The following is a 55,841-nucleotide window of genomic DNA, read 5'->3' as shown; positions in this document are numbered from 1 at the left end:
TCACTGCGCGATGGATGCCGCACACGTCATGCCCTCCAGAGGGCGTGCGCGCAATGCCATTCACGACACTCTCACCCAGCGCTTGTTACCCAGACCCCTGCGGTCGCCACCCCTTCGGCAGCACTGCCGCAGTGGCAGCGACTGCGGCGCAGCCTGGGCATCAGGGACAGTGCCATTGCCCTGTTGCCTGCCACGCGCAGGCTGGCGACGGCCGTCGACGCAGTACCCGCATTTCCAGCAACGGCTCGTTGAGGTCGTGGCGGCGCACGCGCGCTGTACGGCCGGACAGCGGGAGTTTCAGTCCAGGGAGGATGCAATGCGCTTGGCGGTACTGAGTCTGGGATGTCTGGCGGCGATGGCAGCGATGCCGGTGCATGCACAGGACGACGCGCAGGCGTTGCGTCGCGAGATCGACGCGATGCGACAGACGCTGGAGAGCATGCAGCAGCGTCTGGACCAGCTTGAACAACGCGGGGAGCGTGCGGCTGCGGCTCCCGTTGCAGCGCCGTCGGCGATGCCCCCTGCATCGCAGGCGTCCACGATGGTGCCTACCGCCAGCGGCGTCCTGCACCCTACCCAGGTGCCTGGTGTGGCGCCACCTGTGCTGCCACAGCGTGAATCGGTGGCCGACCCATCAACGGCGGCCTCGCGTCCAGACAGCGCCGCAGGCCCCACCGATCCGGACCTGAAAGGCTTCTTTGCCATTCCCGGCACCGACACCGTGATCCGCATCGGCGGCTATGCCAAGCTCGATGCGATTGCGGATTCGCGCGGAGCAGGGGACGAGGATCAGTTCATTCCCTCGTCGATGCCGGTGGGCGGCAGCCATCGCGATGTTTCGAACTTCAACATCCACGCCAAGCAGACGCGTTTCAGCTTCGAGGCGCGGCGGCCAACCACGCACGGCAACCTGCGCTTCTATCTGGAGAATGACTTCTTCGGCAGCAGCGATGGCTATGAATTCCGCCTGCGCCACGCCTACGGCCAGCTTGGCAATACCTATGCAGGCTATGGCTATTCCAGTTTCATGGATCCTGACAGCCTGCCCGACACGCTGGATTTTGCTGGGCCCGGCGGCGCCGGTTATCTGCTGGTGGCCGGCATCCATCACAGCTTTGCGCTGGGCAAGGGCAACACCCTGACGCTGGCCGCGGAAGACCCGGACACCGAGCTGGCCGGCGCCAGCGATCCGATGGCGGCGGTCAATCGACTGCCGGATGTGAGTGCCATCGCGCGCATGGAGCGCGACTGGGGTCACCTGCAACTGGGCGTCGTGGCGCGCAATCTGGCCTACGACGGCGATGCCCGTCGTGACCGCATCTTTGCCGGTGGCGCGCAGTTCAGTGGCTCGGCCTCGGTGGGGGAACGCGATCTGCTGCTGTTCGGCGCGCTGGGCGGCCGCGGCCTGAGCCGCTACACCGCCGATCTCACCGGCTCCGGTCTTGACGCGGTGGTAGGTCCCGATGGGCGCATCGATGCGCTGGACCTGCATGGTGGCTTCGTCGGCTACACCCACTACTGGTCGGATCTGTGGCGCTCGAACCTGATCTACGGCCAGCTGACCCTGGAACGCAATGCAGCGCTGCCGACCGATGCGTTCCGGCAAAGCCGCTACGGCGTGTTCAACCTGATCTGGAGCCCGGCACCGTCGTGGACGATGGGCATGGAGCTGCTCTACGGGCGCCTGCAGCAGCAGAGCGGAGCGCGCGGCGACACGGTCCGGGTGCAGGGCAGCCTGCAATACAACTTCATCAAGTAGGCGCCAGCGGCAGCACGCCAGCGAAATCCGTCCCCACGCCCGGGCTCACCGGGCCAATGCCAGTACAGGAGTGTGTCATGGCACAAGCAAAGAAAATCGGGGTGGTGGGAGCCACCTTCCTTGTCGCCGGCAACATGATGGGCTCAGGGGTGTTCCTGCTGCCTTCCAGCCTGGCCAAGATCGGTACCGCCTCGATATGGGGCTGGTTGATCACCACGGCCGGTGCGTTGCTGCTGGCGTTCGTGTTCGCCAAGCTCGGCAAGCTGGCGCCCAAGGCGGGCGGCCCGTATGCGTATGCGCGCGATTGGTTCGGCCCCTACATGGGCTTCCAGACCAACACCATCTACTGGTTCGCCAACTGGATCGGCAACGTTGCCATTCCCATCGCGGCGGTGGGCTACTTCAGCTATTTCTTCCCGATCCTGTCCGAACCGCTGGTGCGCTGCATCGCGGTGCTTATCCTGGTGTGGGCGTTGAGCTTTGCCAACATGATCGGCCCGGCGTTCGTCAGCCGCGTGCAGACGGTCACCACCAGCTTCGCGCTGGTGCCGATCCTGGGCATTGCCATCTTCGGCTGGTTCTTCTTTGACGCCGACATCTTCAAGGGCGCCTACAACGTGTCCGGCGAATCGAACTTCGGTGCGATCTCCAGTGCCGCTGCGTTGACCCTGTGGGCCTTCATCGGCGTGGAGTCGGCGTCGGTGACCGCTGGTGTGGTCGAGAACCCGGAGAAGAACGTCGCCCGCGCCACCCTGGCCGGTGTGTTCCTGGCCGCCATCGCCTACATCGCCAGCTCGTCGGTGATCATGGGCATGGTGCCCAATGGTGAACTGCAGACCTCCGATGCACCGTTCGCACTGGCAGCGGCCAAGGCCGTCGGTGGCTGGGGTGGTGCGGTGGTCAGCCTGTGTGCCTTCGTCGGCGCCGCCGGCTCGCTGGGCGGCTGGATCCTGCTGACCGCGCAGAGCGCCAAGGCCGCCTCCGATGATGGCCTGTTCCCGAGCATTTTCAGCAAGACCAACAAGGACGACGTGCCGGTCAAGGGCGTGCTGATCGTGGCCGTACTGATGACGCTGGCAGTGCTGGTGACCTCCACGTCGAAGACCGCCTCGGCCCAGTTCGACGTGATCACTTCTGCGGCGGTGGTGCTGACGCTGCTGCCGTACATCTACTCGTGCGTGGCCTGCTATTTCGTGGTGGAGCGTTCGCACACGCTGGTGCATACCGGTACGTTCTGGACCCTGACCAGCCTGACGGTCGTGTACTGCCTGTGGGCGATCTACGGCTCGTCGGGAACGATCGTGCAGTACGCCTTCCTGTTCGTGCTGTTCATCACCGTGTTCTATCCCTTCTTCAGCGAGGAGCGTCGCCAGCAGCGGCAGCGTTCCCGCGAGGCGGCGGCGATTTCGTCCGGCGCCCAGCGTTCCTGAGTTAGACAAGGAGAATCAACGTGTATTTCAAGTCCCTGGATTATCCGGTCATCGTCATTGACGGTGACTACGACTCGCCGCGCATCGGCGGCATCCTCATCCGTGCGCTGGTGGAAGAACTGCGCAGCAATGACCAGCGCGTGCTGTGCGGCCTGAACCTGGATGATGCCCGTGCCGGCGCCCGCACCTACGTGGCCGCTTCGGCGGTGCTGATCTCGATTGACGGCAGCGAGGAGGTCGATGGCGAGTTCCAGCGCCTGACCGCCTTCCTGCGCGAACAGAGTGCGCGTCGCGCCAACCTGCCGGTGTTCCTGTACGGCGAGCGACGCACGATCGAGAAGGTGCCGAGCAAGCTGCTCAAGTACATCCATGGTTTCATCTTCCTGTTCGAAGACACCAAGAGCTTCATCTCGCGGCAGGTGATGCGTGCGGCTGAAGACTACATGCAGAACCTGTTGCCGCCGTTCTTCAAGGCACTGATCCGCCACGCGGCTGAGTCGAACTATTCCTGGCATACGCCGGGCCATGCCGGTGGCGTGGCCTTCACCAAGTCACCGGTCGGCCGCGCCTTCCACCAGTTCTATGGTGAGAACACGCTGCGCAGCGATCTGTCGATTTCGGTGCCGGAGCTGGGATCCCTGCTGGACCACACCGGCCCGATCAAGGACGCCGAGAACGAGGCCGCGCGCAACTTCGGTGCCGACCACACCTTCTTCGTCACCAACGGTACGTCGACCGCCAACAAGATCGTGTGGCACGGCACCGTGGCCCGCGGTGACGTGGTGTTCGTCGACCGCAATTGCCACAAGTCGCTGCTGCATTCGTTGATCATGACCGGCGCGGTGCCGGTGTATTTCACGCCCAGCCGCAATGCACACGGCATCATCGGCCCGATCAGCCTGGACCAGTTCACCCCGGAAGCGCTGCAGCAGCGCATCGCCGCCAATCCGCTGGCCAGCCAGGCCTACCAGGCCGGCTCCAAGCCGCGCATCGCGGTGGTGACCAACTCGACCTACGACGGCCTGTGCTACAACGCCGAAAAGATCGCCGATGAGATCGGCAGCGCGGTCGACTTCCTGCATTTCGATGAGGCCTGGTACGCCTATGCCGCGTTCCATCCGTTCTACGAGAACCACTACGGCATGGCCAAGGGCAAGCCGCGTGAGCAGGATGCGATCATCTTCACCACGCATTCCACCCACAAGTTGCTGGCCGCGTTCTCGCAGGCGTCGATGATCCATGTGCGCAACTCGGCCAGCCGCGATCTGGATGCCGAGCGCTTCAACGAAGCGTTCATGATGCATACCTCGACCAGCCCGCACTACGGGGTGATCGCAGCGTGCGATGTGGCTTCGAAGATGATGGAGGGTGATGCCGGTCGTTCGCTGGTGCAGGAAATGCACGACGAGGCGATTGCCTTCCGTCGGGCCATGCTGCACGTGCGCGACGATCTGGGTCGCGATGATTGGTGGTTCAGCGTATGGCAGCCGACCCAGGTCGAGCGCAGCCTGGACAAGGGCGATACACCGGCGCCGCTGGTGGCCAAGCGCGAGGAATGGTACCTGCAGCCCGATGCGCATTGGCACGGGTTCGAGAACCTGGTCGATGACTATGTGCTGATCGATCCGATCAAGGTGACCCTGCTGACGCCGGGCCTGTCGATGGACGGCAGCATGGGCAAGCTGGGCATTCCGGCAGCGGTGCTGAGCAAGTTCCTGTGGGGCCGTGGCATCACCGTCGAGAAGACCAACCTGTACTCGGTGCTGTTCCTGTTCTCGATGGGCATCACCAAGGGCAAGTGGAGCACGCTGGTCACCGAACTGATGGCGTTCAAGGAGCTGTACGACCGCAACGCGCCATTGAGCCAGGCCCTGCCGTCGCTGGCCGCCGAGTACCCCCATGCCTATGCCGGCTGGGGCCTGCGTGACCTGTGTGACGCACTGCATGCGTTCAACCAGGAGTTCGCGGTGGCCAAGGTGATGCGTGAGATGTACGTGGACCTGCCGACACCGGTGATGACCCCGGCTGATGCCTACAACCATCTGGTGAAGGGTGAGATCGAGCGGGTCGACATCGAGCAGATCAGTGGCCGTATCGCGGCGACGATGCTGGTGCCGTATCCGCCGGGCATCCCGACGATCATGCCCGGCGAGCGCTTCGGCGACCGTGACGAGCCGATCATCCAGTCGCTGCGCATCGCCCGCGAGCAGAACGCGCGCTTCCCGGGCTTCGAGTCGGATGTGCATGGCCTTATCATCGAGCGCGATGGCGACGTGCCGTCCTACAAGGTGGAGGTGCTGAAGGCCTGAGCCGGTACGGTCGGCCCTTCGGCGAACGATGGATACCGCGCGCGAGCAACGCATCCTGAAATTCTCGATCGGGGTCACCGTGGCGGTCAGTGCGGTCGGCTTCATCGGTGGCCTGCTGGTGGGATCGCAGGCCATCCTGTTCGACGGCATCTACAGTCTGGTCGACGTAGCCCTGACCCTGGTGTCGTTGTCGGTGCTGCGGCTGGTGGCGCGGGAGCATAGCCCGCGCTTCCAGTACGGCTATTGGCACCTGGAGCCGATGGTTGAGGCGCTGGGCGGAGTGATCCTGTCGTTGGCCTGCGTGTACGCGCTGGCCAACGCGGTGATTGGATTGACCACCGGCGGGCACGAAGTGAAATTCGGGCCCGCTCTGTGGTGGGCGGCGCTGCTGAGTGCCAGCAACCTGGGCATGGCCGCGTTCGTGGCCCAGCGTGCGCGCCGGTTGCAGTCGGCATTGCTGTGGCTGGACGTGCGTGGCTGGCTGCTGGGTGGATTGATGAGCCTGGCGGTGGTGCTGGCCTTCGTGTTGGCGCTGGTGCTTCATGGTGGGCAGTGGCACCACTGGGTGCCCTATCTGGATTCGATCGTGCTGGCGCTGATCAGCCTGGCGGTATTGCCAGTGCCGGCGCGCAGTGCGTGGAAGGCCATGCGTGAAGTGCTGCAGGTGGCGCCCGATGACCTGGACGAGCGCGTGCAGCAGGTGATGCAGGCGTTCGTGGCCGAGCATGGCTATGCCGGCTTCACCAGTCATGTCGCGAAGATGGGGCGCATGCGGTTCATCGAGATCCACATCCTGACCTCGCCGTCGACCCCGCTGGGCACGGTAGGCGAGGTGGATGCGATGCGCGATGAGATCGCGGTGCGGATGGACGCGCGCAGCAGCACGTTCTGGCTGACGATCGATTTCACCGCGGACCCGGCATGGACCTGATGTTGTTGCCACCGATCGTTGCGTACGGTGGGCCGCTCTGTTGCATGCAATAGGTTTGACCTCAACAGCAGTTGAGGTCGCAGACTGCATCGCATTCCCCACGAGGCATGCGGTATGAACCTGCTGACCACTCCAGACTTCAGCCATGGCCTGCTGGATCTGTTCGATCCCCCTGGCCTGCACGATCCCAGTGCCAACGGATACTCGCACGTGGCGGTGGTACGACTGCCAGCGCGTGTGATCCATATCGCCGGCCAGGGTGGCGAAGACGACCAGGGAAAGCTATCGCCCAGCTTCGAGGAGCAGGTGTCGCAGGCACTGGACAATCTGCAGACCGCACTGCGGTCGGCCCACGCGGATCTGACCGATGTTGCGCGACTGCGGATTCTGGTGGTCGATCACGATGAGGATCGCCTGGGCATCATCGCCCGCCAGGTGCGGCGGCGATGGGCCAACCGCCCGGCACCGACCTGCACGCTGATTCCGGTGCCGCGGCTGGCGTTGGACGGAATGCTGTTCGAGATCGAGGCCGAGGCCTACAGCGCCTAGCGCAGGTAGTACTCCACCGGCACCACCAGTTCCTGTGGAGCCGGGAGTTCTTCTGGAATCCGCGGTAGGGGCTGCGCCCGCCGGAATGTCTGCAGCGCGCTTTCATCCAGCATCGGCTGTCCGCTGGACTGCTCCAGGCGCAGTGCCAGCAGGTGGCCGTCGCGGTCGATGCTGACCCTGACCCATGCGGTGCCCTGTTGGCGCCGCGACCTTGCCACGGCGGGGTAATAGCGGTAACGCTCCAGCCGCGCCATCAGGCGGGCTTCCCACTGGTCGCTGGCGGCGCCGGCCTGGAAGTCTGCCGGTGGTGCGTCCGGGGCGGGCGGTGCGGCCGTGATCGATGCCGGTGCGGAACGGGCATCGGTCGCGGCCGCAGGCGGGGCCACGGGCAAGGGCTGGTAGCCGGCGCCATTTTTCTCGCTGGCGGAGAGGTTGCCTTCGGGTGCCGCCGTGGCGCGTGGCGGCGGGGGTGCTTTGCGCGCTTCGGCCGCCCGCGATTGCTGCGCCTGGCTGGGGCGCTCGGCCTGCAACTCTTCCACCGGCTGCGGGGGCGTGGCCGGTGCCAGCAGGCGCAGGCTGATGCGCACGTCCTGTTCGGGAGGCGGCAGCAGCGGCGGGGTGGACATCCAATGGACGAACAGCAATAACGGCAGCAGGTGCAGCCCGATGCTGATCGTCACCGCTTGCCAGTGCTGCCGACGCTCACTCATCGCCGACCACCCACAACAGGTCGGCGTCATCGCTCGCCACATCTTCGTCAACTGATGCCAGCGCGATCACCAGCGCTGGCGCAGAGGTCGGCAGATGGCCGGGTACGCCGGTGCCACGCAGCACATGCCAGCGACCGGCGACGAGCAGGGCGGGTGCCGGCGACTGCATCAGCACCCGTGCCATCCGCGTGTCACGTGCGTGCTGGACGGCGAGCATGCCATCGAGCATGGGCGCAGCGTCGGCGTGCTGGGCCAGCACCACCGCTGACAACCGTTGCCGCGCGCCTTCGGCCGGGAACACCACCTCGGGCGATGACGCCAGCAGCGTGTTGACGTCAGCGCGCGACAGATTGCTGCCCTGCAGGCGGATGCCGCTGTCGCTGGCGATCTGTACCAGCCCGCCATAGCGTGTCCATGGCCAGCGGGGATCCCAGTCCAGCAGTTCGGCCAACCGTTGCGATTCCGCCCGGTTGCCCTTGTCCAGCCAGCGCTGCACACGCTGCAGTCGGGGCTGGCGTTCGCTGGCGATCATCTCCAGCACCAGCGCACCCTGCGGACGCTGCTGCTGCAGTGCCTGCAACAGCCAGCGTTCGGCCGCATGGTCGGCATCGCTATCGTGACGTTCGCCGAGCAGCACGCGCTCGGCGGCGGCAACCCGCTGCACGAACGCGGCCTGATCCAGTGCCTTGCCACTGGCCAGTTCGATCACCTTGCCGGGCATCGGCTGCGCGCTGGCTGCCGCCGCCAGCGCGATCAGCCCCAGCGCCAGCCAGCGTCGGCTAGAACGCCACATTGACGCCCACCGAGACGGTACGGCCACGGCCGTTGCCGCGGTCCAGGATCGGGCTGAAGATGCTGTCGATGGAGGCGTTGTTGTCATAGGCCTTGTTCTGCAGGTTTTCGATGTTCAGCCACAGCGTGGTGTTGGCCTGTGGCTTGAAGCTGGCGTAGAAATCCAGCAGCACGCCGGTGCCACCGGTCTTGCGGGTCTGGAAGAAGTCGTAACCCTCTTCGGTGGGGCCGGAGTACTCGGCGCGCAGCCCTGCCTGCAGGCGCTGCTGCCACCAGCGGCCACCGACATCCAGCGTCCAGTAGCGGTCGGGCAGGGCGGTGATGTCTTCCAGGTTGACGAATTCGATGGCCGGCGCGCTGGTGCGCGAGCGGGTCCAGCTGAGGGTGGCGTGGTAGTGCTCGCTGGCGTAGTGCGCTTCCAGTTCCAGGCCGCGCATGCGCACCACGCCGGGATGGTTCATCCAGCGCGTGGTGGTGCTGAAGTCGTCCACGTCCAGGCTGTCGGTCCACGCGTTGAGCTGCGGGTCGCTGTCGATCGGCACCACGAACGGTTCGACTTCCGGCGGATGCACGATCAGCAGATACTGCGGCTTGATGTAGTCGCGGATGCGGTTGTCGAAGCGGGTCAGGCGCAGCTGCGCCAGGTCGCCGTCGACCAGCAGCGAGCTGGCGCTGAGGTTGGCGCCGAACTGCAGGTTGCGCGAACGCTCGCGGCGCAGGAAGGGGTTGGTGCCGACGCCGTCGGCATCGCTCATGCCTTCCAGCGGGATCTTCTCGAAGAACATTTCCTGCACGCGCGGCGGCCGCGAGGTGCGCGAGACTTCGGCAAACAGCTGCAGCCAGTCAGTGGCCTGCACCGATAGGGAGAGGCTGGGACTTAGCGCGTGCTGGGTGCGATCGACGTCGATGCCGCCGCCACCGATCTCCAGGCATTGCCCGGGGACGTCCGAACAGGTGGGGACGTGGCCACGGATGCCGTAGCGGTCCTGGCGCAGACCTGCCGACAGCGCGTAGATGTCGTACTGCAGCTCCAGCGTGGTGAATACGCTGTCGAGTTGGCTGCGCCCTTGTGGGTTGGCGCCACGCAGGGTGGGGGTATCGGCAACGAAGATGTCCGACTGGTGCTTGATGCCGGTGTTCCAGCGTGCCTGTACGGCGCCGATGTCGAAGCGGCTGGTGTTGTCCACGTTCCAGCTGCTCAGGCTGCTGTGGGTACGCCGGCCGATGTAGCTGGAATCTTCCACGGGCGGATAGAACAGCCGGGTCTTGTTGGCGGCGAAGCTGGCGCGCAGGTCGATCCAAGGCGAGTAGGGCGTGTAGTGGTAGCTGGCGCGCTGGTTGCGCGCGGAAATCTGCCAGGGATAGTTGTGGTAGAAGTCGTTTTCATAGCGCATGTGGCTCAGGTCCAGGCGGTGCTGGTCGCTGGGCTGCAGGCGCGCCTTCAGCAGCCAGCTGCTGGGCTGCTGGCTGCCGGGGTCGGCATTGTTCTTCTGGCCATGGGACGTGGCGTATTCACTGCTGCGGCTGCTGCTGGCGGCGGCCAGCAGGCCGAACTGGCGATCGCCACCGTCTTCGCTGTGGCGCCAGGCGCCGGCGAAGGTACGTCCACTGCCATAGCCGTTGTTGCCATGCCGATAGCCTGCACGCAGACCCCAGTCGCGGCCGTCGGAGACCAGGTCTTCGATGTCCAGGGTGCGGAAGTTGGCACTGCCGGCCAGCGTGCCGGCACCATCGCCACCGCTGACCGCGCCGCGCTGTACGTCGACGCCTGCCAGCAGGAACGGGTCCACGTAGGCGAACGGGCCGCCCGAGCCATGGCCGGCGTTGTTGCGGAAGGTCTGGGTGACGCCGTCGATCATGGTGTTGACCCGGCCTGCGCCGGCCATGCCGCGGATGTTGACCTGCAGGCCGGGCTGGCTGCGCGAGTGGAAGCTGTGGGTGCCGGGCATCGAGCGCAGCAGGCTGTTGCCGTCCTGACGCTCGGCCATGGCGACCCGTTCGCTGCCGATCTTCGGCGCGAAACCATCCTGCGTGGCGGGAACGTACTGGCTCGCCCCGGTACCCGGTGCAATGGCATGGGCGGTGCGCCCCTGCACGCGCAGCGGGCCGGTCTGGCGGCTGCCATCGTCGGTGCTGGCCGGGGCCGGTTCGAGAGTGGCACGGCGTGCATCAACGAAACGCGCGCGCAGGCCGCTGCCGGCCAGCAGCCGTGCCAATGCCTGGGTGTCGTCGAAGCCACCCTGCAGGGCGGGTGCGCTCTGGTTGCCCGGCAGGGCACGGCCGATCACCAGATCGACGCCGCTGAGGCGGCTGTAGGCGTCCAGTGCGGTAACCAGCGGTTGGGCAGGAATGTCGTAGCGGCGCGTTGCGCTGGTCTGTGCCTGCGCGGTGGCAGCAAGCACGGGGGCGATACCGGCGCAGGCAAGAGACAGTGAAAGAACAAGGGGGCGTTGGGACAGCATCGGGGGCTCCAGGGAGTGACGCAGTGCGTCGTCACCTTGGGAAGACGCGGCAACGGACCGGATGTCAGGGTCGATGCGTTCAGCGCGCATCGGACGAGGCCTTCGCCGGCAGCCACACCTGCAGGTTGGGTCCGATACGGACAACGCGCACGTGCAACTCGGCGGCCAGCTGGTCGCGGCTGCGCGCGGCCGTATCGGCGTCGGCCAGCACCGTGACTGACTGCTGCCGCAGTGCGTCGCCGGCGATCCAGGTATGGCCGCCGTGCCAGCGATCCAGATCCTGGACGACGTCAGCCAGTGGCGCGGAGATCCAGGCCAGCCGGCGTTCGCGCCATGCCAGCTGCGCTGGGGCTGCTGCAAGCGTGGACGAGGGTGCCGTGCCATCGAAGCGCAGCTGCTGGCCGGCGGCTGCTTCGCTGCTGCCCGTGCCACTGTCCACGCGTACCTGGTGTTCGGTGACGGTCACTACGCTGGCATCGCCGTTGACCGCGATATCGAAGGCAGTACCCACCGCTGTGACCGTACCGTGCGGTGTATGCACCTGGAACGGGCGGTCGCGATCAGGTGCGACCTGGAACCAGGCCTGGCCGTGCCGCAGCTGCAACGCACGCCGGTTGGCATCGATGCGCACGCCCAGTTCGCTGTCCGGCGAGAGCTGCAGGCGTGAACCGTCCTGCAGGCGTATGTCTTCGATCTCGCCAGATGCCGTGCGCAATGTCTGTTCCGGCAGGGGGGCGTTGTGCCGGGTGTAGAGGCCGAGCGCACACAGCAGCAGCACGGCGATGCCGGCTTCGCGCAGGCGCCGGCGCTGGCGACGCTGCTGTTGCCGTTGCAGGCTCGGCAGTGCTGCACCTGCCTGCCACAACTGCAACAGGTGCTGGTACTGCGCCGCGTGGCGTGGATCAGCCTCGTACCACTGGGTGAAGGCAGCTTCGTCGCGCTGTTCGTCGTGCACATGCAGCCACCAGCGCGCTGCTTCGCGGGCAATCGGATCCTGGCTCATGTGGCGGGCACCTGCTGCAGGGCCACCAGCGCGCGCAGCAGATGACCATGCGCGGTCTGCCTGCTGATGCCGAGCTGGCGGCCGATGTCGGCCAGGCTGCACTGCTCGACGCGCGCCAGCAGGAACACCTCGCGCGAGCGCGGCGGCAGGGCGGCGATGATCGCATCGAGGTGACGCAGTTGTTCGGCATCGAGCAGGCATTGCTCGGGCAACGGGGCGGGATCGGCGATGGCCTGCAGCTGCGCGTCGTCCAATGCCTCTTCGCGACGCCGCTGGATCAGGCGATAGTGGTCGGCGATCAGGTTGTGGGCAACGCGATACAGGTAGGCGCGGCCATTGTTGAGCAGGCCGCTGGCGGCGACTTTGACGACACGCAGCCAGGTTTCCTGGACGACATCATCGGCGTCACTGCGTTGTGGGAGTTTGCGACGGACGTGGGCGTGCAGCGGCCGGTAATGGGCGGCGCACAGCTGCGCGACATCCGTCGATTCGACAGGCGTGGGCACGGGGCGGGCGAAGGCTGGGGAAGGGAACAGCCCGCGGCGGCAAGGGCAGCGGCATCACCTTACAGTAAAAGAGAATCATTTGCATCCGGGCGCCATTGCTGGAGTTGGACGCAGGTTGCCTGCAACGCGCGGGGAACGTCGATCAATGCGACAGTTCCGCCAGCGCGGTGCCGCGATAGTCGCAGTGGATCTGCAGGCTCTCCGTGGCGTTGGGGTGCAGATCGAAGCCGCACCGCTGCAGCGCATCCTTGGCCGCTGCAACGGCTTCGGCATGGCGGCTGACGCGCTGCTGCTGCCAGCGCAGTGGAGTGAACACGCCCAGTGGAAGTAAACGCACGCGCCTGCCATGCACGACCAGCGAGACATCCACATGGCGCCCATCCAGGTCGTGGCCATTGGCGCCGAAGATGGCGTCGATCTCATCATGGCGATGCCGATAGCAGCATCGGAACACGGCGATGCCCAGCCGCCGGACCAGGCGCCGGAATCCGCCCAGCTGTCCCTGGCCGCATTCGAAGCCACGGGTGACCAGCAGACACAGCGTGGACGGCAGCAGTGCCTGCGCTTCGAGCAGGCGCTGCAGGACCTCGGCCTCGAGGATGACCTGTGACGCGGGCCAGCGTGGGGCAATGCGCAGGCCGTCGATGGTGCCGCGTGACAGTTTCAACATGCGTGAAGCTTCGCATGGGAGTGGGTAGCCGAGTAGTGCCGGCCAGCGGCCGGCACTACCAGTACGATGGTCAGAGATCGCGGTATTGGATCTGCGCGGCCAGCACGCGCAGGCCATCGGCGGTGCTGGAGAGGATGCGCTCTTCGCCGATGCCCTTCTGCCGTTGCAGGGTGAAGCCTTCGGCAGCGGGCAGGCGTGCGGCGATGGCATCGATGTGTTGCAGCGCGTTGGGGCCGTCGCAGTCGAAATGGCCGCAATGGATGCCGTTGTGCTGGATGGTCAGGCGGTAATGCATGGGCGGGTCTCCGGCAGGTCGTGCAGCCACTGGTGGAACATCGCGGTCGCCGCGGCGGCGAGAGGCCCGCCATAGCGACGGGCCTGCGTGCGCAGGTCGACGGGATCGATGCCGGCCTCGGCCAGTTCCAGCGCGTGGCCGATCAGCCAGCGATCGAACTGGCGAGCGTCCAGTTCGGGATGACACTGCAGGGCGAGGGCGTGGTGGCCGATGGCGAAGGCCTGGTGGCGACAGGCGGGCGTGCTGGCGAGGCGCCGCGCGCCCACCGGCAGTTCGAAGGCTTCGCCATGCCAGTGCAGCACCGGGATGCCTTGCAACGCCTGCAATGGCGAGCGCTGGCCCTCATCGGTGAGCAGCAGCGGTGCGAACCCAATTTCCTTGCCACCGGTGGGGGCGACGCCAGCGTGCAGGGCGCGCGCCATCAACTGGGCGCCGAGACAGATGCCGAGCGTCGGTCGCTGCTGCTGCAGCCGACGCTGCAGCAACGCGATGCTGTCGGCGAGGAACGGATAGGCAGCTCCATCGTTGACGCTGATCGGACCACCCAGCACCACCAGCAGATCGGCATCTTCGGCGGCGTCGAGTGCATCCACGCCTGCCTGCAGGACCTTTACCTGCCATCCTTGCGCGAGCAGCAGCGGCTGCAGGGTGCCAAGATCTTCAAAGGCCACGTGCTGCAGGGCAACGGCGCGCTTCATGCCGGTGCTCCCGGGGTGGGCCAGTAGAAGCTGTCGGGCGTGGAGCGTGCACCGAAGATCGCCTGGCCGACACGGACGACGGTGGCGCCTTCCTCGATGGCGACTTCAAAATCACCGGACATGCCCATCGACAGCTGCGACAGGTCGAGTCCAGCCGGCGCCGTCTGCTGCAGCTGGTCGCGCAGCCCGCGCAGGCGCACGAAGCAGGCGCGCACGCGTTCCACCTCGGGGGTGAAGATGGCCAGGGTCATCAGGCCACGCACGCGCAGGCGGTCGAAGGCAGGCAGCTGCTGCACGAAGTCGGCCACCGCGGTGGGTTCCAGGCCGTATTTGCTGGGCTCGGCCGAGGTGTTGACCTGTACGAACACATCCAGTGTGCGGTCCTCCTGCAGCAGCCGCTGCTGCAGTGCCTCGGCCACGCGCAGGCTGTCCAGCGCCTGGAACTCGCTGGCGAAACGTGCGACGTAGCGGGCCTTGTTGGTCTGCAGGTGGCCAATGACCGACCAGTGCACGCCAAGGTCGGCCATGGCCTCGGCCTTGCGCTGCGCCTCCTGCACCTTGTTTTCGCCCAGCTGGTGACAACCGGCGGCTACGGCCATGCGGATGCGCGCTTCATCGACGGTCTTGCTGACCGGCAGCAGGCGCACGCTGGCCGGATCACGACCGGCGCGGGCACAGGCGTTGGCGATGCGCTGGCGCACGGTGGCCAGGTTGGCGGCGATCTGTTCGACGGACTGGGCGGCGGGCCAGTCGGCGGGGGCGAGGGACATGGGGCACCTCCGGTGCGGGGTGGCCAGGGTGGGATACACTGGCACAGGACAAGATATAGTTTGGCATAGGACAAAATGAAAATCACCGGGAGCAGCGCCGAAGCGATCTTCGACAGCATCCGCGAGGGCATCGGTAGTGGCCATCTGGCGGCGGGCAGCGTGCTGCCACCGGTGCGGGATCTGGCCGATCAGCTGGGGGTCAACCGCAATACCGTGGCCGCCGCCTACAAGCGGCTGGATGCGGCAGGCTTGGCCAGTACGGCAGGGCGTCGCGGCACCGTGGTGCGCGGCCTGCCGGCGACGATGGCACGCGAGGGCAGTGCACCGGGGCTGGCCCTGCATGATCTGGCCGGCGGCAATCCGGATCCACGCTGCCTGCCCAGCCTGCGCGTGGCTGCAACGGCCTCGCGCCTGTATGGGGTGGAGACGGTCGATCCACGCATGCAACGTCTGGCACGGGCCTCGCTGGATGCCGATTGCCCGCTGGACTATGCGCTGGAACTGACCCATGGCGCGGTCGATGGCATCGAGCGCCTGCTGTCGGCGTGGCTGCTGCCGGGGGACCGCATCGCAGTGGAGGATCCCTGTTTCCTGGGCAGCCTCAATGTACTCGGTGCGGCCGGGCACGCGCCGTTGCCGGTGGCGGTGGATGCGCACGGCATGCAGGTGGAATCGCTGCGGCAGGCGTTGGATGCAGGCGCACGTGCGGTGCTGCTGACCCCGCGCGCGCACAATCCCACCGGTGCCAGCCTGGATGCGAAGCGCGCACGTGCGCTGCGCCAGTTGCTGGTCGGTTATCCGCAGGTGGCGGTGCTGATTGACGATCACTACGCGCTGCTCTCGCAGCAGGCCTATCACTCGGTGTTGCCGATGGATGGTCGGCGTTGGGCGTTGCTGCGTTCGTTGTCCAAGGCATTGGGCCCGGACCTGCGCGTGGCCTGGTTGGCCTGCGATGGGCAGACCGCGGCGCGCCTGCGCCTGCGCTTGGCGGCGGGCACCGGCTGGGTCAGCCATCTGTTGCAGGATGCGGTCAGTGCGGTATTGGAGTCAGCGCAGCAACGGGCGAAGGTCGCTGCGGCCGGTGAGCGCTACCAGCAGCGGCTGCAGGGTCTGCAGGCGCTGTTGCAGGCGCGCGGGCTGCCGACACCCTTGCCGATGGAAGGCTTGAATCTGTGGCTGCCGTTGCCGGCCGACAGCACGCCGCAGGTGCTGGCGCTGGCGGCGCGTGGCTGGCATGTGCGCGGGGGTGAAGTGTTTGCGGTGGCTGCTCCGGCGCATGGGTTGCGCATCACCTGTGCGGCACTCGGCCCGCCGCAGCAACGGCGATTGGCCGATGACCTGGCGGCGGTGATGCGCTGACGGTGTGCGCTCAGGGTGCGGCGCTGGCGCCGGGTCGCACGTAGTAGGACTGGCCGCTGTCGTCGAGGAACACCAGCTCCGGCTTTCCCTGCCAGGAACTCAGCATGGCGCCGGTGTTGTTCTGGTGCTTGACCATCAGGCTGGCACCGCGGTCCGGGTTGGCGACCACTTTGAAGACTTCCGTGGTGCCGGTCGCATCGTCAAGCGTCAGCAGGGCTTCGCCACCTTGGTCGCTGGTGCCGTAGCCGCCGCGCTCGGAACCATCGGGGCCGAGCAGGATCAGGCCGGACAGGGCGTTGGCACGCGGCCCCTGCGGGCGGCCTTGGCTGAGGGGCTCGGGGACCGGTGCGCCGAGGATCACCCGTGGCTGGCCGCTGGCATCGTGGATGATCAAGCCGCGCGCTTCGATCACGCGTTGCGGTGATTGGCTGCGATGCAGGTTCCAGGCGGTCCAGCCGGAAACGATCAACGCGAGTGTGGCGACCACCAGGGTGGTCAGGGTCAGGGCACGAGCCATTGTGTATTCCTTCCTTGGACGTGACCGACGATAGCGGAATCCGGTCGGTCGTGGCCAGTTCGTTGTGTGACGGTGTGTACCGTCAATGGAAGTCGCGGCTGTGGCTGCGCAGTCCCTGCAGCAGTTCGTCCAGGCAATGCATGCGCTGCACGATCACATGCTGTACGCCATCCACGCGTTCCAGTCGGCCGTCGATCTGCATCAGCTGCGTATCTACCAGGATGTGGTGCTGGCGGTCGGCCAGATGTCGCCAGACCACGGCGTTGACCATGCCGGTTTCATCTTCCAGAGTAAGGAAGGTGACGCCGCTGGCGGTCTGCGGGCGCTGGCGCATGCGCACCAGACCGGCGATGCGTACGCGCCGGCCATGGCCGTGGTTGGCCAGCTGCGCGGCATCCAGGCAACCGCGGGTTCGCAGCTGCGCACGCAGGAACGACATTGGATGACGGCCGAGGGTGGTGCCGGTGCTGCGGTAATCGGCCTGCATGTCTTCCCAGGCGCTGGGCAGGGGCAGGGCCACGCGTGCTTCGGCAGTGGCGCGGGCCTGGTCGAACAACGGCAGGCGGTTCTCCACGCCGGAGATATCCCAGCGTGCACGATGGCGATGGCCGCTGAGGCCTCGCAGGGCACCGGCATCGGCAAGCAGGCCCTGCTGGCGGCGATCCAGTGCGGTGCGCTGGCAGAGGTCGCCGACATCGTCGAATGGGCGCCGCGCGCGTTCGCGCATGATGACCTGCGCGGCCGGTTCGCTGCAGCCATCGACCAGGCGCAGGCCGAGGCGGATCGCCGCCGCGCCTTTGCTGAAGTCCAACGTGCAGTCCCAGTCGCTGTGGCGCACGTCCACCGGCAGCACGCTGATGCCATGCCGACGCGCGTCCTGCAGCAGCTGGTCGGGGCTGTAGAAGCCCAGCGGTTGGCTGTTGATCAGGCTGGCGGCGAACGCGGCTGGGTGATGGCACTTCAGCCAGCAGCTGGCATAGGTGAGCAGGGCGAAGCTGGCGGCATGGCTTTCCGGGAAACCGTAATCGCCGAAGCCCTTGATCTGTTCGAACAGGTGCTCGCCGTATTCCAGGCTGAAGCCGTTTTTCAGCATGCCTGTCAGCAGCTTTTCGCGATGGGGCTCCAGGCCGCCACGACGTTTCCAGGCGGCCATCGAGCGGCGCAGGGCATCGGCTTCACCGGCGGTGTAGTTGGCCGCATCCACCGCCAGCTGCATCACCTGTTCCTGGAACAAGGGCACGCCCAGAGTGCGCGCGAACACGCGTTCCAGTCGCGCTGGATACAACGGGTTGTCCGGGTCATTCAACGCATCCGGGCCTTGTTCACGCAGGATCCGCCGACGTTCCAGGTAGGGATGGACCATGTCGCCCTGGATCGGACCGGGGCGCACGATGGCTACTTCGATCACCAGATCGTAGAACTCGCGTGGCTGCATGCGGGGCAGCATCGCCATCTGAGCGCGCGATTCGATCTGGAACACGCCGATGGTGTCGGCGGCGCAGATCATGTCGTAGGTCGGTTTGTCATCGTCCTCGATTGCATCCATGCGTCCACTGTGCAGACCGTGCTGCTGCAACATCGCCAGGCATTTGCGGATGGCGGTGAGCATGCCCAGCGCCAGGCAGTCGACCTTCATCAGGCCGGTGGCGTCCAGGTCGTCCTTGTCCCACTGGATGACGGTGCGGTCGGCCATCGCCGCGTTCTCCACCGGCACCAGCGTCGACAGCGGATGCTCGGAAATCACGAAACCGCCCGGATGCTGCGACAGATGGCGCGGAAAATCGATCAGCTCGGCGGTCAATGCCAGCAACCGGCGCATCAACGGTGTTTCCGGATCGAAGCCGCGCTCGCGCAGGGTTTCCGGCAGCGGAATGTTGCCGCCCCAATGATCCATTGCCGCGCCCAGTTCGTTGACCTGGTCCATCGGCAGGCCCAGCGCACGGGCGACATCGCGGATCGCGCTGCGGCCACGGTAGCTGATCGCCACCGCAGTCAACGCGGCACGCTCGCGGCCATAGCGGTTGAACACGTACTGCAGCACTTCCTCGCGACGCTCATGCTCGAAGTCGATGTCGATGTCCGGTGGTTCATCACGCTCTGCGGAAATGAAGCGCTCGAACAGCAGGTTGCTGCGCGCCGGGTCGATCTCGGTCACGCCCAGTACGAAACACACCGCCGAATTGGCAGCCGAGCCACGGCCCTGGCAGAGGATGTCCTGGCTGCGGGCGAAGCGCACGATGTCCTGCACGGTGAGGAAATAGGAGGCGTATTGCTTCTGCTTGATCAGCGCCAGTTCGTGTTCGATCTGTTTGCGCTGGGCGGGCTCGATGCCCTTCTTCCAGCGCCACGGAATGCCGCGCTCGACCAGCACGCGCAGCCAGCTGTCCGGGTCGTGGCCCTCAGGCACCAGTTCGCGCGGGTAGGTGTATTTCAGCTGGTCCAGGGTGAAGTGGCAGCGTTCGGCGATGCGCAGGGTTTCAGCCAGCAGTTCGGGCGGATACAGCTGGGCAAGTGCGGTGCGCGGGCGCAGATGGCGCTCGCCATTGGCAAACAGACGCCAGCCGGCCTCGGCCACGCTGCAGCGGTGGCGGATCGCAGTCAGCGTGTCCTGCAGGGCGCGGCGCCGGCGCACGTGCATGTGCACGTCGCCACTGGCGACCAGCGGTAGCTGGTGGCGTTCGCCGAAGGCCTGCAGCTGTTGCAGCCGGCGCGTGTCGTCGTGTTCGTGATGCAGCTCTACGGCCAGCCACAGGCGTTGCGGAAAACAATGGCGCAGCAGATCCAGTTCGGTGGCCGCCGGTTGCCGGTCCAGCCACAGGCACAGCAGGCCCTCGGGGAGTCCATGCAGATCCTCGCGCAGGCAGCGGTATTCGCCCTTGGCCGCCCGCCGCCGGCAGGTGGTGATCAGCTGGCACAGCCCCGCATAGGCGGCTTGGTCGGTGCACAGCAGGGCCAGTTTCGGCCCGTCTTCAACCTGGAATTCAGCGCCGACAATCAGTGCCACGCCGTGTGTCTTCGCCGCCTGCCACGCGCGCACGATGCCGGCCAACGAGCACTCGTCGGTGATCGCCAACGCGCGATAGCCCTGTCCGGCAGCGCGTGCGAACAGCTCCTCGGCGATGGAGGCACCACGCTGGAAACTGAAGGCCGACAGGCAATGCAGTTCAGCGTACCCGGGTAGATCGATGTGCATGGGCATCAACCGAACCAGCCGTGCAGCATCCACGGTGCATGCGGGTCATTGCGCGTGCGGAAGGCCCAGCCGCGCTGGCCCTGCGCGGTTTCCACCACGTAATAGTCGCGGCGTGCGTCGGCCTGGTCCCACCATCCCGATTCGATCCGCTCCGGCCCGGCGACGATGCGCAGGCGCGGATCGCGCAGCGGCTGCGGCGTATCCAGCAGCCAGCCGGGGCGCAGCGGCCACCAGGCGGGTGGCTTGGCCGGCGGTTGAGTGCCGCTGGCACGTTCGGGGCGGTGGTCGGCCTGCACGGCCAGTGGCTGCACGGCGTCATCGCCAAGGCGGGCACGCAGGCGCTCGCGCAGCTGGGTCCATGGCATCGCCTGCGCTGGACGCGTGTCGAACAGATCGCGTGCGGCCGGCACGAACGGTGGCAGCTGCTCGGCCTGCAGACGCAGCGCACGGCTGCCGGCGGGCAGGGCGAAGGCTTCCATGCGGTTGCGCGCGATCTCGAACAGCAGCGCCGCATCACGTTCGGGGGCCAGCAGGCCGATGGTCAGCACGCTGGCCGGCAGCAGGTCGTGTTCGAAATGCAGGTCGAAACGCTGCACGCCACCATCGCGCGAACACAGGAACGCGGCCAGGTCCAGCAGCAGGCGCCGCAGCGGGAACAGCAGGGCCTGGCTGGATTCGATCTCATATTCGAATTCGATGCGTGCATCGAACCGGTCCGGCGGCTGGTAATAGCGCAACGGCGCGCTGCCCAGGCCGCGCACGGCATCCAGCTGCTGCAGCACCTCGGGGGCGAAGCGGCGGGCCAGGCTTTCGCGTGGCAGATCGAAGGCCGCGCCAAGCGTGCGCAGGCCGGAGCGTGCCAGCACGGTCACCGCATCAACGGGCAGGCCACTACGTGCCAGTGGCAGCTGTGCCAGTGCAGCGGGCAGTTGCTGCGCGTCGATGCCAAGGCCATCGTGCACATTGGCCAGCACGCGCGCGGCATGCGGGTTGGGGGCGGCGACCAGGCGATGGCGGAAGCCCAGTTCGTGCAGGCCGTGGCGCAGGCGTTGTTCGATCGTCAGCCAATCGCCGAACAGGGCACGGCTGGCACCGATCTCCAGCACCAGCGCATGCGGAAAATCGAGGCTGACCAGCGAACTGGTGGCATACAGCCAGCTGGCCAGCAACTGCCGGGTGTGCTGTTCGGCGCTGGGATCGTAGTCGTGCAGCTGCAGGTCCTGCACCAGCACCTGCGCGGCCGACAGCAGCATGCCCGGGCGCAGCCCCGCTGCCCGCGCGGTAGGGCTGACCGCACGCAGCACGCGACGCTGCGCCGGCCCCTGCAACAGCACCAGCGGCCGCTGCGGATCCGGCTGCAGGCGCAGTACGCTGTCCAGCGCCAGCTGCGGCAACAACAGGCAGGCCCAGTGCATGGTGCGGCCTCAGTGGGCGATGGCCAGCGGCAACGGCTGCGCCGGTGGCAGCCCGCCGCGGCACTTCAGCACCCGCACCTGGCCATGGTCGAGCTGCAGGCGCAGGCTGGCCGGGGAGGGGTTGCGGGCGGCGCGGGCTTCGCGGAACACGAAACCCAGGCACTGGCCGCTGTCGGCGGCGACCTGCAGGCGGCGCAGGGCGCGATCGTCGGCCTGCTGCGGCCAGCACAGCACGGCGGCGCAGGCAGCAGAGCGCAGGCACTGCTCGGCCGCCCACAGCGCCTGCTTCGGTGCGGCGTGGATGATCTGCAGCTGGGCCAGGTCGAGTCCGGCGGCAGCCCATGCCGGGGCATGCGGGCGGTAGGGCGGGGCGACCAGCACGATCTGCCGTTCGCGCTGGCTCAGTTTCGCCAGCGCCGGCCAGACCAGGGCCAGTTCGCCGACCCCGGGCGCGGCCTGCAGCACTTCGCACAGCCCGCTGGCCGGCCAGCCACCGCCGGGCAGGCGCGCGTCCAGCGCCGGGTGGCCACTGGCCAGATGGTCACTGGCCTGCCCCTGGCGTGCCGGCCCGCGCCAGACCTGGCGGCCGTCCAGCAGGCGGTCGAGGGCGACGACGGCGCCCATCAGCCGGTCCTCCGAGTGAGGCGCCGGGCGGGCTGGAAGCGGCAGGAGAGGGCGGAAACGGCTGGCATGGAACGAGTATCGACAGGCCGGTATCAGGGGCTGAGACCGGACATGCTACTCGGCTTGTGAGTAATATTACTAATGAAATCGGATGATCGGGTTTCAGCTTGCTGAAGGAGGTAGAGCATCCACGCATGGCGTGGATCTACTGGGGAGTCGGCGGCCTGGATGCGGGGAAGGCGGCCTTCCCGCAGTAGATCCACGCCATGCGTGGATGGGGAAAAGGCGGTGCCGACCAAGGTCGGCACCCACCGCGGTTTGCCGGGAATGGAGTGGCCTTCACCTTGGCCCGGCGCTATCGGGTCACGGGCGGACCGGCAGGGCCACCGGGCGCAGCGGGGCGGCGTCGCCACCGCGGATCTTCAGCGGGCCACCGATGAAGGCGAACTCGTAGACCCTGTCGCGGGCCAGTTCATCCAGCGCCACCAGTTCTATGATCGGCGCGCCCTGCTGCGCCAGCAGGTAGGTGTGCAGCGGCACGTAGTCGTCCGACACTTCGGAAGGGAAGGTCTCGAAGCTGAGGTTGTCGGCGCCGACGATCATCGCGCCGCTGTCCTCGACCAGGAAACGCGCCGCATCCAGGCCCATGCCTGGCGGGTTGGCCATGTAGGCCCTGGGCTGTTCGAACAGGCGCATGCGACCGGTGCGGATCAGCACGATGTCGCCCTGCTGCAACTGCACGTGCTGGCGCGCCAGCGCATCCTTCAGGTCCTGGCGGGTGACGCGGTAGCTGTCCGGCAGCATGTCCATGCCCTTGGCGCCGGCTACGTCGATCAGCACGCCACGGGCGATCAGCGGCGGGAATTTCTCGATACCGGTGACGTTCCAGCCGCGGTCGCCGAGGTGCTTGTCGGCCTCGAAGCCATTCCAGATCTTTCCATGGATGCCGAAGTGGTTCAGCGCATCGATGTGGGTGCCGGTGTGGCTGTACATCGAGAACGCGGTGCCGGTGTAGCTGCGGGTGAGGTTCATCGTCTCGCCCACGCCCATCGGGTCATCCATCACCGTGCCGCGCGGGGTGTGGGTCATCCAGAACTGGTAGTGCGGGTCGCCGGCATCCTGCCAGCTGGGCATGCCGACGTAATACTCGGTGGCCAGATCGTAGGCCTTGCCGCCGCTGACCCGCGACAGGATCGCCGCGCGCGAGGCCTCGGTGATCAGGTTGAGGCGGCCGATCTCGTCCTTCGGCCCCCAGGGGCTGGTGCCGACCTGCTGGCCGGAAGGAACGCGTTCGTGTGCGGCTACGGAAATGCTGACGGTGGCGCCGGCCAGCAGCAGGGCCAGGGCGGTGCCCAGGGTACGTGGGGTCATGGGAAATCTCCTTGCAGGGTGGGGAACGGCGCGGCTCAGGCCGCGACCAGCGGCGCCAGGGCTTGGCGCAGCTGCGGCAGCGGCAGGGTCTGCAGGCGCAGGCCATTGCCGGTGATGACGGTGGGAATGGAGCGGATGCCGAGCGCGGCAGCTTCAGCGCGGTCGGCCTGCACGCGCTGGCGCACCTCATCGCTGCGCATCCGGTCGGCGAAGACGCCACGCCGATGACCCAGGTGCTCGGCGATGTCGAGCAGCACTTCGGCATCGCCGATGTTGCGGTGCTGGTGCAGGTGTGCCCACTGCACGGCATCGAACATCGCGCCGTGCGCGTCGTTGCCGCCGAACATGCCGGCGGTCTGGCAGGCCAGCGCACCGAGCCAGCCGGAGGGATACTCGAAGTCCTGTGCACGCATTCCTCCGATGTCGATGCGCGCGGTGTCTTCATGCGCGGCGCAGTCGGCCCAGTGGCGCAGGATGATGGCCTTGGCGCGCGACATCGAGCCGAACACCTCGATCATCTGTTCGCGCGAGTCCTGCAGCACGAAGCTGCGGTGGCGGACCTGGATGCCGAGTTCGGCCGAGGCCTGCTGCAGGCGCGGGGCCAGCACGAAGCACCAGCCGCAGACCACGTCATGGAAGAAATCGACCGCCGGTGCAGTGGTGGTCAGTGAAGGAGAGGCGATCATCGGCCTGCCGTCCGTGAGAGGGGAGGCGGCAGAGTAGGTGGCGCCGCCGGGCCGAAACAGCACGCGGCGGGCAGCTCAGTTTTCGCTGGCGGTTACGAATCCAGCCCGGCGCAGGCGGGCAGCTCGGCGTGCAGGAAATCGATGAAAACGCGTACCTTCGGTTGCAGGTGGCGCGCGGTGGGGTAGACCGCGTAGACAAACCGCGGCGGATAGCGATGGTCGGGCAGCACCTGCTGCAGTTCGCCGCTGGCCAGTGCCGGTGCGGCCAGGAACGAGGGCAGCGCACCGATACCGAGGCCGGCGACCAGCAGGTCCCGCAGCAGCAGGCTGTTGTTGGCGGTGACCCGTGTCGGCAGGGTCACCGTGACTTGGCCATCGGGGCCGAGCAGCGGCCAGCTGCCGGGCGAATCGGACAGGCTGTAGCCGAGCACGCTGTGCGCCTGCAGTTCCTCCACCACCTGCGGTGCCGGATGGTGCTGCAGGTAGGACGGCGCCGCGCACAGCACCTGCTGCAGCGACGCCAGGCGGCGTGCGACCAGCCGCGAATCTTCCAGCTCGGCGCGGATGCGCAGGGATACATCGAAGCCTTCGCCGACTGCATCGAGCAGCCGGTCTTCCATCACCAGGTCGAGCGCAAGCTGCGGATGCTGCTGCAGGAAACGTGGCAGCAGCGGCGACAGCGTGCTCAGCGCGAACGACTGCGGTGCATTGACGCGCAGGCGTCCGCTCACTTCACCGCGCTGCTGGGCGATGCCGCGCTCCAGGGCGTCCAGCTCATCGAGCAGGCGGCAGCATTCGCGGTAATACGCATGGCCGGTTTCGGTCAGGCTCATGCGGCGGGTGGTCCGCTGCAGCAGCACTACGCCCAGGTGCGTTTCCAGCGTGCGCAGCTGCTTGCTCAGCCCGGCTGGCGACAGGCCCAGGTCTTCGGCGGCGCGGGCCAGGCTGCCGCGTTCGACGATGCGGCGGAAGGCGCGCATCAAGGTGAAGGAGTCCATGCCGGTCCCGGCCGCGATGAGGTCGCCATTGTAGATCCACGCCATGCGTGGATGGACGACGCGGGGTGTTGCGCCGTTTGTTCAAGCCGACCGTCTGTACGCCCCGCCAACATGCAGGCCCCTCACTTCCCGGGTTGCCCATGAAGCACTGGATGCTCCGCCTGTATGCCCCGTTGTTCCTGCTGGGTTTTGTCACTGCCGCCATCGTATGGGTCGGTCACCATCACGGTGACCCGTTGTGGCTGCTTGCCTTGCTGGCTGTCGCCATCGCAGTCTCGTTCGCTGCCGAGCGGATGTGGCCCTACGACTCGGCGTTCAACCACGACCATGGCGACCGTGTGCGTGACACGCTGCATGCGCTGGTCAATGAAAGCCTGAACCTGCTGTCGATCGCCACGGTGCCGCTGCTGGCGGCGATCGTGCCCTGGCACATCTGGCCGATGCAGTGGCCATTCGCGCTGCAGGTGCTGGTGGCGATCATCGCGGCTGACCTTGGCATCACCCTGGTCCACTACGCCAGCCATCGCATCGGCTGGTTGTGGCGGCTGCATGCCGTGCATCACAGCGTGACCCGCATGTACGGTTTCAATGGATTGATGAAACACCCGCTGCACCAGGCCGCCGAAGCAGTGGGCGGCGTATTGCCGCTGCTGTTGCTGGGAATGCCGATGCCGGTGGCCGCAGTGCTGGCGTTCGCCATTGCGATCCAGTTGTTGCTGCAGCATTCCAACGTGGACATGCGCCCGGGTGTGCTGGGCAAGGTGATGGCATGGGCGCCGCTGCATCGCTTCCACCACATCCGCTATGGCACTGCGGGCGACGTCAATTTCGGCTTGTTCCTGACCGTGTGGGACCACCTGCTGGGAACGGCGTTCGATGCGCCGGGCTATCGGCTGGGGCAGCGTGATCTGGGTATTGGCAGCCAGCCGGACTATCCGCAGGCGTATTCCGCACAACTGCTGGCGCCCTTCCGCGAGCTGCCGCATGGCGATGTGCCGGAGCTGCCGGAGGGGCTGCGCAGGCGCGGCTGATCGGGGCGTCAGGCCGCGTGCAGCTGCAGGCCCTGCAGTTGTGCGGCGCCGATGCCGAACATGCGGCGCAGACTGCGCGAGAGATGGGGAAGATCGGCGAAACCGGCGTCATGCGCGCTGTCGGTCAGGCTGTGCCCGCGCAGATGATGTGCCAGCGCGCTGCGCAGCCGTTGCCACAGCACCCAGCCGCGCAGGGTCACGGCCAGGTCGGACTGGAAGCGCCGATGCAGCTGGCTGGTCGACAGATGCGCGGCCTCGGCAATATCGGCGGCCGGCACCGGGCCGGGCAGGTGCTGGCTGATGCGGGCCAGCGCCGCCTGCACGCGACGGTCCAGGGGCTGCGGGTGGCTCAGTCGTGGCAGCCACTCGTGCAGCTGCGCCGCATTGCCTGGCAACGACTGCAGATGCTGCCGGATCTGTTCGAGGTCGGCATGCGCCGGTTCGAGGAACACCGTGCAGCCGTTAGCGGGAGCGGACAGGATCGCGTGTGGCTGGAAGGAGGGCAGCCATAACCGCTGGCCCTGCTGCCGCACGCCATCGATCTCGATCTGCCAGGGCGCGCCTTCGCTCAGCAGCAGTTGGTGGGCATAGTGTGCATGCGCAGCGCTGTCACCGGCATGGCCCTGCAGCACGGCCACGTGTGCATCCAGCAACAGGGTGCCATTCCAGGGCAGAGCGGGGGAGGACATGGTGGGATTGTAGATCCACGCCATGCGTGGATGACGTATGTCTAAAAGGTTCATGAGAAAAACACCCACGCATGGCGTGGATCTCCGTGTCGACCAAGGTCGACACCTACCAACAGCAGCGGGGAAGTGTCGAAGGCGGGGTGGGTCCGGTTGCGGGGGCGTGAGCGCCATGGATGGCGCGACCGAGGCTACATGGACGTACTTGCGCCGTCCCCCGCAACCGGACCTACCTCGTCTACCCACAGGAACCCAGCTTTTGCTTCGGCTGTTGCAGTTGCCTACGCCGTTGCCTCGGCGGGTGCCGGGCGCAGCCCGGCCGCCACCTCAGCGCCCCTGCGGGTCCGGCCGATGGTGCACGTACTCGACCACGGTGCCGTCGGGATGCACCGCATTGAATGCTGCGCCGGTGGGCACCACCTGCAGCGGGAAGATGATCTCGGCGCCAGCGGCCACCAGCTTATCGTGATACGGGCGAACGTCGTCGACCAGCAACGTGCCCGTTGTCGACGTGAAGGGCGCCAGGGCCTTGTCGCAGCCTTCGATCAGCAGGAATGCACCGACCATCGCCAGCCGCAGGCCTGCCTCGGGAAATGGAAAGCCGGCATCGGCGACTACACCCTGCAGCTGCTCGTAGAAGGCCACGCTGCGTTCCAGCTCGCCGGGGGCGACGAATACCCGGATCAGCACGCGCGGGCTGCGCTGGCTGGAGGTGTCACAGCGGTCGCGCCAGAGATGGTCGAAGTCGCGATGTACGGTCATGGGCTCGATTCGTCGCCGGGGAGATCCATTATCGGCAGCCGCGCGCGGCCCGTTGATGACCGCCGGTGATGGGCTGATAACCATCGCGCAGGTGACCTCTGTGACTTAGGTCCTGTTGACAGCGATGAACGCCCTCGCACACTCTTCACATGATGGGTCGCCCTGCGCGGCCCGGACAGGCAGGTTGTCACGCACGGGAGGAGGGTCCCGCGCGCAGACCGGCCCGTCTTCTGGCCTGCAAGGCGTTGCCCGGCAACGCATACGCGGCATGACGCTGCACCCTCCGGCGGCACTTTCCCTGGACCGATTGCCTTGGCAACGGAATTACGCCCGCCGATGAAAACGTTTACAAAGCCGCTCGCCCTGTCCCTGGCCCTGTCTGCCGCACTGGCCACCCCGGCCTGGGCCGACTCCGCCGCCTTCACTGTGCTGACCCTGGAGCAGGCGCCGACGGCGGACACGATGCCGGCCCTGGCTGCCCAGTTGAAGACCCTGCAGGTGGACGCGGTCAGCGTTCGCCAGGTACAGCGCGGCATCGGCCAGGTCGATCCGCTGCAGCTGCTGGCCGACGGCCTGGGCTACCAGTACCGCTTCATCGCCGCCGGCAAGGACGATGGCCAGACCCAGCAGGGCCAGGCCGTGTTGACCCGGCTGCCGATCGCCGCCGAATCCGGCCCGGACCAGTCGGGCCTGAACTACCTGCGCCTGGATGACGGCCGCCATGCGGTGGCGGTCTACACCGATGCTGGCGCCGGTGCTGCGCAGTTGCCGGCGCTGGTGTCGCGGTCGCGGCTTGGCGCACCGGCAGTGCTGCTCGGCGCCGTGGCCGGTGAATCGGCCAAGGCCGCTGGTTTCGATCCGGCACGCGTGGCCCTGGAAGCCGATGCCAGCTATTTCAGCGATGGTTTCCAGGCTGCCAGCAGTGCGCCGTTCAAGGTGGAAGGCAGCACGCTGCGTGCGACCCTGCTGACCCTGGCCTATGCCGCCGACAAGGGTGGCGAGCAGCCGTGGATGGACACCACGCTCACTGCCGATGCGCGCGCTGCGCTGCTGTTGAAGGCGATGACCGAGGACGAGAAGTTCCAGATGCTGCACAGCTACTTCGGGCTGGGCAAGGATGGTGGCAAGTTGCCGGAAGGTGCGGTGGGCTCGGCCGGTTTCGTGCCGGGCGTGGCGCGCCTGGGCATTCCGTCGCAGCAGTCGGCCGATGCCGGCGTGGGCGTGACCAATCCGGGTGGCATCCGCCCGGGTGACTTCGCCACGGCGATGCCGTCGGGGCCGTCCACGGCGTCCACCTGGAACCGTGGTGTTGCCTTTGCCGGTGGCGCAACGATGGGCCGCGAAGCCTGGCAGCAGCGCTTCAACATCCTGCTGTCCGGCAGCGTCAACCTGCAGCGTGATCCGCGCAACGGCCGCAACTTCGAATACGCCGGTGAAGACCCGTTGCTGGCCGGTTCGATGGTCGGCGCGCTGATCCAGGGCGTGCAGAGCCAGCATGTGATCTCCTCGATGAAGCACTTCGCTCTGAACGACATGGAGACCCGCCGCAACTTCCACGACGTGCGCATCGGCGAACAGGCCATGCACGAATCGGACCTGCTGGCGTTCGAGATCGCGCTGGAGGCCGGTCGTCCGGGTGTGGCGATGTGCTCCTACAACAAGATCAATGGCACCTACGGCTGCGAGAACGGCTACCTGATGAACCAGGTGCTGAAGCAGGAGTGGAAATTCCCCGGTTTCGTGATGTCCGACTGGGGCGGCGTGCACAGTGGTTCGAAGGCGGCGCTGGCCGGCCTGGACCAGCAGTCGGCGGGTGAAGTGTTCGATGCGGCGGTGTTCTTCGATGAGCCGCTGCGCCTGGCCGTGCACGGCGGCGTAGTGCCGCAGGCGCGCCTGAACGACATGGTGGTGCGCATCCTGCGTACGATGTTCCTGCACGGCAACTTCGACAACCCGCCGCAGCACCAGAAGGTCGACGCCGAAGCTGGTTTTGCCGTGGCCCAGCGCACGGTGGAAGAAGGCAGCGTGCTGCTGCGCAATGAAGGCAGCCTGCTGCCGCTGGCCGACAGTGCCAAGCGCATCGTCATCATCGGTGGCCATGCCGACAAGGGTGTGATCGGTGGCGGTGGTTCGTCGATGGTGGGTGTCACGGCCAAGGGCACCAACGCGGTGCCAGGCGTGCTGCCGACCACCTGGCCGGGCCCGGTGATCTTCCACCCGTCCTCGCCGTTGGAATCGCTGCGTGCCGCGCGTCCGGATGCCACCATCACCTATGTGGACGGCACCAACGCCGCCGCTGCGGCCAAGGCTGCCGCACAGGCGGATGTGGCCATCGTGTTTGCTACCCAGTGGGCGGCCGAATCGGTGGACCTGCCGGACATGCAGCTGCCGGACAACCAGGATGCGCTGATTTCGGCGGTGGCCAAGGCCAACCCGAAGACCGTGCTGGTGCTGGAGACCAACGGCCCGGTGCGCACGCCGTGGCTGGCGCAGGTGCCGGCGGTGCTGCAGGCCTGGTACCCGGGCATCCGTGGCGGTGAAGGCATCGCCGCACTGCTGACCGGCCAGGCCAATCCGTCCGGCCGCCTGCCGGTGACCTGGGTGGTGGACGAATCGCAGCTGCCGCGTCCGCACATTGATGGCCTCGGCTTCAAGCCGGCCAAGCCGTTCGGCGATGTGTTCGATTTCGATATCGAAGGCGCCAACGTCGGCTACAAGTGGATGGCGGCCAAGGGTCTGACCCCGACCTTCGCCTTCGGCCACGGCCTGTCCTACACCTCGTTCGCCTATGAAAACCTGAAGGTGAGCGTGGAAGGTTCGCGCCTGGTCGCCAGCGTCGACATCCGCAACACCGGCAAGCGCGCGGGTGCCGATGTCGCCCAGCTGTACCTGAAGCTGCCGGCCGGCAACACCACGCCGATCCGCTTGATCGGCTACGACAAGATCGAGCTGCAGCCGGGCGAACAGCGCCGCATCCGCATCGAAGCCGAGCCGAAGACCCTGGCCCATTACGATGCGCAGGCCCGCCAGTGGAAGATCGATGGCGGTACCTACCAGGTGCAGCTGTCGCGCAATGCCGCCGAGCCGCTGCAGAGCGTGGACGTGCAGCTGGTGGAGCAGGTGCTGCGCTGATACGGCGGGTTGTTGATGCTTGAAGACACGGCCCCGCAAGGGGCCGTGTCCGTTTACGGGGTGCCGCTGCGCTCGCCGGGCCATGCGCGGGGGGCGGGGGATTCAGCCGGCGTCGTCACCAAACCACACGCGCAGGAAATCAATCAGCTGCCGCACCTTCGGCGAGGGCTGCGTGCTGTGCGGGTATACCGCGTACACGCTCTGCTGCGGAAAGCGATGCTGGCGCAGCACTGGCCGCAGGCGGTCGTGGGCCAGGTCCTCTTCGATCAGCCAGCGTGGCAGCACGGTGACCCCTGCACCGGCCACGGCGAACGCGCGCAGGCTGCTGGCACCGTCCACGCGTATCACCGCATTGCCTGGATTGGTGGCGAACAGGGCATTGCTGCCATCCGGTGCGACCACCGGTACATCGGCCAGGCGCGGATAGCCCAAGCGGGGCAGGGTGCCCAACTGTACGGGGTCATCGACAGCATCGGCGGATGGCAGGCGAGCCAGCAAAGCGGGGGCGGCGACTGCACACAACGGATGCTGCTCCAGCTCAGTGGCATGCAGTCCTGAATCCGGCAGGCGGCCCAGGCGGATCGCAAGATCGAAACGTTCGGGAATCAGGTCGGCGGGTGCCGGCGACGTCGACAGATGCAGCACCAGCGCTGGATGCTGCGCGCGGAAGGCTTCCAGCGCCGGAATCAGCCGCAGCTGCGCGTACTCCGGGGTGGTGGTCAGGCGCAGCATGCCCTGCAGTTGATGCTGGTCGCGGCGTGCGGCATCGATCGCCGCCTGTGCGGCATCCAGCGCCTGCACGCAGTGCTGCAGGAACTGTTCGCCGGCCTCGGTCAGCGCCAAGTGGCGGGTACTGCGCAGCAGCAGGGTTACCCCCAGCTCCTGCTCCAGCCGCTTCAGGTTGAAGCTGACCACGGCACGGCTCAGGCCCAGGCGCTCGGCGGCGGCGGTCAGGCTGCCAGCCTCGACTACGGCGCGGAAGATATCAAAGCGATCCAGGCTGACCATGGTGGCTTATTGTCAAAATAGATTTGACAGTGTTGCAGCTGTGGTCGTGTTTTTCCAACAACACCGGTCCGCCATGCTGGCGCCTTCATTGCTGGAGCCTGCTGATGCCTTCCCCGCGCCTGCGTCATGAGGCGATCCTCCTGCTGGTGTTCGCCCTGGACCTGGTCAACATGTTCATCGCCACGGTGGCCTACCCGGCGCTGGCGGCCGAACTGCATGCGGACATCGGTACGCTTGCCTGGGTGGGTACGGCCTACATGCTGGGCCTGAGCGTGGTGATTCCGTTGGCACCGTGGCTGGCCGCGCGTTGCGGTGAGCGTCGCCTGTTGTTGGTTGCTTTGTTGCTGTTCGCAGTGGCTGCAGGCCTGGCCGGCGCCGCGCCGTCCATGGGCTGGTTGCTGGGCTGGCGATTGCTGCAGGGGTTGGCCGGTGGTCTGCTGATTCCAGTGGCGCAGGCGGCGGCGTACCGGCAGTGCACGCCTGAACAACGCGGCGCGCTGACCCGGCGCATCCTGTTGGTGGCGTTGCTTGTGCCCGCACTGGCGCCGGCTCTCGGCGGCCTGCTGGTGCAGTGGATGTCCTGGCGCGGCGTGCTGTGGGCCAGCCTGCCGCTGGCGGTGCTGGCGATCGCCCTGGTACTGGCGTGGATGCCGGCCGATGGTCGGCGTAGTGCGCCGCGACTGCAGGGTTATGCGTTGACCACCGCGATGTCTGCGTTGGGCGCGTTGCTGCTGGCGCTGACCTGGCTGGGTGAGCCCGGCCATCGCTTCGCCGGCGCAGGGTTGCTGCTGCTTGCAGTGGTGCTGTCCATCGCCCATCTGCGCCACGCGCGCCGGCAGCCGCAGCCGCTGCTGCGCTGGTCGCTGCTGTCCCATCGAGGCCTGCGCATGGCGATGCTGGTCTATCTGGCGGTGCCGGGCGTGTTCATCGGCAGCCAGCTGGCCAACACCCTGCAGCTGAACCACGCCGGTTACAGCGCCGCGCAGATCGGCGCACTGATGCTGCCGTGGGCGCTGGCCTCGGCACTGGCGATCACCAGCAGCCGGCGATTGCTGGCGCGCTTCGGCCCGGGCACGGTGCTGCGGCTCGGCATGGTCCTGCAGGCCAGCGGTCTGATGTTGATGGCGCTGCAATCACAGCCATCGTTCGTGCTGGCCGCCACCCTGTTCGCCTTGATGGGGGCCGGTGGCAGCCTGTGCAGCAGCACCGCGCAGACACTGGCGTTCCATGGTGTGGACGCCGAGGCGCTGGGCGATGCCAGCGCGCTGTGGAACCTCAACCGCCAGCTCAGCTTCTGCCTGGGCACCGCCGCCATCGCACTGCTGCTGGCCCTGGCCATGCAGTGGTGGCCGACGCATGCCACCGGCGTGGCGCTGGGCCTGGCGGCCGCACTCACCCTGTTGCCATTGGCGCTGCTGCGCCGGTCGCAGCTGCATTCCCTTTCCACTACGGAGACTGCTTGATGGACATGACCGCCGAACACGAAATCCACCTTCTGCACGACAAGCTGCAGGCCTGGTTCCGCGCAGAGGTCGCGGCCGATGCACTGGACGATCTGATGGCGCATTTTTGCGCGGACTTCAGCATGGTGGGCATTGCCGGGCGCAGGTTGGACCGGAATGCAGTACAGGCGTTGTTCGCGGGCGGCCACGGCGCACGACCTGGGCTGCGGATTGCCATCGAGGCCGTGCAGGCGGTGGACGCCCCGTCGCCACTGGCGGTACTGCGCTATCGCGAAGGACATGCCATTGGCGAGGGAGAAACCGCATGGCGGGAATCGCTGGCGGTGCTGCGGCAGGAAGGCGGGCGTTGGCGTTGGCTGGCGCTTCACGAAGTGCCGGTGAGCTGATGTTCGGGTAGTGCGGGCCGCTGGCCGGCAGCTGCATCAACCTTTGGCGGTGCGGTTGCCGGCCAGCGGCCGGCACTACCGGGTGCGTGGCACATGTGCCATCAGTCCTGCCTGTAAACGCCGCAGAATGCAAAGCAGGCACGCGCTTTGCCGGGGGCTACGAGAGTAGGCTGGGGCCTTTCCTGCCGGGAGGTGATGTCCATGCGTGTGCGTGCCGTTGCTGTTGCCGTAGCCCTGAGCCTGTCCAGCGCCGTGCTGGCTGCCGACACGCCGCCGATGACCCCGGACATCAGCGGAAAACCCTTCGTCGCTCCCGATGTGGGCCGCGACTACGACAAGCGCGTGGTGATGGTGCCGATGCGCGACGGCACCAAGCTGTATACGGTGATCGTGGTACCCAAGGGCGCCCACAACGCACCGATCCTGCTGACCCGCACACCGTACGACGCCGCCGGCCGCGCCAGCCGCAGCGATTCACCGCGCATGCGCGATCTGCTGCCGCAGGGCGATGAAGTGTTCGTCGATGGCGGCTACATCCGCGTGTTCCAGGACATCCGTGGCAAGTTCGGTTCCGAGGGCGATTACGTGATGACCCGGCCGCTGCGCGGGCCGCTGAACGGTACCAAGGTCGATCATTCCACCGATGCGTGGGACACCATCGATTGGCTGGTCAAGCATGTGCCGGAAACCAACGGCAAGGTCGGCATGCTCGGTTCATCGTATGAAGGATTCACCGTGGTGATGGCACTGACCGATCCACACCCGGCACTGAAGGTGGCGGCACCACAGAGTCCAATGGTCGATGGCTGGATGGGCGACGACTGGCTCAACTACGGCGCCTTCCGCCAGGTCAATTTCAACTACTTCGCGATGCAGACCGAGAAGCGCGGCAAGGGCACGCCACTGCCGTCGCTGGGCTACGACGATTACAGCACCTTCCTGCGCATCGGCTCGGCCGGCGACTACGCCCGCTTCACCGGCGTGGACCAGCTGACCTGGTGGAAGAAGCTGGTACAGCATCCCGCATACGACGCGTTCTGGCAGGGCCAGGCGCTGGATGCGGTGATGGCGAAGACGCCGCTGAAGGTGCCAACCATGTGGCTGCAGGGCCTGTGGGACCAGGAGGACATGTGGGGCGCGAACCATGCTTACCAGGCGATGGAAGGACGCGATACCGGCAACACCCACAACTACCTGGTGATGGGGCCGTGGCGGCACAGCCAGGTGAACTATGACGGCAGCCAGCTGGGGGCGCTGAAGTTCGATGGCGATACCGCGCTGCAGTTCCGCCGCGACGTGCTCAAGCCGTTCTTCGACCAGTACCTGGTGGACGGCGCACCGAAGGCCGATACGCCACCGGTGCTGGTCTACAACACCGGTGAAAACCACTGGGACCGTCTGCAGGGCTGGCCGCGCAGCTGCGAGAAGGCGTGTGCTGCCAGCAGCAAGCCGCTGTACCTGCGTGCCGGTGGCAAGCTGGCGTTCCAGGCGCCAGCGGCGGGCGAGGGCGACTTCGAGGAATACGTGTCCGACCCGGCCAAGCCGGTGCCGTTCGTACCGCGGCCGGTGCGTTTCGGCGACCGCGACATGTGGACCACCTGGCTGGTCAAGGACCAGCGCTTCGTCGATGGCCGGCCCGACGTGCTGACCTTCATCACCGAGCCGTTGACCGCACCGCTGCGCATCGGTGGCACGCCGGTGGTGAACCTGCAGGCGTCCACCAGTGGCACCGACAGCGACTGGGTGGTGAAGCTGATCGACGTGTATCCGGACCAGGAGGCGTCGACGCCGGAGATGGGCGGCTATGAGCTGCCGGTGTCACTGGCGATCTTCCGTGGCCGTTACCGCGAGAGCTTCAGCGATCCCAAGGCGCTGGCGGCCAACCAGGTGCTGCCGTATCGCTTCGACCTGCCCAATGCCAACCACACCTTCCAGAAGGGCCATCGGGTGATGGTGCAGGTGCAGTCCAGCCTGTTCCCGCTGTACGACCGCAATCCGCAGAGTTATGTGCCGAACATCTACCTGGCCAAGCCGGGTGATTACCAGAAGGCGACGCAGCGGGTATGGCACAGCGCCGCGCAGGCCAGCTTCATCGAACTGCCGGTGTATTGAGGCGGAGGGGATGACGCCGGGCTATGCCCGGCGTTACCTGGGATCACGCGATGTCGGTTGCGCCGGGCCATGCCCGGCGGGTGTGGTAGTGCCGGCCGCTGGCCGGCATCCGCGATGATGCGAAAGCGTGTCGACCAAGGTCGACACCTACCGGAATAGATCGTCTGCAGGACCGACGGGGTAGTGCCGGCCGCTGGCCGGCAACATAGTGGTGCGAAAGCGTGTCGACCAAGGTCGACACCTACCAGAGCAGATGGCTTCAGCCGACCTTCGAAGGGCCGGTGCGCCAGCGGCTGGGCACCAGCCCGAAGCGCTTGCGGAAGGCGGCGGCGAAGTTGCTGGGATGCCGATAGCCAGTTTCCGCAGCCGCCTGCTCCACGCTCCAGCCGGATTCGCGAAGGCCCTGCTCGGCGTGACGCATGCGCTGTTCGTGCAGGTAGTCGAATACAGAGCAGCCATACTCCTGGACGAAGTGCCGGCGCAGCGCGCTGGGGCTCATGCAGGCCAGCTGGGCAAGCTCGACCAGGCTGTGCGCATGGCCGGGATCGTCGTGCAGGAAGGCGCGCACGCGCTCCAGCCGATTGCGCTGGCCACTGCGCAGCAAGCGTGCGCCTTCGACGTGCAGATCATCAGCCTGCAGGCCCACCGTCAGCACCTGCAACGCCACGCCCTCGCGCCAGAGTGCATCCAGGTCGTCCTGCCAGGGGCTTTCGAACAACTGCGCGAGGGTCGGCAGCATCGCGTGCGGGATGGCCCAGTGCCTGCATTCCAGGTGTGAATCGAGCGCCTGCTGCAGCTTGGGTTGCCGCAGCATGTCCGGGTCCAGCTCGGCCGGCACCATCAGGCTGACGCCGCGCAGCCGCGTATTGCCCGGGTGCACGCCCACCATCGCGACGTGATCGCAGTGGCTGGTGGTCACCGCCGTGCCGGCGCGCAGGCTGAAGTCGCTGCGCTGCGGAACCTGCACATCGACTTGGCCCTGCAGCATCAGGCGGATCGCCAGGCCGGGGCGTTCGTGGGCGGTGGCGGTGTAGGCAATGCGGTTGTGCACATCCGATGCGATCAGGCTCATGCCGCCGCGCAGGGTCTGTTCGTGCAGGTCGCCGTGCCCGGCCCATTGTTCTTCGCGCAGATGGCGGGGGTCAGCGCGGTAGTCATAGCCATGGCGCTGACCAAAACGGCGGTAATCGGCAAACGTGAAATATCGGGACATCGCTCGGCGCTCAACAATAAAAGACGGGTGCCGGCGACGATGTGCCTGCACGTTCCGTCGTGCACCTGCAGCGCGGATCGGTCCTGCGCTTTCAGAGTTGGAAAAAGCTACCTGTCATTTTCTCGATCCCCAGCACTAATGCGATGTCGGGAGGGTCAATCGATTGGTATTTACGGCCAAGTTGCAGGTCGCGCAACAGTGCGCGTGCGTACAGTGATCGATCCGTGCGTGGCCGCGATGCCAATGCAGAACGCGGGCTGTACGCAGGACATTCGCCGAGAAAAACCTGTGCAGGGGGGATGCGGGGCAGCGCATTCGTCACAAGCAAAGGCGTACTGTGGATTCGGACGGATGTGTCCGTATTGAATGACCACAGAGGAAGACGACAGATGATTGATTACCAGCTCAGCGCAAAGACCGCGATCGTAACCGGCGGTGTCTCCGGTATCGGCCTGGCGGTTGCGGAAACGCTCGCTGCATCCGGTGCGCGCATTTCGGTATGGGACCTGAAGCGGGAAGCGGTGGACGCAACCGTAGCCGCGCTGCGCAGCCAAGGGGCTGAGGCCATCGGCATTGCGCTGGATGTGACCGACGAGGCGGCGGTGGAAGCGGCGGTGCAACGCACGGTAAAGGAACTGGGCGGCGTGCACATCGCGGTGAACAACGCGGGCATCGGCGGGCCAGCGGCAAGCAGCGGTGACTATCCGATCGATGGCTGGAAACGCGTGGTCGATGTGAACCTGACCAGCGTGTTCCTGTGCCAGCGGGCACAGATCCAGGCGATGCGTGCGGCGGGCAGCGGCGGCAGCATCATCAACATGGCGTCCATCCTGGGCCAGGTGGGTTACGCCGGCTCGACCGCCTACGCGGCGGCCAAGCACGGCGTGGTCGGCCTGACCCAGACGGCTGCATGGGAGCACGCCGCCGATGGCGTCCGCATCAATGCGGTGGGCCCGGGCTTCATCAACACGCCGTTGCTTGAAAAGATGGACGCCAAGGTGCGCGCAACGCTGGAAGGGCGGCATGCGCTCAAGCGCTTGGGAACACCGCAGGAAGTGGCCGCGCTGGTGGCCTGGCTGGCCAGCGACGATGCCTCGTTCGCGACGGGTGCGTACTACGCCATCGATGGTGGCTATCTGGCGCAGTAGCCGGGCGCAACAGGGATACGCATGGCGGTGATCAGTAGATCCGCGCCATGCGCGCGTGAATCCGCGCGGTGAAGAGGGCGTGCCATCGCCTTCACCCCCGTCCCACGGCTGCCGCGCAACGCTCCGGGAAACTTCCGGAGCCTCTCTATGGAACTTACCCAGGACATGTCCATCCTGCTGCGCGTGGCCGCCGCCATGGTCTTTGGCGGCGTGCTGGGCGTTGAGCGCGAGATGGGCAAGCACGCTGCCGGCCTGCGCACGCACATGCTGATTGCCGGTGCTGCTGCGCTGATCGTCGGCCTCGGTGATTCGGTGGCCGAACACTTCCAACAGGAGCGCTACCGCGATCTGCTGCAGGTCGACCCGGTGCGCCTGATCGAAGCGGTGGTGGCCTGCGTCGGTTTCGTTGCCGCGGGCACCATCCTGCGCGGCAATCGCGAGGACCAGGTGAGCGGGCTCACCACGGCCAGCTCTTTGATCATGGCCGCGGCCATCGGCATTGCCGTGGGCATCGGCAAGTACGTGATCGCGCTCGGCGTCAGCGTACTGTGCGTGCTGGTGCTCGCGCTGATCCGACGGGTGGAAAAGAAGCTGTAAGCCAATAAATGGTACGACCAATAATTTCGTATAGCCCTATGGTCTAATTGGCTCTCCGCAGGATTGGCGGTTCAATTCGCGCCTGTGGTCCGTTCATTGGTCAAAGTGGTAAGACCAATGATGACGGGCACGACGCCCCCACGCGGTGGGGAACCTCCTGTTCCTGTCGAGAGCCCTCATGCAGCCCTGGCAACACGTGTACGACCCCGCTGGCAACCTGTGGTTGTCGAGCCTGATCGCGCTGCTGCCGATCGCCTTCTTCTTCATTGCCTTGGCCGTGCTGCGCATGAAGGGCTGGATCGCCGGCACCATCACCGTGGCCATCGCGCTTGGCGTGGCGCTGCTGTTCTATCGCATGCCGGTGGCGCAGGCGCTGGGCGCGGCCGGCTTCGGCTTCGTATATGGCCTGTGGCCGATTGCCTGGATCATCATCGGCGCGGTGTTCCTGTACAAGGTTTCGGTCAAGACCGGCCAGTTCGACATCATCCGCGCCTCGATCCTGTCGGTCACCGAGGACCAGCGGTTGCAGATGCTGATGGTCGGCTTTGCCTTCGGTGCCTTCCTGGAAGGCGCGGCCGGGTTCGGTGCGCCGGTGGCGATCACCGCCGCGCTGCTGGTCGGGCTGGGCTTCAAGCCGCTGTATGCAGCCGGTCTGTGCCTGATCGTCAATACCGCGCCAGTGGCATTCGGCGCGATGGGCATTCCGATCATCGTGGCGGGGCAGGTGACGGGCCTGGATGCCTTCGAGATCGGCCAGATGGCGGGCCGCCAGCTGCCGTTCCTGACCATCATCGTGCTGTTCTGGATCATGGCGATCATGGATGGCTGGCGCGGCATCAAGGAAACCTGGCGCGGCATCAAGGAAACCTGGCCGGCAGTGCTGGTGGCCGGCGGTTCGTTCGCCATTGCCCAGTACCTGACCTCCAACTTCATCGGCCCGGAACTGCCGGACATCACCGCTTCGCTGGCGTCGCTGGTCTGTCTGACCCTGTTCCTGCGCCGCTGGAAGCCGGTGCGGATCTTCCGCTTCGATACCGAAACCAGCGCCGAGGCGGCCGCACAGGCACTGGAAGCGCCGCGCCATAGCGTCGGCCAGATCGCCAAGGCGTGGTCGCCGTTCCTGATCCTCACCGCGATGGTCACCGTGTGGAGTGTCAAACCGTTCAAATCGTTGTTCGCCAGCGGCGGCGCACTGGAAGGCTGGGTGCTGAAGATTCCGGTGCCGGGCCTGGACCAGCTGGTGCAGAAGATGCCGCCGATCGTGCCGGCACCGCTCAGCTACGAAGCGGTCTACAAGTTCGACTGGTTCTCGGCCACCGGTACCTCGATCATCCTCGCTGCGGTCATCGCGATCATCGCCCTGCGCATGCCAGCGCGGTCGGCGCTGCAGACCTTCGGTGAAACGGTGCGCGAACTGCGCATGCCCATCTTCTCGATCGGCATGGTGCTGGCGTTCGCCTTCATCGCCAACTATTCGGGCCTGTCGGCCACGTTGGCGCTGGCACTGGCGCACACCGGCAAGGCGTTCCCGTTCTTCTCGCCGTTCCTTGGCTGGCTGGGTGTGTTCCTGACCGGTTCGGATACCTCGTCCAACGCGCTGTTCTCGGCGTTGCAGGCGACCACCGCGCAACAGATCGGCGTGTCCGACGTGCTGCTGGTAGCGGCCAACACCACCGGCGGCGTCACCGGCAAGATGATCTCGCCGCAGTCCATTGCCATTGCCTGCGCAGCGGTGGGCCTGGCCGGCAAGGAATCGGACCTGTTCCGCTTCACCGTCAAGCACAGCCTGATCTTCACCACGATGGTCGGCTTGATCACCCTGGCCCAGGCCTACTGGCTGACCTGGATGATTCCCTGAGCATGCACAACAGGCCGACCAACAGCGGCGTGCTTCGGGCCACAATGGCGCCATGAGCACACAACGGGTTTCGGACAAGGTGGCCGCGCAGCTGCGTGCGCTGGTGCAGGAACGGCAGCTGCAGCCGGGGGACAGGCTGCCGGCCGAGCGCACGCTGGCGGTGCAGCTGGGAGTCTCGCGCACCGCGTTGCGCGAGGCCATTGCACAGTTGGCCAGCCACGGTCTGCTGACCGCACGCGTGGGTGGTGGAACCTATGTGAGCGAGCCCGCCGCACGTGCGCGGCAGGCGCTGGATGAGCCCCTGGTGCCGTACCTGCCGTTGTTCCAGGGCGACCCGGAATATCGCTTCGACGTGCTGGAAATCCGCCACGCGCTGGAAGGCGCCACCGCCTGGCACGCGGCGCTGCGCGCTACCGACGAAGATCGTGCGCGTATCGCCCAGGCGTTCCAGACCATGATGGACGCGCATGGCAAGGACGACCCCACCGGTGAAGCCGAAGCCGATGCGGCCTTCCACCTGTCCATCGCCGAGGCATCGCACAATCTGGTGCTGCTGCAGGTGATGCGCGGTCTGTTCGAGCTGCTGCAGACCAATATCTCGCAGAGCCGTGAAAAGCTGTACACCTCGGCCAGGACCTTCTCGCCACTGTCCGACCAGCACCGCGAAATGATGGATGCGGTGCTGGCCGGCGACCCCGAACGTGCGCGCGCCGCCGCGCATGCCCACCTCGAGTTCGTGCACACCACGCTGCGCACGCTTGATGACAACGAAGCCCGGCGTACGCGGGCCTCGCGCCTGCCTTCCCCACACGGTTGAACCCATGATCATTTCCGCCTCCACCGATTACCGTGCAGCAGCCGAGCGTCGGCTGCCGCCGTTCCTGTTCCACTACATCGATGGCGGCGCGTATGCCGAGCACACGCTGAAGCGCAACGTGTCCGATCTGTCAGACATCGCGCTGCGCCAGCGCATCCTGCGCAACATGTCCGACCTGAGCCTGGAAACCGAGCTGTTCGGCGAGAAACTGGCGATGCCGGTGGCGCTGGCCCCGGTCGGTCTGACCGGCATGTATGCCCGCCGTGGCGAAGTGCAGGCGGCGCGCGCGGCCGACAGCCGTGGCATTCCGTTCACGTTGTCCACGGTGTCGGTGTGCCCGATCGAAGAAGTCGCGCCGGCGATCCAGCGCCCGATGTGGTTCCAGCTGTATGTGCTGCGCGACCGTGGTTTCATGCGCAACGCGCTGGAGCGCGCACAGGCGGCGGGTGTGACCACACTGGTGTTTACCGTGGACATGCCTGTACCCGGGGCGCGCTATCGCGACGCACACTCAGGCATGAGTGGCCCGAATGCTGCAATGCGCCGTATCGGCCAGGCGATCACTCATCCACGCTGGGCGTGGGACGTGGGCCTGCGCGGACGCCCGCATGACCTCGGCAACATTTCCACCTACCGTGGCAACCCTACGGGCCTGGAGGACTACATCGGCTGGCTGGGCAGCAACTTCGATCCGTCCATTTCGTGGAAGGATCTGGAATGGATCCGCGAGTTCTGGAAGGGCCCGATGGTGATCAAGGGCATCCTCGACCCGGACGATGCGCGTGACGCAGTCGCCTTCGGCGCCGATGGCATCGTGGTCTCCAACCATGGCGGCCGCCAGCTCGATGGTGTGCTGTCCACTGCACGTGCCTTGCCTGCCATCGCCGATGCGGTGCAGGGCGACCTGAAGATCCTCGCCGACTCGGGCGTTCGCACCGGCCTGGACGTGGTGCGCATGCTGGCGCTGGGCGCCGATACCGTGCTGCTGGGTCGCGCCTTCGTCTATGCGCTTGCCGCGCAGGGCGAGGCCGGCGTGGCCAACCTGCTGGACCTGATCGCCAAGGAAATGCGCGTGGCGATGACCCTGACCGGCGCGCACCGCATCGCCGATATCGGCCGTGATTCGCTGGTGCGCCTGCCATGAGTGATCGCAACGCGGTGCTGGCGCAGTTGCGTGCCGCGGTGGGGGACCGCCACGTGCTGACCGGCGACAAGTCCACCCGTCGCTTCCGTCGCGGCTATCGTTTCGGCGACGGCCCGGTGCTGGCGGTAGTCCGCCCGGGCACGCTGCTGCAGCTGTGGCAGGTGCTGCAGGCGGCGGTGCAGGGCGGCGCGGCGATCATCCTGCAGGCAGCCAATACCGGCCTGACCGGCGGCTCCACCCCCGATGGCGACGACTACGGCCGGCCGATCGTGCTGGTCAGCACCCTGCGCCTGGCCGGCATCCAGCTGTTGAACGAAGGCCGCCAGGTACTGTGCCTGCCCGGCGCGACGCTGGACCGTCTGGAACAGACGCTGGCACCGCTCGGCCGCGAGCCGCACTCGGTGATCGGCTCGTCGTGCATTGGCGCCTCGGTGCTGGGCGGCATCTGCAACAATTCCGGAGGCGCGCTGGTACGCCGTGGGCCTGCCTATACCGAGCTGGCACTGTATGCGCAGGTCGACGCACAGGGCGAACTGCAGCTGGTCAACCATCTGGGCATCGCGCTGGGTGATACGCCCGAGCAGATCCTGCAGCGCCTGCAGGACGGCGATTACCGCGCCGCAGATGTCAGCAACGGGGAGGGTCGTGCCGCTTCCGATCCGCGTTACGCCGAAGAAGTACGCAAGGTCGACGCCGATACCCCGGCACGCTTCAATGCCGATCCCAGCCGCCATTTCGAGGCGGCCGGATCTGCCGGCAAGCTGGCGGTATTCGCCGTGCGCCTGGATACCTTCGAGAAGGAAGCGGCCGAGGTCTTCTATATCGGCAGCAACCGCACCGACAGCCTGACCGCGATCCGCCGCCAGCTGCTGACCGGCTTCGAGCGCCTGCCGATCGCCGGCGAATACATCCACCGTGATGCCTATGACATCGGCGAGCGTTACGGCAAGGACAGTTTCCTGCTGATCGACAAGCTCGGTACCGCGCGTGTGCCGGCTGCGTTCGCGCTGAAGAGCCGGGTCGATGGCTGGTTCGAACGTCTTGGCCTGCGTGGCGTCACCGACCGGGTGATGCAGGCGCTGACCGGTCTGCTGCCTTCGCACCTGCCCAAGCGCATGGGCGAGTTCCGCCAGCGGTACGAGCATCACCTGCTGCTGAAGGTCTCCGCACAGGATGCGGCCGCCACCGAGGCGTGGCTGCGCAGCTTCTTCAACGACCATGAAGGCGGTTACTTCCACTGCACGGCGGACGAAGGGCGCAAGGCGTTCCTGCATCGATTCGCCGTGGCCGGTGCCGCCGTGCGTTATCGCGAAATACACCGCGAGCAGGTGCAGGACATCGTCGCGCTGGACATCGCGCTGCGCCGCGATGACGCCGACTGGTTCGAGCAGTTGCCGGCTGATATCGATGGCCGCCTGCTGCACAAACTGTACTACGGCCACTTCCTGTGCCACGTGTTCCACCAGGACTACATCGCGCGCAAGGGCGAAGACCCGATGGCCATCGAGCACGCGATGTGGGCATTGCTGGACCAACGCGGTGCCGAGTATCCGGCCGAGCACAATGTCGGCCACCTGTATCCGGCCAAGCCGGCGCTGGCCGGCTTCTACCGCACGCTGGACCCGAGCAATACCTTTAACCCCGGCATCGGCCAGACGTCGAAGGCGAAGGGGTGGGGTAGCTGCGACTGCGACGGGCACTGAGCTGCAACGCGGCGCCTGCGCTACCATCGGCCCCTCGCAAGGACGTGCCGGCGCGCACAGGATGATCATGAATTCCACGCGTATTGCTTACGCCGTGCTGTCCGCCCTGCTGCTGGCATCGTCGCTGCCGGCAGCGGCGGAGGTCGCACCCGTTCAACACGATGCCGCAGGCAACCGTCTTGAAGCGCTATTGCTGCAGGGCGAGCCGGGATCGGAAGAGCCCGAGCGCTACTGCACTGCCGATGGCCAGTGGTGCGTGCGGGCGCTGCCTGCAACCGGCGAAGACCAGCCGGCATCGCTGGAAGTTGCCGAGCGTGCAGGTGATGCAGCCGAACCGCAGATGCGCCACGTCCCCATCGACGTGGTTGACGACGGCGACCTGCGGGTCTGGCCCTTCATCGTGCGCCTCGCCCCCGGCGCGGGTGCAGGCCAGGCCGTGGCCGATCCACAACAGGCAGCACTGCAGAACGTGCTCGTCGGCGGTCTGGTGGAGGCCCGCGCGATGTATTCCGGCGGCGGCGCCAGCGCATCGACTCTGCAACTGGCGCGCATCCGCCATCTCGATGAAGGCATCCAGGTGGACGCCGACCTGCTGTCCGTTGCGTTGTCGGCCAACAAGATGATCCGGGCCTGTTTCAGTGAGCGCGATTTCGATCAGCGCGCCGGTGCCTGCCACGATGAGTACAGCTTCGATGCGGAACTTGCGCTGGCAACCGACGGGCAGGACATGCCCGTGCTGCGCTACCGGACCGAGGCCAGCAACTATCCGGCAGGGGTTTCGCCGCAGCGGGACTCGCTGGCCAAGGGGCGTTTGAAGAAAAAGGATCTGCGCACCGAGCAGGATGCGGAGTGCAGCTACACGCGCACCTTCCGCTTCACCTCAGGGGCTTACCAGCCGGATCAGCCCCTGCCGGAGTGCTCGAGCTACACCGAGCCCTGAGCCATGGAGCCGAGCATGAGCCCGGCCCTACGCAACGGCGCTGGCGTGCTTACTCGCAGCGGGTAGCGGTGATGATGTTGTCCTTGTCCACGAACACGCGCAGGCGGTCCTGGCGGATGTCCTTGGTGGTGATGGTGGCCGGGCCGATGGGATTGACCATGCCGGCGCCGCTTTCGCTGGACAGGCGGCGGATGTTCGGCTCGTTGGCCGGCTGGCCGATGGCCCAGCCCAGCTGGCTGGCATCGCAGCGGCCACTGCCCTTCACCTCCGGGCCGGGCGTGCTGACACAGGCCGACAGCAACAAGGCCGAGGCGGGCAGCAACAGAGTCAGGCGGATGGTCATGCGGGCGCTCCTGCGCAGGGGATTGGCGGCACGATAGCACTGACTGCGCGAAACCCAGCAGCGTTCGGGTCATTGCCCCCGCGGCCGCCGCACTGCATAGTGGCCGGCGTTGCCGGCAGCGTGCCGGCGGGTCGGCCGGGCCAGTCCGGTGCAGATGTTGGGTCCAGTATGACGGCAGGCAGTTTGCGTGGCAGGCAGAACGCGGTGAAGGCGGTGGCAGTGCTGTCGCTGCTTTGCATGACAGTGGTGGCCGTGGCTGCCGAGCCGAGCGCAGCGTCCGCTGCCGAAGCGCCTGTATTTGGTGCCTGGCGCAACCTGCAGACCGAAGCCGGCTACCAGCCGGCGCAGCGCAACCTGGCGTTCGCGATGCTGCCACAGGCCGCAACCCGTGGTGATCGTTTCGTGATCCTCGACCGTGAAGGCAAGCGCGCGGTGTGCTGCCTGCAGGTGGCCAGCGAGTCGCTGGGTGTTGCCGCGCTGCGCGAGCAATACCACCTGCCGCAGGCCGGTGTGACCGATCTGAGCAACGGCCGCAGCCCGGCGCGCCCGTACCTGCCGCATGTCTATGCGATGCAGCGGGTGGATGAACTGGCCGACTATGGTTTCGCCGATGTTGCGGGCAGCTACAGTGATCTGGGCGGGCTGCTGCTGCCCGATGCTGCTGCGCTGTCTGCCGACGGCAGCGAGGTGCGCCTGGGCGAGGCCCACTATCGCCTGCAGTTCCAACGCCAGCCGCTGGCCGATGATGATGGCGCACTGGACCGCTACACCCTGCAGGTGCTGCCTGCCGGTGTCCCGGTCGTGGTTGAAGTGCCGTTCGGCACCTACTGATTGCCACATCCCACTGGCTAGAATGACGCGCGGCGCTGCCTGTCGCGCCTGATCCCGCGAGTTGTTGCCGTGCGAGTTCTGCTGCTTCCCCTGATGTTGCTGGCCGGCTGTGCCAGCGTACCGACCGCGCCGCCGCCGGCGCATTCCGATGCGCTGTGGCGCATGATCGAGCGTGATTGCCAGGGCGCGCAGTCGCCCCGCGGTGACTGCCTGCAGGTGCGCCCGGGCCTTGACCAGCGCGATGTGCTGGTCAAGGACGCACACGGGCGTTATCAGTTCCTGCTGATGCCGCTGGACAAGGTCAGTGGCATCGAAAGCGCCGCGCTGTACCGACGTGGCGCACCCAATTACTTCGCCGCCGCCTGGCAGGCCCGTGCGCGCACCGAACAGGCGCTGGGCCAGCCGCTGCCGCGCAGCGTCGCCAGCCTGGCATTGAATTCGCCGCATGGCCGTTCGCAGCACCAGCTGCACATCCACGTCGACTGTCTGCGCGCCGATGTGCTGAAGGCACTGGAAGACAACCGCGCGACCCTCGGCACGCAGTGGGCACCGCTGCCGGTGCTGCTGCGCGGCCATCGGTACCAGGCGCGGCTGCTGCCGGGCGAAGCGTTGACCGCCAATCCGCTCAACCTGCTGGCCTATGGCCTGAGCGGTGTCGACAGTGTTGGGCAATGGAGCCTGCTGGTGGCGGGGCACGAGGACGCCCAAGGCGCGCCAGGTTTCGTCCTGCTGGCCACGCAGCTGGACCCGGGCAGCGACAACGATGCCAGCGCCGAGGAGCTGCAGGACCATGCCTGCAGCGTGTTGACCGGCGCGGACGCGTCGCTGGAGCGGGTGCGCTAGTTCCCCGCTGACTGTCGCTGCCGCCAGATGGGGGCTGTCAGCGCGTACAGCTGGCGATCCTGCCAGCCCTCGTCATCCAGGTGGTGGTCGCGCAGCAGGCCTTCGCGCTCGAAGCCGATCGCCTGCAAGGTAGCGATCAGCGCGCTGCCTGCATCGGGCGGCAGCAGGACGAACAAGCGATGGATCCCAACCTGCTCGAACAGGAACGCGCACAACGCCTGCAATGAAGCCCGCAGCTGCCGTTGTTGTGGGCATCCCCCGGCATGCAGCCAGCGCAGTTCAACGCTGCGCGCATGCGCACAATGCAGGCGCAGGTTCAACTCGTCCAGCAGCTCGCCCGCTGCGTCGAAGCTGCCCAGCAGCAGATGATCGTTGTCGTGCTGCAACTGTGATCGCTGCACACCGCAGAGGAAGCGGGCTTCCGCATCGAAGTGGGCCGGCCGGTTGCAGGCGCGTTCAACCTGCCGATAGTGGCGGCGCCAGGCCACAAGGTCCGAACGCTGCAGCGGGCGCAGCACGACGGGTCCGTGCTGAAGCAGCAGGAGGTGGCGGCGCAGCACGGGCCGCAGCGGCGGCAGGGAAGCAGGGAAATACCGGTTCATGGGGTGGGACGATGACGCACACCGGCGGGCGGGAACAATAAAAGAAGTTGCAAACGTGGCGCGGTGGCGGCGTGCGGTCTGATTCGGTTCAGGCATAAGGCCATCAGGGCTGGTCATTTCCGTTGCAACCATCCGTTCAGGACACTTTCGTTACGGGATCGTTATGCGCGTACATCGACAGCGGCCCGGACCACCCGCCCAACTCCCCCAGGAAGCCCATGTCCGCCTCTTCCCTGGCGCTGCGCCCGCGTCCGCTGGTGCTTGCCTTGTCGTCCCTGATGCTGGCCTCGTTGCCGGCCTTCGCGCAGGAAAGCGCACCCACCTCATTGCAGGAAGTGAAGGTCACCGGCTCGCGCATCCCGCGTGCCAGCGTCGAGGGCCCGTCGCCGGTCACGGTGATCAGCCGCGAGCAGATCGATGCGCAGGGCTACCGCAACGCATTCGATGCGTTGAGCGCGCTCACTGAAAACACCGGCAACGTGCAGGGCGAGGACTTCGGCAACACCTTCACCCCGGCGGCCAACACCATCAACCTGCGTGGCCTGGGCCCGAACCGCACGCTGGTGCTGGTCAACGGCCGTCGCCAGGCCGACTATCCGCTGGCCTACGAGGGCTCGGTGAACGTGGTCAACCTGGCCAACATTCCGAGCGCGCTGATCGAGCGCATCGAGGTGCTGGCCGCTGGCGCATCGGCGGTGTACGGCTCCGATGCCATCGCCGGCGTGGTCAACATCATCCTCAAGGATCGCTTCGACGGCGTGGACGTCAATGTGCGTGCCGGCGGCACCCAGCAGGGCGGTGGTGACAACCAGCGCGTGCAGGTGGTGGGCGGCAGTTCCGGCGAACGCTGGGAAGGCCTGTTCGGTTTCGAGCTGGACGTGCGCAAGGCGATCCACGCGCGCCAGCGCGACTTCATGGATTCGCTGGACGATGACCCCACCGGCAAGGCGCCGCAGCCGACGGCCGTCGCCTATCGTCGCAACGCAGCCACCGGTCGCAACATCGACCCGGGCGCTGCCGGCTGCGATGCGGCCTCGGCCATCTACGGTGGCAGCGTGTTCCGCGCCAACAACCCGCGCCAGGGCGCGTACTGCGGCAGCAACGAGGCCGCTGCCAGCTACTGGACCGTGCAGACCGAGAAGCGCAACCTCAACGGCTACGGCCTGCTGACCTTCCACGTCAACGACACCACCGACCTGTTCGCCGATGTCGCCGTGGGCAGCGCACGGATCCACAACAACACGCGCGCGCCCACCTGGACCTCGTCGCGCAACTACTTCTACAACCAGAACACGGGAAACCTGGAAAGCTGGTACCGCCGCTTTGCGCCAGAGGAGATCGGCGGCCTGCCGCGCAATGCCAATCGCTTCCTGGAAAGCTCGTGGTCGTTCAATGTCGGTGCGCGTGGCCAGATCGGCGACAGTGGTTGGGACTACGAGGCCGTCTACAGCCGCTCGCGCTACGAGAACCGTACGCGCCGCCCGGTGCTGCTGGCTGGCATCAATGAGTACCTGCTGGGCCCGCAGCTGGGCGTGCGCAACGGCGTGGAGGTCTATGCGCCGGATCCGTCGCGCCTGTTCCGGCCGCTGACGCCCGATGAGTACGGCCGCCTGTCCGACTACCAGGAAAGCCGCAACGCCGCTTGGCTGCAGACCTTCAGCGCGACGGTCAACGGTCGCCTGTTCGCATTGCCGGGTGGTGATGCCGCGTTGGCCGCGGTGGTCGAAGCGGGCAGCCAGGGGTACCGCAACCGCCCGGACCCACGCCTGGGCACCGGCGAATTCTGGAACACCAGCGCCGGCATCGGTGCCGGTGGCGAACGTGACCGCTATGCGGCGGGTGTTGAACTACAGCTGCCGTTGCTGCAGTCGCTGACCACCACGCTGGCAGGTCGCTACGACCAGTACCGCGCCGGTGGCGAGCATCTCGGCAAGGCAACCTGGAGCTTCGGTGTCGAATTCCGTCCGATCGAGAGCCTGCTGATCCGCGGCACCGCGGCCACCAGCTTCCGTGCGCCGGACATGAACTATGTGTTCGCCACCGAGACCCGTGGCTACAACCCCGGCATGACCGACTACTGGCGCTGCCGCACCGCCGGCCAGTCGTATGACAACTGCGACTACAACGGCCTGTCCATCGACTACAGCAACCGCGCCAACCCGCAGCTGCAGCCGGAGTCGGCCAAGTCGTATGGTTTCGGCGTGGTCTGGTCGCCGCTGTCCGGGCTGGATTTCAGCGCCGACTACTACGACATCCGCATCGACAACGAGGTGACCAGCCTCGACACCAGCCGCATCCTGCGCGATGAGGCTGACTGCCGCCTGGGGCGCACCCTCGGTGGCGAGGCGCGCGACATCGGCTCGCCGCTGTGCCAGGACGCGCTGTCGCGGGTGATCCGCAATCCCTCCAACGCCACCGTGCAGCCGGACCAGGTGACCCGCGTGTTGATCAACCCGATCAATGCAGCATCGGAATCGGTGCGCGGCATCGACCTGAAGGGCAACTGGCGCTTCGATGCGGGCCGCTATGGCCGCTTCACCACGCGTCTGGCTTACACCCTGGTGCTGGAGCACGAGTACAAGCAGTTTGCCGATGACGAAGTGCGCGACATCCGCAACTCGCTGGATGACTGGCAGTGGCGCAGCAAGGCCAATGGCAGCATCACCTGGAACCAGGGCGATTGGACCGCGACGATCTATGGCAACCGTTATGGCTCGTTGCCGAAGAGCGATGGCAGTGGCCGCATCGCGCCGTACATGACCTACAACGCCAGTGTGTTCCGCCAGTTCGGCGAGAACCTGACACTGGGTGTGATCGTCAACAACCTGCGCGACAGCCGGCCGCCGGCGGACAAGAACGGGGGTGGTTGGCCGTTCTATCCGGTCGGCAACTACGACCCGTATGGCCGTCAGTTCTGGGTGGAGCTGGATTACCGGTTCCGTTGATCGCAGCGGCAAACGAAAGGCCCGGCATTGCCGGGCTTTTCGTTATCTGGCACTTCGCTTCCAGCGCCATGGAGTGGCATGCTCGCAAGGTCACCAGGGAGGGAGCATGGCATGGACATTCGTCATCTGATGGTTGTGGTGTTTGCAGTTGCGGGCTGCAGCAGCAAGGAAGAAGTACCACCTGTCGCTGCCATGGATGCCGCGATGGTGTCTGCCGACCGGAGTGAGGTAGTGACACCGGCACGCGCCGCGGCATCATCCGCGAGCACTGCCGCCGCTTCGCCAGGGCCTGCAGTCGTTGCTCCGGCGGCCACTCAGTCGGGTGCGGCTTTCCTCTCTGGCGAGCGGAGCCTGCTGAGCGAGGGGGCGATGTCCGTCGAAAGATTCCAGGCGGTTGTCGGCTCGAACAAAGCATTCGCACAGGCGGTCAGCCAGTTCGAGCAGGACGTGGCGCGCAACCCGGAAGCGCAGGATCTGACCGCGCTGTACAGGTCAGCGGTGACTGCCGCACTGGACGGAAATACGGATCTTGTCTCATTCGCGTGCGGTTACAGCCTGTGCCTGGGCGAGATCCGCAGCCGGACCGACGAAGGCTTCAGCGCTTGGACGCGCTCCTTCGGCGGCGGCAATACGCCTCCTGTCTACGCATTCGCAACGGCCGAGTACACCCTGGGCCGGAACCTGCATTCGGGCCGCTTCGTGTTCTCCACCGATCCGGCTGCAAACGGCATCACCACCCAGTAGGCGAAGGCGTTCTGGGTGGATGAAACGCTACGGCAGTGCCTGCACCAGGTACGACTCGATGACGTAGCTGAAAGGCTGCTTCTGGCGGTCGCGCAGCAGGGCGCGTACTTCCAGGATCACGCCTTGGTCGCCTTCGCCGCGTGGCGGCCAGGACGTCTGATCGGTCAGGGTCTGGCGCTGGAAGCCGAGTGGACCGACCACACGGCCGAACGGCTCGTCGGTCGTGTCGAGCACTTGGTTCATGGCCGGGCTGAGATGGTCGGGCAGGTACCAGTTGTCGGCCTCGGACAGCACGCGGCTGCCGCAGGCCAGCTGCACGCGGCGGTAACGCAGGGGCGTGGAGGCCTTGGCGCCCAAAGCCTGCAGCACGTCGGCCGGCGCAGGCTTGTCCTGACCATGTACGCGAACGGCGCGGACCCGGGCCTGCTCGGCCAGCCCGTGCTCGGCACACCAGCTTTCCAGCGTGGCGGTGGCGCTCTGGCCGGCCAGCACGCGCTGGTGCAGCACCTCGACCAGCGCAGCCGACGCGATCCGCTGCTGGCCCGGCGGCGCCTGCAGGGGCGCGCTGGCGTTGGCATCGGTGGCGGACAGGCTGGCGATCGGGGCGGCGGCCAGCAGGGACGCGGCCTGCCAGCGGCGAAGACGATCGTGGCGGTCGGACGGGCCCATGCGGCATCACAGCGGAAACAGGCGCCCATGTTACCCGTTCAGGCGTGTATCCGGCGTCCCTGTGGAGCAGGGTCGTTGGCGGGATTCATCGTGCTTGTGAATGCATGGCATGCAGATATTTCGTTGGCCGATGGCAGCGGTGGCGGGCAGGATGACCCCAGTGTTGGCTTTCCGGGAGATCCAGATGACCCTGCAGTTCGTCCATGGTGGCGTCGATCGCGACGGTACCCCACTGCATTTCCACGTCCGTGATGGCCGTTTCGTCGGCATCAACGGTGATGCTGCAGCAGAGGGAGCCCAAAGCGTTGACCTGCAGGGCTTTGCCGTCTTGCCCGGGCTGGTGGATGGGCATATCCACCTGGACAAGAGCTTCGTCGGCGATCGCTGGCATCCGCATCAGCCGGTGAACAGCCTGCGCGAGCGCCTGGCGGTGGAAAAAACCGCGATTGCCGCCGCTGCACCGATGGCGGACCGTGCCGAGGCGCTGATCCGCCAGTGCAGCACGTTCGGTACGGTGGCGATGCGTTGCCACGTTGACATCGATGGCAGCACCGGCCTGCGCCATCTGCAGGCCGTGCGCGAGGCGGCGCTGCGCTGTGCCGACATCATGCGCATCCAGCTGGTGGCGTTCCCGCAGGCGGGGGTGATGTCGTGCCCGGGTACGGCGGCGGTGCTGGAACAGGCGGTTGCCGCGGGAGTGGAAGTACTGGGTGGCATCGACCCGAGCACGCTGGATGGGGATGCCGAAGGCCAGCTTGCGCTGTTGTTCGGGCTGGCCGAGCGCTATGGCGTGCGCCTGGACATCCACCTGCACGAACCGGGCGAGACCGGGCTGGCACAGATGCTGCGGATCGCAGGGCGCACGCGCGCGTCCGGCCTGCAGGGCAGGGTGGCGGTCAGTCACGCTTATGCGCTGGGCGAGGTGCCACTGGTGCGGGCGCTGCAGGTGGGTGAGGCGTTGGCCGCCGCAGGCGTAGCGATCATGAGCAATGCGCCGGGCAGTCATCCCTTCCCGCCGTTGCGCGCACTGCACGATACGGGTGTGCGCGTATTCGCGGGCAACGACAACATCCGTGACTGCTGGTGGCCCTATGGCAATGGCGACCTGCTGCAGCGGGCGATGCTGCTGGGCTATCGGTCGGGCTTCTACACCGATGCGGATCTGATGCTGGCGTTGGACATGGTCACCACCCATGCGGCGGAGGTGATCGGGTTGCCGCAGTACGGCATTGCAGAAGGACGGCCGGCCACCTTCGTGGCGGTGCGTGCCGACCATGGCCCGGCGGCGGTGGCCGCAGTGCCGGGCGAGCGCCGCGTGGTGGTCGACGGCCGCTGGCTGTAGACCCACGCCATGCAGGGCCCTGCGGACATTCTGTAGATCCACGCCGTGCGTGGATGAACGCAATCAACGCCGACGTGCGGCTCAAACGTAATCGTCGGCGCGGGTGGCGACGAATTCCTCCAACCAGGCCAGCAGATGGGCGATGTCGATCGTCTCGCCCTGCTCGACGCGTTTGAGCAGCAGCGTGCTGACGCCGATCTGCAGGCTGCTGTCAGCATAGCGAAGCACCGCATCAGTGCCCCAGGCATCGGTGACCTGCATCCAGGTCAGGGCCGGCACGCGCTGGGCCAGGGTATCCCCGAACGCCACGCCCAGCGCCTCCCAACCGTCGCAGTCGTCCCGATCGATCAGCTCCGCATCGACTGCGCGCTGCAGCGTGAGGGCCGACAGTGGCCATTGCACAGGCAGAGTGGGAAATTCGGCGGCCACGCGAGCGGCAATCCGTGAACGCTGGTGCTGCAGATGCGCTTGCAGCGCAGCGGGCAGGGGATCGAAGCGGGTGGGGATTTCGTCGGACATGGCAGGGCGCTGCAGGCACGGGAACAATGTGTACTGTAGCGGGCGACGAATGCCCTTGCGCGACAGGATTGATCAGATGTCGATGACGAATGCGCGCATCAACCACGCGCTGCAGCGAGCTCGGCCGAAGTTGAGGTTGCCGGCCAGCGGCCGGCACTACCGATGGGGTGCCGGGCGCAGCCCGGCTGCAGATTAATCCGGCTCGCGCTGCACCTGCCGCCACAATTCACCGGCCAGCGCACGCACCGCATCATCGGCATCGGCGCGATGCAGCAGGCCGATCTCGTAGTTGTCGACCACCGGCAGGTCGCGCTCGCCATCGATGATGCGGTGTTCGCGGTTGACCGCGCGACGTGGCAGCAGGCTGATGCCGATGCCGTCGGCCACCGCGCCTTGGATGCCGCTCAGCGAGGAGCTGGTGAACGCGATGCGCCAGCGCAGGCCCAGTGCTTCGACGGCCTGGATCATCTCGTCGCGGTACAGCCCGCGTGGCGGGAAGGTGACCAGTGGCAGCGGGTCCTGCTGCAGGCTGCTGCTGCGCAGGCTGTCGATCCAGTGCATCGGTTCGCGCCGGCAATGCACGGCCTGGCGGGTGTTGCGACGCTGCTTGACCAGCACCAGGTCCAGCTCGCCATGGTCGAAGCCGTGGGCCAGATCACGGCTGAGGCCGCTGCTGATTTCCAGCTTGACCTGCGGGTGGCGGCGGCTGAAGGCGGCGAGCATGCGCGTGGTCTGTGCGTTGACGAAGTCCTCCGGCACACCGATGCGCACTGCGGTCTCCACGGTGGCGCCGGCCAATGCCTGGGCCAGCTCCTCGTTCAGATCCAGCATGCGCCGGGCATAGCCCAGCAGGGTGTGACCGGCATCGGTGGGATGCACGTCGCGGTGGCCGCGCTCGAGCAGGCGGTGACCGGCGAGCTCCTCCAGGCGGCGGACCTTCTGGCTGACCGTGGACTGGGTCGAGTGCAGGCGGGTGGCCGCCGTGGTGAAGCTGCCGCAGTCGGCGACCATCACCAGGGCCCGCAGCAGGTCCAGTTCGAACACTGTTCTATTCGATTTGGCACTGTCTTGCATTTGAACATTTCACTTCTGGATACCTGTGCCGACTTCTACCATGCAGGGCAGGGGCCGGCAATGGCCGGCGCCATCGCGCATGAGGAGAGTCACGATGCATCCCCCTCGCTCCCGGCAGCATCGTTCGGCATTGGGTCGCATGCTGTTGCTGTGCCTGTTGGTCATGGTGATCCCGGCGTGCACGGCGACTTCCCGAGGCGACGCCGATGCGCAATTGCGTGATGCCGCCAGCCGCGGCGATGTCGAGACCGTGCGCGAGGCACTGGACGCGGGTGCCGATCTGGAGGCCCGTGACGGCCAGGGTCGCACGGCCCTGTTGCTGGCCACCCACGGCAACAACGTGGACGCGGCGCGCGAACTGATCGAGGCCGGCGCAGACGTCAATGCCAAGGACGCGATGCAGGACAGCGCGTACCTGTATGCCGGCGCGCGCGGCCTGGATGAGATCCTGGCGCTGACGCTCGCGCACGGCGCAGACCTGCGCAGCACCAACCGCTATGACGGTACCGCGCTGATTCCTGCTGCCGAACGCGGCCATGTCGCCACCGTGCGCACGCTGCTGCGCGCTGGCGTGGCCGTTGACCATGTCAATCGCCTGCACTGGACGGCGCTGCTGGAGGCGATCCTGCTCGGCGATGGCGGCCCGCGCCACGTACAGATCGTGCAGCTGCTGCTTGACGCCGGTGCCAACCCCGAGCTTGCTGATGGTGACGGCGTAACGCCGCTGGCGCATGCTCGGCAACGCGGTTACGCCAACATCGAAACCCTGCTGCGCCAACACGGCGCGACGCGCTGACAACCGCCCCTTCCACCCGCACGCTGCCGTGCCTACCAGGATGCTGTCCATGTTCCGTTCCCGTCCGTTGTCCCTTGCCATCCTTC

At 66.7% G+C, this 55,841-nt stretch carries 50 protein-coding genes (1 of these 50 running past the window's edge); 25 read left to right on the top strand and 25 right to left on the bottom strand.

Annotated features, from left to right (window positions below; translation table 11 throughout):
- Positions 1-316 precede the first annotated feature (316 nt).
- The 5 genes from ACQ5SA_RS03265 (at position 317) to ACQ5SA_RS03245 (ending at position 6,978) form a co-directional block, all read left to right on the top strand.
- On the top strand, positions 317-1,759 hold the full coding sequence (locus tag ACQ5SA_RS03265; protein ID WP_499312646.1) for a DcaP family trimeric outer membrane transporter: 1,443 nt from the start codon (positions 317-319) through the stop codon (positions 1,757-1,759).
- 77 nt (positions 1,760-1,836) lie between these two features.
- On the top strand, positions 1,837-3,189 hold the full coding sequence (gene adiC, locus ACQ5SA_RS03260) for an arginine/agmatine antiporter (RefSeq protein WP_499312644.1): 1,353 nt from the start codon (positions 1,837-1,839) through the stop codon (positions 3,187-3,189).
- 20 nt (positions 3,190-3,209) lie between these two features.
- Positions 3,210-5,498, top strand: a complete 2,289-nt coding sequence (locus tag ACQ5SA_RS03255) for an Orn/Lys/Arg family decarboxylase (protein ID WP_499312643.1) — start codon at positions 3,210-3,212, stop codon at positions 5,496-5,498.
- Between the two features lie 28 nt (positions 5,499-5,526).
- Entirely contained in the window at positions 5,527-6,429 is a 903-nt protein-coding gene (locus tag ACQ5SA_RS03250) for a cation diffusion facilitator family transporter (RefSeq protein WP_313445893.1), read from the top strand.
- A gap of 114 nt (positions 6,430-6,543) precedes the next feature.
- Positions 6,544-6,978 (top strand): RidA family protein, encoded by a 435-nt coding sequence (locus tag ACQ5SA_RS03245; protein ID WP_230110400.1) that lies wholly within the window; start codon positions 6,544-6,546, stop codon positions 6,976-6,978.
- Here ACQ5SA_RS03245 and ACQ5SA_RS03240 read toward each other — a convergent pair.
- The 9 genes from ACQ5SA_RS03240 to ACQ5SA_RS03200 all read right to left on the bottom strand — a co-directional run bounded on the left by ACQ5SA_RS03240 (position 6,975) and on the right by ACQ5SA_RS03200 (position 14,884).
- Positions 6,975-7,688 (bottom strand): energy transducer TonB family protein, encoded by a 714-nt coding sequence (locus ACQ5SA_RS03240; RefSeq protein WP_499312640.1) that lies wholly within the window; start codon positions 7,686-7,688, stop codon positions 6,975-6,977. The genes ACQ5SA_RS03245 and ACQ5SA_RS03240 overlap by 4 nt on opposite strands.
- Positions 7,681-8,481 (bottom strand): ChaN family lipoprotein, encoded by an 801-nt coding sequence (locus tag ACQ5SA_RS03235; RefSeq protein ID WP_499312638.1) that lies wholly within the window; start codon positions 8,479-8,481, stop codon positions 7,681-7,683. The genes ACQ5SA_RS03240 and ACQ5SA_RS03235 overlap by 8 nt, the downstream gene beginning before the upstream one ends.
- Complete coding sequence (locus ACQ5SA_RS03230) at positions 8,468-10,942, bottom strand: TonB-dependent receptor (protein WP_499312637.1); 2,475 nt, start codon at positions 10,940-10,942, stop codon at positions 8,468-8,470. Before ACQ5SA_RS03230 ends, ACQ5SA_RS03235 begins: the two co-directional genes overlap by 14 nt.
- Before the next feature lie 79 nt (positions 10,943-11,021).
- A complete protein-coding gene (locus ACQ5SA_RS03225) occupies positions 11,022-11,945 on the bottom strand; it encodes a FecR family protein (protein WP_499312636.1) in 924 nt (307 codons plus the stop codon).
- On the bottom strand, positions 11,942-12,451 hold the full coding sequence (locus ACQ5SA_RS03220) for an RNA polymerase sigma factor (protein ID WP_353098352.1): 510 nt from the start codon (positions 12,449-12,451) through the stop codon (positions 11,942-11,944). The genes ACQ5SA_RS03225 and ACQ5SA_RS03220 overlap by 4 nt, the downstream gene beginning before the upstream one ends.
- 142 nt (positions 12,452-12,593) lie before the next feature.
- Positions 12,594-13,121, bottom strand: coding sequence for a hypothetical protein (locus ACQ5SA_RS03215; RefSeq protein ID WP_230110393.1), 528 nt, complete (start codon positions 13,119-13,121; stop codon positions 12,594-12,596).
- Between the two features lie 70 nt (positions 13,122-13,191).
- On the bottom strand, positions 13,192-13,416 hold the full coding sequence (locus tag ACQ5SA_RS03210; RefSeq protein ID WP_312787415.1) for a hypothetical protein: 225 nt from the start codon (positions 13,414-13,416) through the stop codon (positions 13,192-13,194).
- Positions 13,401-14,114, bottom strand: coding sequence for a glutamine amidotransferase (locus tag ACQ5SA_RS03205; RefSeq protein ID WP_312787417.1), 714 nt, complete (start codon positions 14,112-14,114; stop codon positions 13,401-13,403). Before ACQ5SA_RS03205 ends, ACQ5SA_RS03210 begins: the two co-directional genes overlap by 16 nt.
- The gene (locus tag ACQ5SA_RS03200) at positions 14,111-14,884 is read right to left on the bottom strand and encodes a YggS family pyridoxal phosphate-dependent enzyme (protein WP_499312633.1); all 774 of its coding nucleotides are present in this window, start codon (positions 14,882-14,884) and stop codon (positions 14,111-14,113) included. The genes ACQ5SA_RS03205 and ACQ5SA_RS03200 overlap by 4 nt, the downstream gene beginning before the upstream one ends.
- 75 nt (positions 14,885-14,959) lie before the next feature.
- Here ACQ5SA_RS03200 and ptsJ point away from each other — a divergent pair, with 75 nt between their 5' ends.
- Positions 14,960-16,243 (top strand): MocR-like B6 salvage transcription factor PtsJ, encoded by a 1,284-nt coding sequence (ptsJ, locus tag ACQ5SA_RS03195; protein WP_499312631.1) that lies wholly within the window; start codon positions 14,960-14,962, stop codon positions 16,241-16,243.
- Positions 16,244-16,253: 10 nt separating this feature from the next.
- Here the strand turns inward: ptsJ and ACQ5SA_RS03190 are convergent, their stop codons facing one another.
- From ACQ5SA_RS03190 to ACQ5SA_RS03160, 7 genes are all read right to left on the bottom strand, one after another.
- Positions 16,254-16,760 (bottom strand): hypothetical protein, encoded by a 507-nt coding sequence (locus ACQ5SA_RS03190; RefSeq protein WP_353098355.1) that lies wholly within the window; start codon positions 16,758-16,760, stop codon positions 16,254-16,256.
- 82 nt (positions 16,761-16,842) lie between these two features.
- Positions 16,843-19,953 (bottom strand): error-prone DNA polymerase, encoded by a 3,111-nt coding sequence (locus ACQ5SA_RS03185; RefSeq protein WP_312787537.1) that lies wholly within the window; start codon positions 19,951-19,953, stop codon positions 16,843-16,845.
- Positions 19,954-19,958: 5 nt separating this feature from the next.
- Complete coding sequence (locus ACQ5SA_RS03180) at positions 19,959-21,368, bottom strand: Y-family DNA polymerase (protein WP_499312630.1); 1,410 nt, start codon at positions 21,366-21,368, stop codon at positions 19,959-19,961.
- Between the two features lie 9 nt (positions 21,369-21,377).
- Entirely contained in the window at positions 21,378-21,992 is a 615-nt protein-coding gene (imuA, locus tag ACQ5SA_RS03175; protein ID WP_363733609.1) for a translesion DNA synthesis-associated protein ImuA, read from the bottom strand.
- 363 nt (positions 21,993-22,355) lie between these two features.
- A complete protein-coding gene (locus ACQ5SA_RS03170) occupies positions 22,356-23,363 on the bottom strand; it encodes a cyclase family protein (protein ID WP_499312628.1) in 1,008 nt (335 codons plus the stop codon).
- Positions 23,364-23,398: 35 nt separating this feature from the next.
- Entirely contained in the window at positions 23,399-24,049 is a 651-nt protein-coding gene (locus ACQ5SA_RS03165; protein ID WP_499312626.1) for a DsbA family oxidoreductase, read from the bottom strand.
- 92 nt (positions 24,050-24,141) lie between these two features.
- Entirely contained in the window at positions 24,142-25,092 is a 951-nt protein-coding gene (locus tag ACQ5SA_RS03160) for a LysR family transcriptional regulator (protein ID WP_499312624.1), read from the bottom strand.
- A gap of 107 nt (positions 25,093-25,199) precedes the next feature.
- On the opposite strand from ACQ5SA_RS03160, the gene ACQ5SA_RS03155 reads away from it, so the two are divergent.
- Positions 25,200-26,078: a sterol desaturase family protein gene (locus tag ACQ5SA_RS03155; RefSeq protein WP_499312622.1), complete on the top strand. Its 879-nt coding sequence runs from the start codon at positions 25,200-25,202 to the stop codon at positions 26,076-26,078.
- Between the two features lie 8 nt (positions 26,079-26,086).
- Here ACQ5SA_RS03155 and ACQ5SA_RS03150 read toward each other — a convergent pair whose 3' ends face one another.
- On the bottom strand, positions 26,087-26,791 hold the full coding sequence (locus ACQ5SA_RS03150) for a helix-turn-helix domain-containing protein (protein ID WP_499312620.1): 705 nt from the start codon (positions 26,789-26,791) through the stop codon (positions 26,087-26,089).
- Positions 26,792-27,091: 300 nt separating this feature from the next.
- Positions 27,092-27,526, bottom strand: a complete 435-nt coding sequence (locus tag ACQ5SA_RS03145) for a VOC family protein (protein ID WP_180167360.1) — start codon at positions 27,524-27,526, stop codon at positions 27,092-27,094.
- A 336-nt stretch (positions 27,527-27,862) separates the two neighbouring features.
- Between ACQ5SA_RS03145 and ACQ5SA_RS03140 the strand changes: the two genes are divergently transcribed.
- Entirely contained in the window at positions 27,863-30,658 is a 2,796-nt protein-coding gene (locus ACQ5SA_RS03140) for a beta-glucosidase family protein (protein ID WP_499312618.1), read from the top strand.
- A 102-nt stretch (positions 30,659-30,760) separates the two neighbouring features.
- Here the strand turns inward: ACQ5SA_RS03140 and ACQ5SA_RS03135 are convergent, their stop codons facing one another.
- On the bottom strand, positions 30,761-31,666 hold the full coding sequence (locus tag ACQ5SA_RS03135; RefSeq protein ID WP_499312617.1) for a LysR family transcriptional regulator: 906 nt from the start codon (positions 31,664-31,666) through the stop codon (positions 30,761-30,763).
- A gap of 104 nt (positions 31,667-31,770) precedes the next feature.
- Between ACQ5SA_RS03135 and ACQ5SA_RS03130 the strand changes: the two genes are divergently transcribed.
- From ACQ5SA_RS03130 to ACQ5SA_RS03120, 3 genes are all read left to right on the top strand, one after another.
- Complete coding sequence (locus tag ACQ5SA_RS03130; RefSeq protein WP_499312616.1) at positions 31,771-33,129, top strand: MFS transporter; 1,359 nt, start codon at positions 31,771-31,773, stop codon at positions 33,127-33,129.
- On the top strand, positions 33,129-33,515 hold the full coding sequence (locus ACQ5SA_RS03125) for a DUF4440 domain-containing protein (RefSeq protein ID WP_353098364.1): 387 nt from the start codon (positions 33,129-33,131) through the stop codon (positions 33,513-33,515). The genes ACQ5SA_RS03130 and ACQ5SA_RS03125 overlap by 1 nt, the downstream gene beginning before the upstream one ends.
- 201 nt (positions 33,516-33,716) lie before the next feature.
- Positions 33,717-35,627: a CocE/NonD family hydrolase gene (locus tag ACQ5SA_RS03120; protein WP_499312614.1), complete on the top strand. Its 1,911-nt coding sequence runs from the start codon at positions 33,717-33,719 to the stop codon at positions 35,625-35,627.
- A gap of 259 nt (positions 35,628-35,886) precedes the next feature.
- Here the strand turns inward: ACQ5SA_RS03120 and ACQ5SA_RS03115 are convergent, their stop codons facing one another.
- Positions 35,887-36,840, bottom strand: coding sequence for a helix-turn-helix transcriptional regulator (locus ACQ5SA_RS03115; protein WP_447945259.1), 954 nt, complete (start codon positions 36,838-36,840; stop codon positions 35,887-35,889).
- Positions 36,841-37,229: 389 nt separating this feature from the next.
- On the opposite strand from ACQ5SA_RS03115, the gene ACQ5SA_RS03110 reads away from it, so the two are divergent.
- The 7 genes from ACQ5SA_RS03110 (at position 37,230) to ACQ5SA_RS03080 (ending at position 45,047) form a co-directional block, all read left to right on the top strand.
- Positions 37,230-37,988 carry an SDR family NAD(P)-dependent oxidoreductase gene (locus tag ACQ5SA_RS03110; protein WP_499312612.1) on the top strand — a complete coding sequence of 253 codons (759 nt, stop codon included), beginning with the start codon at positions 37,230-37,232 and terminating at the stop codon, positions 37,986-37,988.
- A gap of 147 nt (positions 37,989-38,135) precedes the next feature.
- A complete protein-coding gene (locus ACQ5SA_RS03105; protein ID WP_100460309.1) occupies positions 38,136-38,585 on the top strand; it encodes an MgtC/SapB family protein in 450 nt (149 codons plus the stop codon).
- Between the two features lie 178 nt (positions 38,586-38,763).
- Complete coding sequence (lldP, locus tag ACQ5SA_RS03100; RefSeq protein ID WP_499312611.1) at positions 38,764-40,443, top strand: L-lactate permease; 1,680 nt, start codon at positions 38,764-38,766, stop codon at positions 40,441-40,443.
- Positions 40,444-40,495: 52 nt separating this feature from the next.
- Positions 40,496-41,260, top strand: coding sequence for a transcriptional regulator LldR (lldR, locus tag ACQ5SA_RS03095; RefSeq protein ID WP_100460307.1), 765 nt, complete (start codon positions 40,496-40,498; stop codon positions 41,258-41,260).
- A 4-nt stretch (positions 41,261-41,264) separates the two neighbouring features.
- Positions 41,265-42,404: an FMN-dependent L-lactate dehydrogenase LldD gene (lldD, locus tag ACQ5SA_RS03090; protein WP_499312609.1), complete on the top strand. Its 1,140-nt coding sequence runs from the start codon at positions 41,265-41,267 to the stop codon at positions 42,402-42,404.
- The gene (dld, locus tag ACQ5SA_RS03085) at positions 42,401-44,107 is read left to right on the top strand and encodes a D-lactate dehydrogenase (protein ID WP_499312607.1); all 1,707 of its coding nucleotides are present in this window, start codon (positions 42,401-42,403) and stop codon (positions 44,105-44,107) included. Before lldD ends, dld begins: the two co-directional genes overlap by 4 nt.
- A 67-nt stretch (positions 44,108-44,174) precedes the next feature.
- Positions 44,175-45,047 (top strand): hypothetical protein, encoded by an 873-nt coding sequence (locus ACQ5SA_RS03080; protein WP_499312606.1) that lies wholly within the window; start codon positions 44,175-44,177, stop codon positions 45,045-45,047.
- Between the two features lie 49 nt (positions 45,048-45,096).
- Here the strand turns inward: ACQ5SA_RS03080 and ACQ5SA_RS03075 are convergent, their stop codons facing one another.
- The gene (locus ACQ5SA_RS03075; RefSeq protein WP_025878511.1) at positions 45,097-45,390 is read right to left on the bottom strand and encodes a hypothetical protein; all 294 of its coding nucleotides are present in this window, start codon (positions 45,388-45,390) and stop codon (positions 45,097-45,099) included.
- A gap of 168 nt (positions 45,391-45,558) precedes the next feature.
- Between ACQ5SA_RS03075 and ACQ5SA_RS03070 the strand changes: the two genes are divergently transcribed.
- Positions 45,559-46,221 carry a decarboxylase gene (locus tag ACQ5SA_RS03070; protein ID WP_230110357.1) on the top strand — a complete coding sequence of 221 codons (663 nt, stop codon included), beginning with the start codon at positions 45,559-45,561 and terminating at the stop codon, positions 46,219-46,221.
- 69 nt (positions 46,222-46,290) lie between these two features.
- A complete protein-coding gene (locus ACQ5SA_RS03065; RefSeq protein WP_499312604.1) occupies positions 46,291-47,064 on the top strand; it encodes a CDP-diacylglycerol diphosphatase in 774 nt (257 codons plus the stop codon).
- On the opposite strand, the gene ACQ5SA_RS03060 is transcribed toward ACQ5SA_RS03065, so the two are convergent.
- Positions 47,061-47,582, bottom strand: a complete 522-nt coding sequence (locus tag ACQ5SA_RS03060) for a GNAT family N-acetyltransferase (RefSeq protein ID WP_499312602.1) — start codon at positions 47,580-47,582, stop codon at positions 47,061-47,063. The two genes, ACQ5SA_RS03065 and ACQ5SA_RS03060, sit on opposite strands and share 4 nt — an antisense overlap.
- Before the next feature lie 302 nt (positions 47,583-47,884).
- Between ACQ5SA_RS03060 and ACQ5SA_RS03055 the strand changes: the two genes are divergently transcribed.
- On the top strand, positions 47,885-50,611 hold the full coding sequence (locus ACQ5SA_RS03055) for a TonB-dependent receptor domain-containing protein (RefSeq protein ID WP_499312601.1): 2,727 nt from the start codon (positions 47,885-47,887) through the stop codon (positions 50,609-50,611).
- 369 nt (positions 50,612-50,980) lie between these two features.
- A complete protein-coding gene (locus ACQ5SA_RS03050; RefSeq protein ID WP_499312600.1) occupies positions 50,981-51,355 on the top strand; it encodes a hypothetical protein in 375 nt (124 codons plus the stop codon).
- Positions 51,356-51,382: 27 nt separating this feature from the next.
- Here the strand turns inward: ACQ5SA_RS03050 and ACQ5SA_RS03045 are convergent, their stop codons facing one another.
- Positions 51,383-52,024: a hypothetical protein gene (locus tag ACQ5SA_RS03045; protein ID WP_499312598.1), complete on the bottom strand. Its 642-nt coding sequence runs from the start codon at positions 52,022-52,024 to the stop codon at positions 51,383-51,385.
- Positions 52,025-52,208: 184 nt separating this feature from the next.
- Between ACQ5SA_RS03045 and ACQ5SA_RS03040 the strand changes: the two genes are divergently transcribed.
- Positions 52,209-53,366, top strand: coding sequence for an amidohydrolase family protein (locus ACQ5SA_RS03040; RefSeq protein ID WP_499313315.1), 1,158 nt, complete (start codon positions 52,209-52,211; stop codon positions 53,364-53,366).
- 81 nt (positions 53,367-53,447) lie between these two features.
- Here ACQ5SA_RS03040 and ACQ5SA_RS03035 read toward each other — a convergent pair whose 3' ends face one another.
- A complete protein-coding gene (locus tag ACQ5SA_RS03035; protein ID WP_499312596.1) occupies positions 53,448-53,885 on the bottom strand; it encodes a DUF3806 domain-containing protein in 438 nt (145 codons plus the stop codon).
- A gap of 192 nt (positions 53,886-54,077) precedes the next feature.
- Complete coding sequence (locus ACQ5SA_RS03030) at positions 54,078-54,959, bottom strand: LysR substrate-binding domain-containing protein (protein ID WP_499312594.1); 882 nt, start codon at positions 54,957-54,959, stop codon at positions 54,078-54,080.
- 94 nt (positions 54,960-55,053) lie between these two features.
- Between ACQ5SA_RS03030 and ACQ5SA_RS03025 the strand changes: the two genes are divergently transcribed.
- Positions 55,054-55,755, top strand: a complete 702-nt coding sequence (locus tag ACQ5SA_RS03025; protein WP_230110353.1) for an ankyrin repeat domain-containing protein — start codon at positions 55,054-55,056, stop codon at positions 55,753-55,755.
- Positions 55,756-55,804: 49 nt separating this feature from the next.
- Positions 55,805-55,841, top strand: partial view of an amidohydrolase family protein gene (locus tag ACQ5SA_RS03020; RefSeq protein WP_499312593.1) — the 5' portion only. 1,412 nt of this gene lie beyond the right edge of the window; 37 of the gene's 1,449 nt are visible here — the first part of the coding sequence; the start codon lies at positions 55,805-55,807; its stop codon lies off the right edge, out of view.

The sequence above is a fragment of the Stenotrophomonas indicatrix genome (genome assembly GCF_050573115.1).
Lineage (GTDB): Bacteria > Pseudomonadota > Gammaproteobacteria > Xanthomonadales > Xanthomonadaceae > Stenotrophomonas > Stenotrophomonas lactitubi_A.
The sequence above is the reverse complement of the archived record's forward strand: the minus strand, read 5'-3'. Positions and strand labels throughout refer to the sequence as shown.

Bases quoted from the DNA above. Each gene is read 5' to 3' on its own strand.
- ACQ5SA_RS03265 (WP_499312646.1), top strand. From the start codon at position 317: ATGCGCTTGGCGGTACTGAGTCTGGGATGTCTGGCGGCGATGGCAGCG.
- adiC (WP_499312644.1), top strand. From the start codon at position 1,837: ATGGCACAAGCAAAGAAAATCGGGGTGGTGGGAGCCACCTTCCTTGTC.
- ACQ5SA_RS03250 (WP_313445893.1), top strand. From the start codon at position 5,527: ATGGATACCGCGCGCGAGCAACGCATCCTGAAATTCTCGATCGGGGTC.
- ACQ5SA_RS03245 (WP_230110400.1), top strand. From the start codon at position 6,544: ATGAACCTGCTGACCACTCCAGACTTCAGCCATGGCCTGCTGGATCTG.
- ACQ5SA_RS03240 (WP_499312640.1), bottom strand. From the start codon at position 7,688: ATGAGTGAGCGTCGGCAGCACTGGCAAGCGGTGACGATCAGCATCGGG.
- ACQ5SA_RS03235 (WP_499312638.1), bottom strand. From the start codon at position 8,481: ATGTGGCGTTCTAGCCGACGCTGGCTGGCGCTGGGGCTGATCGCGCTG.
- ACQ5SA_RS03230 (WP_499312637.1), bottom strand. From the start codon at position 10,942: ATGCTGTCCCAACGCCCCCTTGTTCTTTCACTGTCTCTTGCCTGCGCC.
- ACQ5SA_RS03225 (WP_499312636.1), bottom strand. From the start codon at position 11,945: ATGAGCCAGGATCCGATTGCCCGCGAAGCAGCGCGCTGGTGGCTGCAT.
- ACQ5SA_RS03215 (WP_230110393.1), bottom strand. From the start codon at position 13,121: ATGTTGAAACTGTCACGCGGCACCATCGACGGCCTGCGCATTGCCCCA.
- ACQ5SA_RS03210 (WP_312787415.1), bottom strand. From the start codon at position 13,416: ATGCATTACCGCCTGACCATCCAGCACAACGGCATCCATTGCGGCCAT.
- ACQ5SA_RS03205 (WP_312787417.1), bottom strand. From the start codon at position 14,114: ATGAAGCGCGCCGTTGCCCTGCAGCACGTGGCCTTTGAAGATCTTGGC.
- ACQ5SA_RS03200 (WP_499312633.1), bottom strand. From the start codon at position 14,884: ATGTCCCTCGCCCCCGCCGACTGGCCCGCCGCCCAGTCCGTCGAACAG.
- ptsJ (WP_499312631.1), top strand. From the start codon at position 14,960: ATGAAAATCACCGGGAGCAGCGCCGAAGCGATCTTCGACAGCATCCGC.
- ACQ5SA_RS03190 (WP_353098355.1), bottom strand. From the start codon at position 16,760: ATGGCTCGTGCCCTGACCCTGACCACCCTGGTGGTCGCCACACTCGCG.
- ACQ5SA_RS03185 (WP_312787537.1), bottom strand. From the start codon at position 19,953: ATGCACATCGATCTACCCGGGTACGCTGAACTGCATTGCCTGTCGGCC.
- ACQ5SA_RS03180 (WP_499312630.1), bottom strand. From the start codon at position 21,368: ATGCACTGGGCCTGCCTGTTGTTGCCGCAGCTGGCGCTGGACAGCGTA.
- imuA (WP_363733609.1), bottom strand. From the start codon at position 21,992: ATGGGCGCCGTCGTCGCCCTCGACCGCCTGCTGGACGGCCGCCAGGTC.
- ACQ5SA_RS03170 (WP_499312628.1), bottom strand. From the start codon at position 23,363: ATGACCCCACGTACCCTGGGCACCGCCCTGGCCCTGCTGCTGGCCGGC.
- ACQ5SA_RS03165 (WP_499312626.1), bottom strand. From the start codon at position 24,049: ATGATCGCCTCTCCTTCACTGACCACCACTGCACCGGCGGTCGATTTC.
- ACQ5SA_RS03160 (WP_499312624.1), bottom strand. From the start codon at position 25,092: ATGGCGTGGATCTACAATGGCGACCTCATCGCGGCCGGGACCGGCATG.
- ACQ5SA_RS03155 (WP_499312622.1), top strand. From the start codon at position 25,200: ATGCTCCGCCTGTATGCCCCGTTGTTCCTGCTGGGTTTTGTCACTGCC.
- ACQ5SA_RS03150 (WP_499312620.1), bottom strand. From the start codon at position 26,791: ATGGCGTGGATCTACAATCCCACCATGTCCTCCCCCGCTCTGCCCTGG.
- ACQ5SA_RS03145 (WP_180167360.1), bottom strand. From the start codon at position 27,526: ATGACCGTACATCGCGACTTCGACCATCTCTGGCGCGACCGCTGTGAC.
- ACQ5SA_RS03140 (WP_499312618.1), top strand. From the start codon at position 27,863: ATGAAAACGTTTACAAAGCCGCTCGCCCTGTCCCTGGCCCTGTCTGCC.
- ACQ5SA_RS03135 (WP_499312617.1), bottom strand. From the start codon at position 31,666: ATGGTCAGCCTGGATCGCTTTGATATCTTCCGCGCCGTAGTCGAGGCT.
- ACQ5SA_RS03130 (WP_499312616.1), top strand. From the start codon at position 31,771: ATGCCTTCCCCGCGCCTGCGTCATGAGGCGATCCTCCTGCTGGTGTTC.
- ACQ5SA_RS03125 (WP_353098364.1), top strand. From the start codon at position 33,129: ATGGACATGACCGCCGAACACGAAATCCACCTTCTGCACGACAAGCTG.
- ACQ5SA_RS03120 (WP_499312614.1), top strand. From the start codon at position 33,717: ATGCGTGTGCGTGCCGTTGCTGTTGCCGTAGCCCTGAGCCTGTCCAGC.
- ACQ5SA_RS03115 (WP_447945259.1), bottom strand. From the start codon at position 36,840: ATGTCCCGATATTTCACGTTTGCCGATTACCGCCGTTTTGGTCAGCGC.
- ACQ5SA_RS03110 (WP_499312612.1), top strand. From the start codon at position 37,230: ATGATTGATTACCAGCTCAGCGCAAAGACCGCGATCGTAACCGGCGGT.
- ACQ5SA_RS03105 (WP_100460309.1), top strand. From the start codon at position 38,136: ATGGAACTTACCCAGGACATGTCCATCCTGCTGCGCGTGGCCGCCGCC.
- lldP (WP_499312611.1), top strand. From the start codon at position 38,764: ATGCAGCCCTGGCAACACGTGTACGACCCCGCTGGCAACCTGTGGTTG.
- lldR (WP_100460307.1), top strand. From the start codon at position 40,496: ATGAGCACACAACGGGTTTCGGACAAGGTGGCCGCGCAGCTGCGTGCG.
- lldD (WP_499312609.1), top strand. From the start codon at position 41,265: ATGATCATTTCCGCCTCCACCGATTACCGTGCAGCAGCCGAGCGTCGG.
- dld (WP_499312607.1), top strand. From the start codon at position 42,401: ATGAGTGATCGCAACGCGGTGCTGGCGCAGTTGCGTGCCGCGGTGGGG.
- ACQ5SA_RS03080 (WP_499312606.1), top strand. From the start codon at position 44,175: ATGAATTCCACGCGTATTGCTTACGCCGTGCTGTCCGCCCTGCTGCTG.
- ACQ5SA_RS03075 (WP_025878511.1), bottom strand. From the start codon at position 45,390: ATGACCATCCGCCTGACTCTGTTGCTGCCCGCCTCGGCCTTGTTGCTG.
- ACQ5SA_RS03070 (WP_230110357.1), top strand. From the start codon at position 45,559: ATGACGGCAGGCAGTTTGCGTGGCAGGCAGAACGCGGTGAAGGCGGTG.
- ACQ5SA_RS03055 (WP_499312601.1), top strand. From the start codon at position 47,885: ATGTCCGCCTCTTCCCTGGCGCTGCGCCCGCGTCCGCTGGTGCTTGCC.
- ACQ5SA_RS03050 (WP_499312600.1), top strand. From the start codon at position 50,981: ATGTCCGTCGAAAGATTCCAGGCGGTTGTCGGCTCGAACAAAGCATTC.
- ACQ5SA_RS03045 (WP_499312598.1), bottom strand. From the start codon at position 52,024: ATGGGCCCGTCCGACCGCCACGATCGTCTTCGCCGCTGGCAGGCCGCG.
- ACQ5SA_RS03040 (WP_499313315.1), top strand. From the start codon at position 52,209: ATGACCCTGCAGTTCGTCCATGGTGGCGTCGATCGCGACGGTACCCCA.
- ACQ5SA_RS03035 (WP_499312596.1), bottom strand. From the start codon at position 53,885: ATGTCCGACGAAATCCCCACCCGCTTCGATCCCCTGCCCGCTGCGCTG.
- ACQ5SA_RS03030 (WP_499312594.1), bottom strand. From the start codon at position 54,959: ATGCAAGACAGTGCCAAATCGAATAGAACAGTGTTCGAACTGGACCTG.
- ACQ5SA_RS03025 (WP_230110353.1), top strand. From the start codon at position 55,054: ATGCATCCCCCTCGCTCCCGGCAGCATCGTTCGGCATTGGGTCGCATG.